The organism is Caldibacillus debilis DSM 16016 (assembly GCF_000383875.1).
GTDB classification, from domain to species: domain Bacteria; phylum Bacillota; class Bacilli; order Bacillales; family Caldibacillaceae; genus Caldibacillus; species Caldibacillus debilis.
Genome location: NZ_KB912902.1, coordinates 1 through 57,671, shown reverse-complemented (window position 1 = coordinate 57,671; position 57,671 = coordinate 1). Strand labels below are relative to the sequence as shown.

The 57,671-nt window shown below is 51.8% G+C and carries 54 protein-coding genes and 1 other annotated feature (1 of these 55 running past the window's edge); of the genes, 50 read left to right on the top strand and 4 right to left on the bottom strand.

Translation table 11 applies throughout. From position 1 onward, the window contains the following. Positions 1–230 carry the 3' portion of a pantetheine-phosphate adenylyltransferase gene (coaD, locus tag A3EQ_RS0113190; RefSeq protein WP_020155642.1) on the top strand. It extends 256 nt beyond the left edge of the window, so only the last 230 of its 486 coding nucleotides appear in the window; its start codon lies off the left edge, out of view; its stop codon occupies positions 228–230. Between the two features lie 22 nt (positions 231–252). Here the strand turns inward: coaD and ylbJ are convergent, their stop codons facing one another. Continuing rightward, positions 253–1,440, bottom strand: a complete 1,188-nt coding sequence (gene ylbJ / locus A3EQ_RS0113185) for a sporulation integral membrane protein YlbJ (RefSeq protein WP_020155641.1) — start codon at positions 1,438–1,440, stop codon at positions 253–255. A gap of 148 nt (positions 1,441–1,588) precedes the next feature. Between ylbJ and A3EQ_RS0113180 the strand changes: the two genes are divergently transcribed. Next, a complete protein-coding gene (locus A3EQ_RS0113180; RefSeq protein ID WP_020155640.1) occupies positions 1,589–2,377 on the top strand; it encodes a patatin-like phospholipase family protein in 789 nt (262 codons plus the stop codon). Then, complete coding sequence (locus A3EQ_RS0113175; RefSeq protein WP_020155639.1) at positions 2,374–3,390, top strand: SepM family pheromone-processing serine protease; 1,017 nt, start codon at positions 2,374–2,376, stop codon at positions 3,388–3,390. The genes A3EQ_RS0113180 and A3EQ_RS0113175 overlap by 4 nt, the downstream gene beginning before the upstream one ends. Positions 3,391–3,442: 52 nt before the next feature. On the opposite strand, the gene A3EQ_RS0113170 is transcribed toward A3EQ_RS0113175, so the two are convergent. Next, on the bottom strand, positions 3,443–4,657 hold the full coding sequence (locus A3EQ_RS0113170; protein WP_020155638.1) for a nucleotidyltransferase: 1,215 nt from the start codon (positions 4,655–4,657) through the stop codon (positions 3,443–3,445). Between the two features lie 138 nt (positions 4,658–4,795). On the opposite strand from A3EQ_RS0113170, the gene A3EQ_RS0113160 reads away from it, so the two are divergent. The 3 genes from A3EQ_RS0113160 to A3EQ_RS0113145 all read left to right on the top strand — a co-directional run bounded on the left by A3EQ_RS0113160 (position 4,796) and on the right by A3EQ_RS0113145 (position 6,408). Next, positions 4,796–5,320, top strand: a complete 525-nt coding sequence (locus tag A3EQ_RS0113160) for a YceD family protein (protein WP_020155636.1) — start codon at positions 4,796–4,798, stop codon at positions 5,318–5,320. 31 nt (positions 5,321–5,351) lie between these two features. Continuing rightward, a complete protein-coding gene (rpmF, locus tag A3EQ_RS0113155) occupies positions 5,352–5,525 on the top strand; it encodes a 50S ribosomal protein L32 (RefSeq protein WP_020155635.1) in 174 nt (57 codons plus the stop codon). Between the two features lie 316 nt (positions 5,526–5,841). Further along, a complete protein-coding gene (locus A3EQ_RS0113145) occupies positions 5,842–6,408 on the top strand; it encodes an RsfA family transcriptional regulator (RefSeq protein WP_020155633.1) in 567 nt (188 codons plus the stop codon). Positions 6,409–6,490: 82 nt separating this feature from the next. On the opposite strand, the gene A3EQ_RS0113140 is transcribed toward A3EQ_RS0113145, so the two are convergent. After that, positions 6,491–6,961, bottom strand: a complete 471-nt coding sequence (locus tag A3EQ_RS0113140) for an N-acetyltransferase (RefSeq protein ID WP_020155632.1) — start codon at positions 6,959–6,961, stop codon at positions 6,491–6,493. Positions 6,962–7,140: 179 nt separating this feature from the next. On the opposite strand from A3EQ_RS0113140, the gene A3EQ_RS0113135 reads away from it, so the two are divergent. The 43 genes from A3EQ_RS0113135 (at position 7,141) to pyrR (ending at position 53,521) form a co-directional block, all read left to right on the top strand. Continuing rightward, the gene (locus A3EQ_RS0113135) at positions 7,141–8,502 is read left to right on the top strand and encodes an acetyl-CoA carboxylase biotin carboxylase subunit (RefSeq protein WP_040369473.1); all 1,362 of its coding nucleotides are present in this window, start codon (positions 7,141–7,143) and stop codon (positions 8,500–8,502) included. Beyond that, the gene (locus tag A3EQ_RS0113130) at positions 8,489–8,707 is read left to right on the top strand and encodes an acetyl-CoA carboxylase biotin carboxyl carrier protein subunit (protein ID WP_020155630.1); all 219 of its coding nucleotides are present in this window, start codon (positions 8,489–8,491) and stop codon (positions 8,705–8,707) included. Before A3EQ_RS0113135 ends, A3EQ_RS0113130 begins: the two co-directional genes overlap by 14 nt. A gap of 20 nt (positions 8,708–8,727) precedes the next feature. Then, the gene (locus A3EQ_RS0113125; protein ID WP_020155629.1) at positions 8,728–10,260 is read left to right on the top strand and encodes an acyl-CoA carboxylase subunit beta; all 1,533 of its coding nucleotides are present in this window, start codon (positions 8,728–8,730) and stop codon (positions 10,258–10,260) included. A 79-nt stretch (positions 10,261–10,339) separates the two neighbouring features. Further along, positions 10,340–11,236 (top strand): 2-dehydropantoate 2-reductase, encoded by an 897-nt coding sequence (locus tag A3EQ_RS0113120; protein ID WP_020155628.1) that lies wholly within the window; start codon positions 10,340–10,342, stop codon positions 11,234–11,236. A gap of 2 nt (positions 11,237–11,238) precedes the next feature. Continuing rightward, positions 11,239–11,619: a DUF3397 domain-containing protein gene (locus A3EQ_RS0113115; RefSeq protein WP_020155627.1), complete on the top strand. Its 381-nt coding sequence runs from the start codon at positions 11,239–11,241 to the stop codon at positions 11,617–11,619. A 30-nt stretch (positions 11,620–11,649) separates the two neighbouring features. Further along, positions 11,650–13,275, top strand: coding sequence for a bacillithiol biosynthesis cysteine-adding enzyme BshC (gene bshC, locus A3EQ_RS0113110; protein ID WP_020155626.1), 1,626 nt, complete (start codon positions 11,650–11,652; stop codon positions 13,273–13,275). 324 nt (positions 13,276–13,599) lie between these two features. Beyond that, the gene (gene mraZ / locus A3EQ_RS0113100) at positions 13,600–14,031 is read left to right on the top strand and encodes a division/cell wall cluster transcriptional repressor MraZ (RefSeq protein ID WP_020155624.1); all 432 of its coding nucleotides are present in this window, start codon (positions 13,600–13,602) and stop codon (positions 14,029–14,031) included. Between the two features lie 54 nt (positions 14,032–14,085). Then, positions 14,086–15,024: a 16S rRNA (cytosine(1402)-N(4))-methyltransferase RsmH gene (gene rsmH, locus A3EQ_RS0113095; protein ID WP_020155623.1), complete on the top strand. Its 939-nt coding sequence runs from the start codon at positions 14,086–14,088 to the stop codon at positions 15,022–15,024. Positions 15,025–15,037: 13 nt separating this feature from the next. Next, positions 15,038–15,391 carry a cell division protein FtsL gene (gene ftsL / locus A3EQ_RS0113090; protein WP_026499959.1) on the top strand — a complete coding sequence of 118 codons (354 nt, stop codon included), beginning with the start codon at positions 15,038–15,040 and terminating at the stop codon, positions 15,389–15,391. Beyond that, a complete protein-coding gene (locus A3EQ_RS0113085) occupies positions 15,388–17,589 on the top strand; it encodes a penicillin-binding protein (RefSeq protein WP_020155621.1) in 2,202 nt (733 codons plus the stop codon). Before ftsL ends, A3EQ_RS0113085 begins: the two co-directional genes overlap by 4 nt. A gap of 101 nt (positions 17,590–17,690) precedes the next feature. Further along, positions 17,691–19,610, top strand: a complete 1,920-nt coding sequence (locus A3EQ_RS0113080; protein WP_020155620.1) for a stage V sporulation protein D — start codon at positions 17,691–17,693, stop codon at positions 19,608–19,610. A gap of 1,056 nt (positions 19,611–20,666) precedes the next feature. Further along, the gene (locus A3EQ_RS0113055; RefSeq protein WP_020155615.1) at positions 20,667–22,148 is read left to right on the top strand and encodes a UDP-N-acetylmuramoyl-L-alanyl-D-glutamate--2,6-diaminopimelate ligase; all 1,482 of its coding nucleotides are present in this window, start codon (positions 20,667–20,669) and stop codon (positions 22,146–22,148) included. 25 nt (positions 22,149–22,173) lie between these two features. Continuing rightward, entirely contained in the window at positions 22,174–23,145 is a 972-nt protein-coding gene (gene mraY / locus A3EQ_RS0113050) for a phospho-N-acetylmuramoyl-pentapeptide-transferase (RefSeq protein WP_020155614.1), read from the top strand. Continuing rightward, positions 23,142–24,494: a UDP-N-acetylmuramoyl-L-alanine--D-glutamate ligase gene (murD, locus tag A3EQ_RS0113045; protein WP_020155613.1), complete on the top strand. Its 1,353-nt coding sequence runs from the start codon at positions 23,142–23,144 to the stop codon at positions 24,492–24,494. The genes mraY and murD overlap by 4 nt, the downstream gene beginning before the upstream one ends. A 39-nt stretch (positions 24,495–24,533) precedes the next feature. Further along, positions 24,534–25,631: a stage V sporulation protein E gene (gene spoVE / locus A3EQ_RS0113040; protein WP_026499958.1), complete on the top strand. Its 1,098-nt coding sequence runs from the start codon at positions 24,534–24,536 to the stop codon at positions 25,629–25,631. 165 nt (positions 25,632–25,796) lie between these two features. Further along, entirely contained in the window at positions 25,797–26,912 is a 1,116-nt protein-coding gene (gene murG, locus A3EQ_RS0113030) for an undecaprenyldiphospho-muramoylpentapeptide beta-N-acetylglucosaminyltransferase (RefSeq protein WP_020155610.1), read from the top strand. Between the two features lie 232 nt (positions 26,913–27,144). Then, positions 27,145–27,918, top strand: a complete 774-nt coding sequence (locus A3EQ_RS0113025; protein WP_040369471.1) for a cell division protein FtsQ/DivIB — start codon at positions 27,145–27,147, stop codon at positions 27,916–27,918. Next, complete coding sequence (locus tag A3EQ_RS0113020; RefSeq protein ID WP_020155608.1) at positions 27,908–28,603, top strand: DUF881 domain-containing protein; 696 nt, start codon at positions 27,908–27,910, stop codon at positions 28,601–28,603. Before A3EQ_RS0113025 ends, A3EQ_RS0113020 begins: the two co-directional genes overlap by 11 nt. Positions 28,604–28,628: 25 nt before the next feature. After that, a complete protein-coding gene (locus A3EQ_RS0113015) occupies positions 28,629–29,351 on the top strand; it encodes a DUF881 domain-containing protein (protein WP_026499956.1) in 723 nt (240 codons plus the stop codon). A gap of 2 nt (positions 29,352–29,353) precedes the next feature. Then, on the top strand, positions 29,354–29,722 hold the full coding sequence (locus A3EQ_RS0113010; RefSeq protein WP_020155606.1) for a small basic family protein: 369 nt from the start codon (positions 29,354–29,356) through the stop codon (positions 29,720–29,722). Between the two features lie 90 nt (positions 29,723–29,812). Next, positions 29,813–31,087 (top strand): cell division protein FtsA, encoded by a 1,275-nt coding sequence (gene ftsA, locus A3EQ_RS0113005; RefSeq protein WP_020155605.1) that lies wholly within the window; start codon positions 29,813–29,815, stop codon positions 31,085–31,087. Positions 31,088–31,126: 39 nt separating this feature from the next. Beyond that, positions 31,127–32,251 (top strand): cell division protein FtsZ, encoded by a 1,125-nt coding sequence (ftsZ, locus tag A3EQ_RS0113000; protein ID WP_020155604.1) that lies wholly within the window; start codon positions 31,127–31,129, stop codon positions 32,249–32,251. A gap of 271 nt (positions 32,252–32,522) precedes the next feature. Continuing rightward, a complete protein-coding gene (spoIIGA, locus tag A3EQ_RS21100; protein ID WP_020155602.1) occupies positions 32,523–33,485 on the top strand; it encodes a sigma-E processing peptidase SpoIIGA in 963 nt (320 codons plus the stop codon). 21 nt (positions 33,486–33,506) lie between these two features. After that, positions 33,507–34,226 (top strand): RNA polymerase sporulation sigma factor SigE, encoded by a 720-nt coding sequence (gene sigE / locus A3EQ_RS0112985; RefSeq protein ID WP_020155601.1) that lies wholly within the window; start codon positions 33,507–33,509, stop codon positions 34,224–34,226. 117 nt (positions 34,227–34,343) lie between these two features. Then, positions 34,344–35,117, top strand: coding sequence for an RNA polymerase sporulation sigma factor SigG (sigG, locus tag A3EQ_RS0112980; RefSeq protein ID WP_020155600.1), 774 nt, complete (start codon positions 34,344–34,346; stop codon positions 35,115–35,117). Between the two features lie 499 nt (positions 35,118–35,616). After that, entirely contained in the window at positions 35,617–35,868 is a 252-nt protein-coding gene (locus tag A3EQ_RS0112965; RefSeq protein WP_020155597.1) for a YlmC/YmxH family sporulation protein, read from the top strand. A 96-nt stretch (positions 35,869–35,964) separates the two neighbouring features. Further along, positions 35,965–36,654: a YggS family pyridoxal phosphate-dependent enzyme gene (locus A3EQ_RS0112960; protein ID WP_020155596.1), complete on the top strand. Its 690-nt coding sequence runs from the start codon at positions 35,965–35,967 to the stop codon at positions 36,652–36,654. Then, a complete protein-coding gene (locus A3EQ_RS0112955; RefSeq protein ID WP_020155595.1) occupies positions 36,651–37,079 on the top strand; it encodes a cell division protein SepF in 429 nt (142 codons plus the stop codon). Before A3EQ_RS0112960 ends, A3EQ_RS0112955 begins: the two co-directional genes overlap by 4 nt. An 8-nt stretch (positions 37,080–37,087) precedes the next feature. Beyond that, positions 37,088–37,348 (top strand): YggT family protein, encoded by a 261-nt coding sequence (locus tag A3EQ_RS0112950; RefSeq protein ID WP_020155594.1) that lies wholly within the window; start codon positions 37,088–37,090, stop codon positions 37,346–37,348. A 28-nt stretch (positions 37,349–37,376) separates the two neighbouring features. Beyond that, positions 37,377–38,138: a YlmH family RNA-binding protein gene (locus A3EQ_RS0112945; protein WP_020155593.1), complete on the top strand. Its 762-nt coding sequence runs from the start codon at positions 37,377–37,379 to the stop codon at positions 38,136–38,138. Positions 38,139–38,216: 78 nt separating this feature from the next. After that, positions 38,217–38,744, top strand: coding sequence for a DivIVA domain-containing protein (locus A3EQ_RS0112940; protein ID WP_020155592.1), 528 nt, complete (start codon positions 38,217–38,219; stop codon positions 38,742–38,744). An 89-nt stretch (positions 38,745–38,833) separates the two neighbouring features. Then, positions 38,834–39,050: a binding site (T-box leader), on the top strand. A gap of 197 nt (positions 39,051–39,247) precedes the next feature. Then, positions 39,248–42,022: an isoleucine--tRNA ligase gene (gene ileS / locus A3EQ_RS0112935; protein ID WP_026499955.1), complete on the top strand. Its 2,775-nt coding sequence runs from the start codon at positions 39,248–39,250 to the stop codon at positions 42,020–42,022. A gap of 369 nt (positions 42,023–42,391) precedes the next feature. Further along, positions 42,392–43,204 (top strand): sugar phosphate isomerase/epimerase family protein, encoded by an 813-nt coding sequence (locus tag A3EQ_RS0112930; protein ID WP_026499954.1) that lies wholly within the window; start codon positions 42,392–42,394, stop codon positions 43,202–43,204. A 19-nt stretch (positions 43,205–43,223) separates the two neighbouring features. Beyond that, positions 43,224–44,192, top strand: coding sequence for a Gfo/Idh/MocA family protein (locus A3EQ_RS0112925; RefSeq protein WP_020155589.1), 969 nt, complete (start codon positions 43,224–43,226; stop codon positions 44,190–44,192). Positions 44,193–44,305: 113 nt separating this feature from the next. Beyond that, positions 44,306–45,520 (top strand): ROK family transcriptional regulator, encoded by a 1,215-nt coding sequence (locus A3EQ_RS0112920; protein ID WP_020155588.1) that lies wholly within the window; start codon positions 44,306–44,308, stop codon positions 45,518–45,520. A 63-nt stretch (positions 45,521–45,583) separates the two neighbouring features. Further along, positions 45,584–46,564: an ABC transporter substrate-binding protein gene (locus A3EQ_RS0112915; RefSeq protein WP_020155587.1), complete on the top strand. Its 981-nt coding sequence runs from the start codon at positions 45,584–45,586 to the stop codon at positions 46,562–46,564. A gap of 46 nt (positions 46,565–46,610) precedes the next feature. Further along, on the top strand, positions 46,611–48,143 hold the full coding sequence (locus tag A3EQ_RS0112910) for a sugar ABC transporter ATP-binding protein (protein ID WP_020155586.1): 1,533 nt from the start codon (positions 46,611–46,613) through the stop codon (positions 48,141–48,143). A gap of 22 nt (positions 48,144–48,165) precedes the next feature. Continuing rightward, entirely contained in the window at positions 48,166–49,209 is a 1,044-nt protein-coding gene (locus tag A3EQ_RS0112905; RefSeq protein ID WP_020155585.1) for an ABC transporter permease, read from the top strand. 27 nt (positions 49,210–49,236) lie between these two features. Continuing rightward, positions 49,237–50,373: a Gfo/Idh/MocA family protein gene (locus A3EQ_RS0112900; RefSeq protein ID WP_020155584.1), complete on the top strand. Its 1,137-nt coding sequence runs from the start codon at positions 49,237–49,239 to the stop codon at positions 50,371–50,373. A gap of 11 nt (positions 50,374–50,384) precedes the next feature. Continuing rightward, the gene (locus A3EQ_RS0112895) at positions 50,385–51,356 is read left to right on the top strand and encodes a sugar phosphate isomerase/epimerase family protein (RefSeq protein WP_020155583.1); all 972 of its coding nucleotides are present in this window, start codon (positions 50,385–50,387) and stop codon (positions 51,354–51,356) included. 171 nt (positions 51,357–51,527) lie between these two features. Next, positions 51,528–52,049: a signal peptidase II gene (gene lspA, locus A3EQ_RS0112890; RefSeq protein ID WP_020155582.1), complete on the top strand. Its 522-nt coding sequence runs from the start codon at positions 51,528–51,530 to the stop codon at positions 52,047–52,049. After that, positions 52,036–52,950, top strand: coding sequence for an RluA family pseudouridine synthase (locus tag A3EQ_RS0112885; protein WP_020155581.1), 915 nt, complete (start codon positions 52,036–52,038; stop codon positions 52,948–52,950). Before lspA ends, A3EQ_RS0112885 begins: the two co-directional genes overlap by 14 nt. Before the next feature lie 31 nt (positions 52,951–52,981). After that, a complete protein-coding gene (gene pyrR, locus A3EQ_RS0112880) occupies positions 52,982–53,521 on the top strand; it encodes a bifunctional pyr operon transcriptional regulator/uracil phosphoribosyltransferase PyrR (RefSeq protein ID WP_020155580.1) in 540 nt (179 codons plus the stop codon). 243 nt (positions 53,522–53,764) lie between these two features. On the opposite strand, the gene A3EQ_RS21095 is transcribed toward pyrR, so the two are convergent. Beyond that, positions 53,765–56,833, bottom strand: a complete 3,069-nt coding sequence (locus A3EQ_RS21095) for a DEAD/DEAH box helicase (RefSeq protein ID WP_169382702.1) — start codon at positions 56,831–56,833, stop codon at positions 53,765–53,767. Between the two features lie 269 nt (positions 56,834–57,102). On the opposite strand from A3EQ_RS21095, the gene A3EQ_RS0112870 reads away from it, so the two are divergent. After that, the gene (locus A3EQ_RS0112870; protein WP_020155578.1) at positions 57,103–57,429 is read left to right on the top strand and encodes a hypothetical protein; all 327 of its coding nucleotides are present in this window, start codon (positions 57,103–57,105) and stop codon (positions 57,427–57,429) included. The last annotated feature ends 242 nt before the right edge of the window (positions 57,430–57,671 follow it).

Sequence of the window (57,671 nt, the reverse complement as noted above, 5' to 3'; positions counted from 1 at the left end):
TTTTAAGGGGCCTTCGGGCCGTTTCCGATTTCGAATATGAAATGCGGATTACCGCGATGAACAAAAAACTGAATGAAGAGGTGGACACCTTTTTTATTATGACGAAGAAAGAATATTCCTTTTTAAGTTCCAGCATCGTGAAGGAAGTGGCGAAATATAACGGGGACATCTCGGATCTCGTGCCGCCTTCCGTGGAACGGGCGTTAAAGGAAAAATTCGGGAAACAGTAATTGGCAAACCCGCAGTTTTGCGTCAATCGTTTGTCCGGACCGATCGCTTCAGAAAGACGAAGGTGTAGACCGACAGGGCGATGATCGTGACCGGCGGGCCGATTTCGGAAAGGAAATGCCCCCATCTTGCCTGCTCTTCGGCGAAGGGACGGGCGACGGCCGGGATGGCCGATGCTTCTTCGTACACCGGCCTCCAAAGGAGGACGGTAAGCCATGAGGCGAGAATCCCTTGCAAAAGGCGGGCGCAGAAAAAGGGAAGAAAGCGGATGTCCGACCGGGCCAGGATGCTGGAAACCTGGGCTTGGATGCTGAATCCGCCGAAGGCCAAAAGGAAGCTGGCTACGACGGCCTGGTCCAGCAGCGGAGCCGCTTTTTCGCTGATTCCCTGAATGCCGATCGTCATCTCGAACAGCCCGGAAATAAACGGTTCGGACAGATCCTCATCCAAGGAAAGGAGAGGGAAGACAGTTCCCGCGATTTTCGCCGCCCAGCCGCTGATATGGGTGACGGTCAAAAGCCGGTTGATTACGGAAAAAAAGATGATGAAACCGCCGATCATCAGCAAGGATTGCACCGATTGAACGACCGCATCCCCCAAGAGCCGGCCGAGGGGCCTTCCGTCCTCGATCCTTTTCTCATGAAGGAACCGGAACGGATTTTTGGCGGTGAGGGGGCGGCCCTTTTTTTCCCCCTTTTCCCACGTCCCGTAGTACCTCATAATCAGGCCGACGGCAATATTCGCTCCGTAATGGGCGGCGGCGAGCAGCACGCCCAGGCGGGGATTGTGAAAAAAACCGACGGCAACCGCCCCGAAAATAAAAAGCGGGTTCGCCGAACTGGTAAAGGCGGCGAGCCTTTCCGCCTCCATGCGTGAAATGGCCCTTTCCTCCCGCATGCGGGCGGCCAGCTTCGGCCCCGCGGGATTCCCCGAAGCCATCCCCATCGCCCACACGAAGCCTCCGATCCCGGGAACCCGAAACAGGGGCCGCATCAACGGCTCCAGCAGAATCCCGAGAAAATGGACGACCCCGAAACCGATCAGCAATTCGGAGATGATAAAAAAGGGAAGCAGGGACGGAAACACCACCCGCCACCAGGTATCGAGCCCTTTCAGCGACGCCTGGAAAGCTTCCTCCGGGAACAGGATCAGGCCCAAGGCCAGGACGATTGCGAGAAAGGCGAGCAAGACCGATTTCATCAACGCACCCATGCAGCTTCCCTCCGAAATGGCATTCTGACCGCGTTCTTTATCCAATCTATGAAGACAAGCCGGAAAAAAGAAGAAGAAAATCATCCTGTCATAATCGGCCGGCCGGATCCATAAGTATAGGCGAAAAGCAGGAGAAGGGGTGACGGCGTTGGACAGGCCGACGATCGGTTTGGCGCTCGGTTCGGGCGGAGCCCGGGGGCTGGCCCACCTTGGCGTGATCAAAGTTTTTCAGGAGGAAAACATCCCGATCGATTATTTGGCGGGATCCAGCATCGGCGCTTTGGTGGCGGCCCTCGTCAGCGCTGGACAAAGCATCGATAAACTTTATAAAATAGCGGTAGCGGTAAAAAGAAAATATTTTCTTGATTTCACCCGGCCCAAACTCGGTTTTATCGCCGGAAACCGGATTTTGGAAATGATCCGGATCTTCACTTTTCACAAAAACATTGAAGATTTGTCCGTTCCGCTGGCCATTGTGGCAACGGATCTTCATACCGGGGAAAGGGTCGTCTTCCGCGAAGGTCCCGTCGCCGAAGCGGTCCGGGCAAGCATTTCCATTCCAGGGGTATTTGTTCCCGCCGAGTACCGGGGAAGGCTTTTGGTCGACGGAGGGGTGACCGACCGGATTCCCGTTTCGGCGGTAAAGGAGATGGGCGCGGATATTGTCATCGGGGTCAACATATCCGGATTCACCAAAAACGCCCGGATCCATTCCATCTACGACGTGTTTTTCCAAAGCCTGGACATCATGCAGGCGGAGCTTACGGAAAACCGGAAACTGCTGGCGGATCTGATGATTCATCCGGAAGTGGACAAATTCAGCTCCTACGCCTTTACCGATGTGGAGGCCATCATTTCCGCCGGGGAAGCGGCCGCCAGAAAACAAATGCCCCGCATCCAAAAACTGATTCAAGAGCGGAGGGAATCGATCACTTGAGAAAAAAGCGCATGCGCGTTCCCCTTCTTCTTGCGGCTGCCGTTGTGCTGTTTGCCGCTTTTTTCCCCCTGCCCTATTACGTAACCCGGCCGGGCATGGCGAAAGAATTGGATTCGGTCGTCCATGTGGAAAACGGGGACCGGGCGGAAGGGAAATTTTTCTTGACGACGGTCCGCATGGGAAGGGCGACGATCATCACCTACCTGATGGCAAAATTTCAAGATTATTCCGAAATCCTTCCCCTCGATTCGGTCCGTCTGGAAAATGAAACGGACGAGGAATACAACGTCCGGCAGCTTTATTACATGGAGGAATCGAAGGAAAACGCCATCCAGGCTGCTTTCAAGGCGGCGGGGGAAAGCTATGAGGTCCGCCATAAGGGCGTGTACGTTTTGGGGGTTGTAAAAGGAATGCCCGCGGAGGGGGTACTGCAAGCCGGCGACCGCATCATTGCCGTCGACGGGAAAACCTTCGATTCTTCGGACCGGTTTATTTCCTACGTGCAAAGCAAAAAAGAAGGCGACAAAATCACCGTCACCTTCCTCCGCAAGGGGAAAGAGCACCGGAAAAAAATCCTCGTCCGGAGGATCCCGGAACTGAATAAGCCCGGGATCGGGATTACGCTGGTGGAGGATAAAGAGGTAAAAACGAAGCGGAAGGTAACGATCGATACGGAAGAAATCGGGGGCCCGTCGGCGGGGCTCATGTTTACCTTGGAAATCTACAACCAGCTGACGAAGGGGGATTTGACCAAGGGATACCGGATCGCGGGGACGGGAACGATAGAAAGTGACGGGAAGGTCGGGCCGATCGGCGGCGTCGACCAGAAAGTGGTCGCCGCCGACAAAGAAGGCGCGGAAATCTTTTTTGCCCCGAACGAAAACGGGAAAAGAGACTCCGACTATCAAATGGCGGTGGAAACGGCAAAGAGGATCGGTTCGAAGATGAAGATCGTTCCGGTGGACACCCTTTCCGACGCTTTGGCCTATCTCGAATCCCTGCCGGAAAAATAGCCCGTTCTCCTCACGGCGCGGGATCTTTCCCGTTTCCCCATTTGTGCGGGAATTATTCCGCCATCACCGGCGGCCGCTTGTATTCCTCTTCCAGCACCCGCTGCCGGACGGACGGCGGAAAACCGAAGGAATAAATATATCCCGCCCTTTTATCCAGCTCGAAGGCGCCGCCGTCGCGGGAAGATGCCTTTGCGATGAGGGAGATCGCCAATTCTTCCTTCATCCGGTTTAGATATTGCCGGCCCCTTTTGCTGAAGCCGAGAAGACGGGCATATTCGGGTTTCTGGCAATAGGTTTTCATCTCTTCCTTTTTCGCGTTCATCAGGATATGGGTGCTCAGGCGCTGCAGCCTCGTCCATGTGTACCTTTTCGTCTTTAATTTTTCCATGAAGGACTGGAAGCTGTCCGCCCGGAAAGCCGCTTCCCGGACCCGGTATTCGATGCCTTCTTCCATGTCGTAAATCTCCCTCAACTCGCCGGGGCTCGACTGGATGATCCGGTATTTCAGGAAGGGCCAGTAATTTTCCCAGTTTTGCCACGCCCCGTATTCCCTTTTAAACCGGAGCAGTTCTTCAAAACTGGACTCCGGCATGTATCTTTTTAACGGTTCCAGATCCCCCTTTTCGGAAAAGATCGCCTTCCGGATGCTGGTGGCGCTGGCGATCGTGTCGGAGCTGAATTCCGGATCGTGGTAGCCGGCCTTTATCCTCGGGATCGTCAAGGGGATGATGTCCAACTGGCGGTCCTTGATCGCCTTCACATATTGATAGCCGAGAATATTGTTCGGCTGGGAAAGGTCGAGGAGGGCCCCATCCCCTTCCATCTCCGAATATGCCAGGGCGGCCGCCTTCGGATAGCTGAACCCGAGCCGCATCTTTTCTTTCAGGATTTCGTCGAACCGCCCCTTTTGCCGTTCCAGCCAATGGAAGGTGTCGAGAAAGGCGTTGATATCCCCCGATTCGCTGCCGAAGCAGAGATACCGGCAGCCGAGGGAGGCCAAGATCCGGACGGCCCCGTCGGCGAAGATCTCCGCCTGTTGAACGGCGAACGCGTAGGGGAGCTCCACGACGATATCGCAGCCTGCCTGAAGGGCCATTTTCGTCCTTGCGAATTTGGATACGATGGCCGGCTCGCCCCGCTGCAAAAAATTGCCGCTCATCACGGCGATGACCACGTCGGCGTCCGTCCGCTTTTTCGTCTCGTTCAAATGGTGGAGATGGCCGTTGTGAAAAGGGTTATATTCGACGACAATTCCCGCGCTGATCATCGGTAACCTCCCGGGAAAAGGAATGCATCAAAGGATTTCAAAGGGTGAGAATATATATATCATAGCAAAGGAAAGTGTAAAGCGAAATATATTGACAAAAAAAGGGATGACCGTTATAATTACTTTTGTTGTCTTGAGGTGAAGGCATTGAAATGGCTAATCTCCCGTTTGCGAACCTACCGGAATCAAACCTTTGAATTTGAGGAAACGGTGGATCTGTCGCAGCTGAAAGATGCGGATCCCGAGATCCGGGATATTTCGCCGATCCATGTCAAAGGTTCCGCCGAAATCGGCCCGAAAAAAATCACCTTTCACCTGCACATCACCGGCGAACTGATTTTGCCTTGCGCCTTGACGCTTGCGGATGTCCGTTTCCCGCTGGACATCCATTCGACGGAGATCTTCCTGGAAAAGGAAGACATGGAAAAGGAAGCGATGGCCGACGAAGAGATCCACGTGGTCGAAGGAAACGCCATCGACTTGACGCCGGTCGTTCAGGAATTGGTATTGTTGGAAATTCCCATGCAAGTATACAGTGAAAATGCGGAACAAAACATGCTGCGGTCGGGAAAGGATTGGGAATTTATCGGAGAGGGGGAAGAAAAGAAGAAGATCGATCCCCGGCTCCTAAAACTGACCCAATTGCTGGAAAAGAAAGATTGACCGCTCCCGGCCCGTTAAGGAGGTGGAAATGATGGCAGTACCTTTCCGAAGAACTTCAAAGGCGAGAAAACGGCTTCGCCGCACCCATTATAAACTGCAGGTTCCCGGCTTGGTCGAATGCCCGAACTGTGGGGAGATGAAACTCGCCCACCGCGTCTGCAAAAATTGCGGAACCTATAAAGGAAGAGAAGTCATCAGCAAATAATATCGGACTTGAACATCGCCCCCTTGCAGGCGTCTTCGCCGCGAGGGGGCGAAAATTTTTGGCCGGGAAAAGAAAAATGCCTAATGTGGCGGCCTCTCGGCAGGGAAAATATCAGCCGCAAAGCAATCCCTTTCATCGCTTGGATGGGGGGAGAAAGGGACCGGATTTGCCGAATTGGTCTGCAGAATTCTTTTCTTCGCCTGAAGGCCGTGGGCATCCCGCGGCGGGAAAATATCAGCGGCAAAGGGCGGGCGGGAAGTCTATCGTTTCTATCAGGCGCATATATTTAATACAAAATGCGCTAGGAGGGAACGGTATGGCTGCAGTCCGTCAAGATGCATGGACAAACGAAGAAGATTCCTTATTGGCCGAAACGGTTTTAAAGCATATCCGGGAGGGAAGCACCCAATTGCAGGCATTTGCCGAAGTCGGGAAAAAACTCAGCCGGACGCCGGCCGCCTGCGGTTTCCGCTGGAATTCCGCGCTGCGGAAACGATATAAAAACGAGATCGAATGGGCGAAAAAGCAGCGGAAGGCATTGAAGAAGGCGTCCGGAACGAAGAAAAATCAGCCGGCGAAACCAGGCCCGTTTCCGGCACCGGATGTTCAGGCGCTGGACCAATTCATCGTCTGCCTGGAACAGCTGAAGACCTATTTGACGAAAGTCGACGGGTATGTCCAACAGATGGAGCAGGAGAATGAAAAGGTAAAGGAGCTGGAAAAGAGGATCGAGTCGTTGGAACGGGAAAACAGGATGATCAGCCAGGACTACCTGGCGCTGCTGGCGATCATGGAAAAGGCGAGAAAGATGACCGAAAAAAAGGAGACCAGGAACGACGGGCCGGAGGAAAAAAAGGAAGATGCGGACGGCGGACTTCCCTGAAAAAAGGTCAGCCTGAAGGACTGACCCCGCATGTATCCGTCCGCTCATCAGCACGCCCCGGGACGGACCGTTCGGTGCCGTTTCATTCTTTCAAACGGATCCCTTCCGGATGCCAGATCAGCGGGTTTTCTCCCAAATCCCGTTCCACGTTGTAGCGGACGGGAACGAACCCGTTCTTGATCCAGAATTCCTTCGATTTCATCCTTGCGTTCGTTTTGATCGGCATGTTGAAGCTTTTCGCGAAATTGACGAGGGCGGTGCCGAACCCCTTTCTTTGATAGTCGGGCAAGACCTCCAGTTTCCACAATTCCAGATAGTCCTGCGGCGGATCAAAATACTGGTCGTATTTCTTATCGATTTTATACAGGCTCATCCGGGCCACCAATTTTCCCCCGTAATAGATTCCGTAAAAAGGGGATTCGCTGTCGTTTTCGATGATGTTTCCCTGCAGATCCTCCAGCATGGACAGCTCCTGCAGCCCGTATTCTTTAAACTGTTTAAACTCTTCCAACGTTTTATAGTTCACCTTCAATCTTTCTACTTTTACCTCCATGCCTACTCCCCCTTTGTTTGCCGTAAAGATGTCTGATTGATCTATACTTTCATTATATAATAAAAAAACCAAGAATTTACCGCAAAAAAAGAAAACGTTTGCAGAAAAGAGAAGGAATCCGGGGAAAGAAGTCGAATGTAAACAATGGCCGACTGATTTTTTTTGAAAGGGAGAAGGGGATGGAAAAGATTCTGGTCGCAAACCGGGGGGAAATTGCCTTAAGGGTGATCCGGACCTTGAAAAAAATGGGGATCGGGACGGTGGCGGTTTATTCCGAACCGGATGAACCTTTGCCCTTTGTCCGGGAAGCGGATCACGCCTTTTGCATAGGCAAGGGTCCGGTCCGGGAGTCCTATATGAATCAGGACCGCCTGTTGGAGATTGCCAAAAAAAACGGGGTCGACGGGATCCATCCCGGCTACGGGTTTTTGTCGGAAGACGCCGGCTTCGCCCGCCGGGTCATGGAAGCGGGCATGGTGTTTATCGGTCCGAAACCGGATACGATCGCCTTGATGGGCGATAAATTGGCGGCGCGGCAAGCGATGGCCCGCGCCGGAGTGGCCGTCGTTCCCGGCAGTCCGGAAGTGGGAACGGCGGAGGAAGCGGCGGAGGCGGCCCGGGAAATCGGCTTTCCCGTCATGTTGAAGGCGAGCGGCGGAGGAGGGGGGATCGGCATGGCCCTGTGCCGGACGGAAGAGGAGGTTTACCGTTCGTTCCAAGGGGTTCAATCCCGGGCGAAGGCCTATTTCCGTTCCGGCGGGATCTATGTGGAGAAATTCATCGGGCGGGCGCGGCATGTGGAAATCCAGGTGGCCGGCGACGCCCGCGGGAACCTCGTCCACCTTTTTGAAAGGGACTGTTCCGCGCAAAGGAGAAACCAAAAGGTGATCGAGGAAACCCACTCCCCTTTATTAAGCCGTAACACCCGGGAAAGGATGTATGAGGCCGCCCTGCGGGCCGCCCGCGCGGTTTCCTATGAAAACGTCGGGACGGTAGAGTTCATCGTCGACGAAGCGGAAAATTTCTATTTTTTGGAAATGAACACCCGCCTCCAGGTGGAACATCCGGTGACGGAAGCCGTGACCGGGATCGATTTTGTCGAATGGCAAGTCCTTCTCGCATCGGGCAAGCCGCTGCCGAAACCGCAACAGGCGATCGTTCACCGGGGCCATGCCGTCGAATTCCGGATTTACGCCGAAGATCCGGACAATTTTTATCCGTCGCCGGGCGTCATCGAAAAGCTGGCCTGGGGAAGGGGGGACGATGTCCGGACCGATGCGGGCTACGAAGCAGGAAACCGGGTCAGCCCCTTTTATGACCCGTTGATCGCCAAGTGCGTCTTCCACGGAAAGACCCGGGAAGATTGTTTGGCGCGCGCGGAGAAATATTTTGCCGAGACGGAAATCGAAGGGATCAAAACCAATATTCCTTTGCTCCGAGGCCTGATTGCCTACCCGCCATTCGCCGAAGGGAAATATTTCACCGATCTGGTGCAGGAATATCAAAGGGAAAAGGGAGGAAAAGGGGATGAAAAAAATTGAGGCGTCGATGGCCGGCACCGTTTTTCAAATCTTGGTATCCGTGGGGGAAGAAGTGAAAAGGGGGCAGGCCGTTGCCGTGCTGGAATCGATGAAGATGGAGATCCCGGTGGAAAGCGATGCGGAAGGGACCGTTAAGGAAATTCACGTCCGGGCGGGCGATTTCGTCAATGAAGGGGATGTTTTGGTAACCCTCGAATCGTTGTAAACGCGGAAAGGGGATGGAAGATGGAAAAGGGAACGGGAAGGTTGGAAGCATACCGGGAAAGGATTTGCCGGGGCGGCCATCCGAAATATCATGAAAAATTAAAGGAAAACCGCAAACTGTTCGTCCGCGACCGGTTGAAACTCCTTTTCGACGGCGGGGATTACCAGGAAGACGGGATGTTTGCCAATTGTACGAAAGCGGATCTCCCCGCGGACGGGGTGGTGACCGCCCTCGGGAAGATTTCCGGGAGGACCGTTTGCGTCATGGCCAATGATTCGACGGTCAAGGCGGGTTCCTGGGGCGCGAAGACGGTGGAAAAGATCATCCGCATCCAGGAGACGGCCATGAAGCTGAAAGTGCCGATGTTCTACCTCGTCGATTCCGCCGGGGCGCGGATTACCGACCAGTTGGAAATGTTTCCGAACCGCCGGGGAGCCGGCAAAATTTTTTACAACCAGGTCAAAATGTCCGGGATGGTCCCCCAAGTCTGCATCCTGTTCGGACCGTCCGCCGCCGGCGGCGCCTATATCCCCGCCTTTTGCGACATCGTCATCATGGTCGATAAAAACGCCTCCATGTATTTGGGCTCGCCGCGGATGGCCGAGAAGGTGATCGGCGAGAAGGTTTCCCTCGAGGAGATGGGCGGGGCGAGGATGCACTGCACGGTGAGCGGATGCGGAGACTATTTGGCGAAGGACGAGGAAGAGGCGATCGAAGCGGCGAAGAGGTACCTATCCTATTTTCCGCAAAATTACCGGGAAAAGCCGGATAAACTTCCCGGAAAACCGGAGAAAAAGGGGGCCGACCTGGAAAAGCTGATTCCGGAAAATCAAAACCTGCCTTTTGATATGTATGAACTGATCGACGGGATCATCGATGAAGGCAGCTTTTTTGAAATCAAAAAGTTGTACGCCCCCGAAATCATTACCGGTCTGGCCCGGATCGGCGGGAGGGCGGTCGGCATCGTCGCCAACCAGCCGAAGGTCAAAGGGGGGGTTCTTTTCGTCAATTCGGCGGATAAGGCGGCCCGGTTCATTTTTCTTTGCGACGCCTTTTCCATCCCGTTGCTGTTCTTGGCGGACGTTCCGGGCTTTATGATCGGGACGAAGGTGGAACGGGAAGGGATTATCCGCCACGGGGCGAAAATGATCGCCGCCGTCAGTTCCGCCACCGTCCCGAAGATATCCGTCATCGTCCGGAAGGCGTACGGCGCCGGACTGTACGCCATGGCGGGGCCGGCTTTTGAACCCGATCTCTGCCTCGCCCTTCCGACGGCCCAGATCGCCGTCATGGGCCCGGAAGCGGCGGTCAATGCGGTGTATGCCAACAAGATTCAGGAGATCGAAGATGCGGACGAACGCAAGGCGTTTATCCGGGAAAAGGAAAACGAATACCGGGAGGCGATCGACATTTACCGCGTCGCCTCCGAATTGATCGTCGATGAAATCGTCCCGGCAAACGGCTTGCGCCGGGTATTGGCGGAACGTTTACAGTTTTATGAATCCAAGAATATCGCCTTCAGCGAGAGAAAAAATCCGGTTTATCCTGTATAATGGTGGATGAAGGAGGGCAAGGCGGCTGCGGGGCCGTTTTGTCCTTGCGTAAAGATATCCGCGATTTCGGGTGAAAAGGATGAAGATCGGAATCATCGGTGCCGGATCCATCGGCCTGTTGTTCGCCTGCTGTTTGGGAGAACGGCATGACATTTATTTGTATTGCCGGACGGAGGAACAGGCGGCCAAAATCGGAAAAGAAGGAATCCTCCTCCGGGAAGGGGAAAGGGAAATCCGCTGCCGGGTGCGGCGGTCCGCCGCCGGATATGCGGGGGAGGATTTGGATTGCCTGATCGTCGCCGTCAAATCCTACCACCTCCCCGCTTTGGCGGGGGAACTGAAAAAAATTCCCGGCCGGATCCCCCTTCTTTTTTTGCAAAACGGGATGGGCCATCTTCCCTTTCTGGAAGGGCTTCCCCATCGGACGCTCATCCTCGGTTCCGTCGAACATGGCGCCATGCGTACGGAAGCCAACCGACTGCATTTGAAGGGAAGGGGAGTGACGAGGGTTGCCCTGTTCCGGGGGGACCGGGAATTTTTCGCCAGGCTGGCCAAGGGGCTGGAGGTCCCCGGTTTTCCCTTCCTCGTCGAGGACGATGCGGAGGAAATGCTGGTACGGAAATTGCGGGTGAATCTGATCATCAATCCGCTGACCGCCCTCTTGCAGCTCCCCAACGGGAAACTGGCGGAGAACCCTGATTTTTATCAGGCGGCCAGGAAGCTTTTTGACGAGGTTTTCGCCATCTTCCCCGCTGACGGCCGGGAGGAAACCTTCCGGCATGTCATGCAGGTTTGCCGGAACACGGCCGGAAACCGTTCTTCCATGTGGAAGGATTTGGCCGAGGGAAGAAGGACGGAGGCCGAGGCCATCCTGGGCTATGCCTTGGAAAAAGGGAAGGAAAGAGGAATCCGCGCTCCCATCCTGGAAACGCTGTATCTGCTGATCAAAGGGTTGGAACGGGAAAAGGTGGAGTAACCATGTCTTCCTTGATCGCATTTTTATTGGCTTTATTTATTTTTGCCCCATTTCTTCCGTTTTTTGCCATCTTCCTCGCCGCCAAACCGTTTTTTGGCGCCGAAGGATCCGTGAAGCTGGCGGCGGATTGTTCTTCCGTCTTTTTCATGCTGTCCGTCCATTTTTTGCTGCGGGAGATCTGGCCGAACCCTTTTCTTTTTCCGGTCGGAATCTTCCTGCTTTTCATTTCCGGCGGGATTTATGTATACTTGAAATGGAATGGAGAAATCCCGCTCGGAAAACTGTTGCGGAAGATTTGGCGGTTCGGCTTTCTCGTCTTTTTTGCCGCTTATGTTCTGCTCGTTTTCTTTGGACTCTTGTATAAAGGAATTGCCTACATATGATCACAGGATGTCGGGAAAGGAAGAACGCTATTGGAATTGCTCCATCTGAACGTTCCCTATGCGAAAAACCGGCTCGTCGGCGAATATCTGGCAGGCGAGGGTTCCTTTTTCCATTACCGGGATTGGAAGGGAAGCGAGAGCCGCCGCCGTTACCGGGAGCTGATGCAGCGGCGGTTCCAAAGGGAAGGGCTCAAGAACTGCATCGAAAAATATATGAAACAATTTTCCCCATTCCTTCCTTCGGCCGTGGAAAAAAACCTGGAAAAACTGGCCGATCCCCGAAGCGCGGTCGTCATTGCCGGCCAGCAGGCCGGGCTCTTGACCGGCCCCCTTTATACGATTCATAAAATATTATCCGTCCTCGCCCTCGCCCGGGAAAAGGAAAGGGAGTTGGGCGTGCCGGTGGTGCCCGTTTTCTGGATCGCCGGCGAGGACCATGACATCGGCGAAGTCAACCATGTTTATTACTTGGATAAGGGCAAATTGAAAAAGCATATTTATCGCCAAAAGCATCCGTTGGATAAACAGATGGTTTCAAAACGGCCGGTGGAGGGGGAAGAAATCCGCCGCTGGTACAGGAAATGGCTGAAACACTTCGGGGAAACGGAACATACGAAGGCGGTCTTGGCGTTTCTGGACGGTTTGACGGAACGGGTAACCACTTATACGGAATTTTTTGCGGCAATCATCCTTCATTTTTTCGGGAAATACGGACTCCTGTTCATCGATTCGGCCTACCCGGAATTGCGCCGGCTGGAAGGGGAATATTTCGGACGGATCCTCGATGCCGGCCCCCGGCTGGCGGATGCCTTGGCGGACCAACAAAACCTTCTTCAACAAATGGGATACGAAAAAATGATCGACACGAAGGCGGACTGTTTGCACCTGTTCTATGAGCAGGACGGGAACCGCGTCTTGCTTTATTTCGACCGGGAGAAGGATGCCGCCTTCGGGGAGCGGGTGAAATTTTCTTTGGAAGAGCTGAGGTCCGTCGCGGAGCATCACCCGGAGAAATTGAGCAACAATGTGGTGACGCGGCCGCTCATGCAGGAATGGCTGTTTCCCGTATTGGCCTTCATCGGCGGCCCGGGGGAAATCGCCTACTGGGCGGAGCTGAAAAAGATTTTTGAACTTTTCGGAATGAACATGCCGCCGGTCGTCCCGAGGATCCAAATCACCCTCATCGAAAGGAATATCGCCAGCGATTTGGAAGACCTGTCCTTGTCCCTGGAAAAGGTGCTGACGCAAGGCGTCGAGGAAGAGCTGGAAGAGCGAATCAACCGGCTGAAAGACCGGGAATTCCTCGGGTTCGTGGCGGAAAAGAGGGAGGAGATCTTCCGCATTTACCGGGAAGTTGCCGGCTATGCCCTGGCGAAAGATAAGGGGCTGGCGGAGATCGTGGAAAAAAATTCCCGCATCGTCCTTTCCCAGCTGGATTATTTGCAAAGCAAGGCGGAACAATCGATGCTGAGAAAACACGGGGAGCTTTTGGGAAAGTATATGCGGATCGAAAACTTCCTTCATCCCCTGGGCGGCTTTCAGGAAAGGTGTTGGAATGTCTTTTACTTCATCAACCTTTACGGCTTTTCCCTGATCGACGAACTCATGGAATTGCCCTTGGATTTTTCCGGACGCCATCACGCGGTGAAACTTTGATAACGCAGTTTCAAGGAGGCTGTCCCAAAGGCTGCAAATCGGCCTTTTTGGGCGCCTCCTTTTTTGTTTTTCCGTTTGGCGCAAAAGAGCGTCTTTTTTTATGCCGCCGCATGGTTGCCCGCGCAGGGGATGCGCGGCGCCGTGGGCGCCCGATCCTGCGGGAAGGAACGGCAGACACCGCTTCTTTCCGCGGTTGAGGGAATGCCGCTTATTGATAAAAATGGGACTTTTTGCTTATGAAAAGGAGGGGGAAAATACAGAAAAACAGGTGGAGAATTGTGGTGACTTATGGTAAATTAGTGGTATAAAGTGGAGGGATTATTCATGTTCATGGGTGAATACCGGCATTCCATTGATGCGAAAGGAAGGATCATCATCCCCGCCAAGTTCAGGGAAAACCTTGGCGATACTTTCGTTTTGACGAGGGGATTGGATCAATGTTTGTTCGGTTATCCCATGGACGAATGGAAAACGATCGAAGAAAAGATCAAATCCCTCCCATTGACCAAGAAAGATGCCCGTGCCTTTTCAAGATTTTTCTTTTCCGGGGCAACCGAGTGTGAAATTGACAAGCAAGGACGCGTGAATATTCCTGCCACTTTGATCCAATACGCCAAACTGGAAAAGGAATGCGTTGTTTTGGGAGTGTCGAACCGGATTGAAATTTGGAGCAAGGAAATTTGGGAAGAATACTTTAATGACTCGGAACAATCGTTCTCGGAAATCGCGGAAAACCTGATCGACTTTCATTTGTAGGCGAAATGCGCATGACAGCTCTGTTTGCATCGCAGAAAGTGAGGGAGACACTCCATGTTTGAACATTCGCCGGTTCTTTTGAAAGAAGCCGTGGAAGGATTGGATATTAAAGAAGACGGGATCTATGTCGACTGCACGTTGGGCGGCGGGGGGCACAGCGAAGAAATTGCCAAACGCCTCTCCGATAAAGGGAAGCTGTACGCCTTCGACCAGGACGAGCAGGCGGTGGAAAATGCCCGGGAAAGGCTTCGCCCTTACGGCCAGGTGGAAATCATCCGGGACAATTTCCGCCATCTGGAGGAACAGCTGGAAAAAAGGGGAATCAAAGCGGTTGACGGCATCCTGTACGACCTCGGCGTTTCTTCTCCCCAGCTCGATCAGCCGGAGAGGGGATTCAGCTACCAGCATGACGCCCCCTTGGATATGCGAATGGACCGGAGCCGGCCATTGACGGCGAAAACCATCGTCAACGAGTGGCCCTATGAAAAATTGGCGGAAATTTTTTTTCAATACGGGGAAGAGCGATTTTCCCGGCAAATCGCCCGCCGCATCGTCAAGGAAAGGGAAAGGAAACCGATCGAGACGACCTTTGAACTGGCCGGCATCATCAAGGACGCCATTCCCGCCCCGCTGCGAAGGAAGGGAGGACATCCGGCCAGGCGGGTCTTTCAGGCGATACGGATCGCCGTCAATGACGAATTGGCGGCACTGGAAGAATCTTTGGAGCAGGCCGTCCGGTTGCTGGGCGCAAAGGGCCGGGTTGCCGTGATTACCTTCCATTCCTTGGAAGACCGGATCTGCAAAAGGATTTTCAAAAAATACAGCGATGTTCCCGATTTGCCGAGGGGGCTGCCGGTCGTTCCCGAGGACAGGCAGCCGGTGTTGAAGATCGTCACGAAAAAGCCCGTACTTCCTTCGGAAGAGGAATTGGAAAGGAACCCGCGTTCCAGAAGCGCGAAATTGCGAATCGCCGAAAAATTGAAACAAAGCTGAGGGAGTTGGGATGATGAGCAACCTGGCGAGAAAATATCAATACCATCAGGAGCCGAGGCAGGAAGAATTAAAGGATATCCTCATTAAAAGCCGGAAGATTACCAAAGGGGAGAAATTGCTTTTCGCCCTGTTTCTTTCGGTCCTGTTTGTGCTGTCGGTGAAGCTGGTGGCCAATCAGGCGGCAATTTATGAAGTCAACCGGGATATCCAGAGAGTCGAAGCGAAAATAGAGGAACAGGCCAAAATCAACGAGGATTTGCAGGCTCGGGTGAATGAATTGAGCGAATATAGCCGGCTGTTGAAAGAAGCGGAAAAATTGGGTCTCAAAATGAACGGGGACCGGGTGAAGGTTGTTCAGAACCGATGAAAAGAAAACGGGCGAACATGAATGTCGGGGCGGCCATTTTATTCGTCCTGTTTTGCCTGCTTTTTTTTATATTGACCTACCGTTTTTTCGTCATTCAATTGACAGGCCAGGTCGACGGAAGGGTGTTGGCGGAAAAGGCGGAAGAAAAATACGTGAAAAACCGGATCATCGATGCCTCCAGAGGACCGATCCTCGACCGGTCCGGTAATCCGCTGGCGATCGATACCACCACCTACAAATTGGCCGCCATCTTGGATCCCTCAGTTTCGAAAAATTCCAGCCGTCCCCTCCATGTCGTCGACCCGAAAAAAACCGCCGCCGAGCTTGCAAAATACATCCCGATGTCCGAGGAGGATATTTACCGGAGGCTGACGAAGGACGCCTTTCAAGTGGAGTTCGGAACCGCGGGCAAAAACCTTACGTACGAAACGAAGAAAAAAATCGAAAGCTTGCATTTGCCCGGCATCATTTTCCTGCGCGAGAAAAACCGCACGTACCCCAACGGCGTGTTCGCCTCCCATGTGATCGGCTACGCCGCCTATGCCAAAAACGAGGAAGACGGCACGGAAAGACTGACCGGGCAAATGGGCCTGGAAAAAAGCCTGGACAAGTATTTGTCCGGCACCCCGGGAAAGATTCAGTATAAAAGCGACGTATGGGGCTTTGTATTGCCCGGCAGCGAAAAAAACGTCATCCCCCCCTCCCAGGGTGCGCGGGTGTATTTGACCCTCGACAAAAAGATTCAAAGCTTTTTGGAAGACGCCTTGACCCAGGTGGATGAGGAATACAATCCGACGAAGATGATCGGAATCGTGGCCGATGCCAAGACGGGAGCCATTTTGGCCATGTCCCAGCGCCCTTCCTTCGACCCGAACACGCGGGAAGGCATCGAGGAAAACTGGCACAATATCGCCGTGGAAGAACAATATGAACCGGGTTCGACAATGAAGGTTTTCACGCTGGCGGCCGCCGTCGAAGAGGGCGTTTTCAACCCGAATGAGACATTCCGTTCGGGGCAATACAGAGCGCAGGGAGGAGTCATCCGGGACCATAACGGGACCGGGTGGGGAGAAATCACCTTTCTGGAGGCGGTCCAACGCTCTTCCAACGTGGGCTTCGCCTATCTGCTGGAAAAGATCGGAACGGAAACCTTCAGGAAGTATTTGGACAAGTTCCGCTTCGGCGTGCCGACGGGGATCGAATTGCCGAATGAGGCGTCGGGAACGATTCAATACAAGTGGCCGCTGGATAAGGTGTCCACCGCCTTCGGGCAGGCCACGTCCGTCACCGCCATCCAGCTCGTTCAGGCCATGACGGCGATCACCAATGACGGGAAAATGATGAAGCCGTACATCATCGATCGGATTGTGGACGCTTCCGGCAAAACGATCCGGAAGAACGGACCGCAGCAAGTCGGGCAGCCGGTTTCCGCCGCCACCGCCAAGAAGGTTTTGGACATTTTGGAAACGGTCGTTACTTCCGAAAAGGGGACGGGGCAGCGGTTCAACATCGAAGGCTACCAGGTCGCGGGAAAAACGGGAACGGCCCAAATCTACAAGAGCGGGGAAGGGTACATGAGCGGATGGGACAATTATCGCTTCTCCTTCCTCGGCACCGCCCCGAAGGACGATCCCCGGCTGATCGTCTACGTCATGATCCAGCAGCCCGATTTGAATGAACAGGAATTCGAACAAGGTTCGGTTCCCGTTTCGAAGGTGTTTAACCAAGTGATGAAAAACAGCCTTCAATATTTGAACATCAAGCCGGAGAATCAGGCTCAAGAAAAGGAACGGACAACGGCCGTGCCCGACGTGACGGGAGAAACGGTGAGCCGGGCCGAAACCCTGATCAGGGAGAGCCTGCTGGAACCCGTCGTGATCGGAGACGGGAATACGGTGAAGGCCGTATATCCTGAAGCGGGAGAGCGATTGCTGGAGAAGGAAAAGGTGATCGTCGTTGCCGACGGTAAATTGGTGATGCCCGATTTGACCAACTGGTCCAAGCGGGATTGCGTGAAACTGATGCAGGCGGCAGGCCTCAAATTTTCGATGGAAGGGGAGGGCTATGTCGTCCGGCAGTCGGTAAAACCCGGCACCCCCGTCGATCCTTCCGCGGAAATCAAATTGAAATTCCAAGATCCGGAAAATGTTTTTGTCCCCGGGGATGAAGGGGGAAATGAAGATCTGGGCGGCCCGTAAATCCCGTCCTCCCCGGGACGGTCCGCAAAGGTTCCGTTCTATAAAAAAAATACAAGCATATATTAGAACGAGCCCATCGGGAAGGAGGTTCGTTCTTTTTTATGCGCGTTTCCCAAGTGACGGTGCGGAAAAGGCTCCTGCTCGTCCTGATCTTCGGAATCCTCTTTTTTTTCCTGCTGGCCTTCCGCCTCGGCTATGTTCAATTCGTCCTGGGGAACATGCTGACGGATAAGGCGAAGGATTCCTGGAGCCGCGAGATTCCCTTCGAACCGAAACGGGGAATGATTGTGGACCGGAACGGGACGCCGCTTGCCGCGAACGTCAGCGCCCCCACGGTATACGTGATTCCGAGACAGGTGGACAACCCGGCGGAGACGGCCGAAAAGCTGGCGGAAGTTTTGGCGATGCCGAAGGAAAAGGCTTATCGGCATGTTACGAAAAAAACGATGATTGAACGGATCCCCGAAGGGAGGAAGATTTCCGAAGAAAAGGCCAGGCAGCTTCGGCAAATGAATTTAAAGGGGGTTTACATCGCCGAGGATTATAAACGCTACTACCCTTACGGCACCCTTTTGTCCCATGTCCTCGGGTTTACGGGGATCGACAACCAGGGATTGTCGGGGCTGGAACTGGCGTACGATAAGCAGCTCGCCGGGAGCAGGGGTTCGGTCCAATTTTATTCCACGGCAAAAGGGGAAAGGATGGAAGAGATGGCCGATGAATACCGGCCGCCGGTCGACGGCCTCGATTTAAAATTGACGATCGACGTCCGGATCCAGATGATCCTCGAACGGGAATTGGACGCGGCCCAAACCCAATATTCTCCGGACGGATTGATCGCCATCGCCATGGATCCCGATTCCGGGGAAATCCTCGGGATGGCTTCAAGGCCCAACTTCAATCCTTCTGATTATCAGAACGTCCCGCCGGAGGTGTATAACCGGAATTTGCCGATCTGGAGCACCTATGAACCGGGTTCGACCTTCAAGATCATCACCCTGGCCGCGGCCCTCGAAGAAGGCAAGGTGGATTTGGAGCATGATCATTTTTTCGACCCGGGATACGTGACGGTTGCCGGGACCCGGCTTCACTGCTGGAAAAGAGGGGGGCACGGCAGCGAAACCTTTTTGGAAGTGGTCGAAAATTCCTGCAACCCGGGATTTGTGGAATTGGGAAACCGGGTCGGAAAGGAAAAGCTTTTCCAATACATCCGGAACTTCGGTTTCGGCGCGAAAACGGGGATTGACTTGAACGGGGAAGGAAAGGGGATCCTCTTTTCCCTCGACCGCGTCGGCCCGGTGGAGCTGGCGACTACCGCCTTCGGACAAGGGGTGTCCGTTACCCCGATCCAGCAGGTGACGGCGGTGGCGGCCGCTGTCAACGGCGGCACCCTGTACCAGCCCTATATCGCCAAGGAATTGATCGACGGCGAAAAGGGAGAAACGGTCATGCGGAAGACACCGGTCGCCAAACGGAAGGTGATCTCCGAGAAAACATCGGCGGAGGTGCGGTACGCGCTCGAAAGCGTCGTGGCCAAAGGGACAGGGAAGAAGGCCTACGTGGAAGGATACCGGGTCGGAGGCAAGACGGGGACGGCGCAGAAGGCGAAGGACGGCCGATATTTGGAAAACAACTATATCGTTTCCTTCATCGGTTTTGCGCCCAGCGACGACCCGGAAATCGTCGTCTATGTGGCGGTGGACAATCCGAAAGGAGTGATCCAGTTCGGGGGGACGGTGGCGGCGCCCATCGTCGGACGCATTATCGAAGATACCATGCCGATCCTCGACGTGGACCGGCGAAAGGAGCAAATCGACAAGGAATGGACGTGGCCGGATCCGAAAATGGTGGAAGTCCCTTCCTTGATCGGGATGACGAAAGAGGAGATCTTCCAGCAGATGTTCAACTTAAAACTGGAAGTGAACGGAAGCGGAGGAAAGGTGATCCGGCAGTCTCCCGAACCGGGGACGAAGGTGGAAGAGGGATCGACGGTTCGCATCGTATTGGATGACGGGAGTTAGGCCATGAATCTTGATGGCTTTGGGACGGTGGAAAAGGCCGGGAGCGGCGAAAGGGTTTTCGGGAAAGGAAGGCGGGGAAAGCGCTTGGGAAGCAGCTGTCTGTCCGCAAAGGGAAAGAACGGTTTTTTAAGCCGTATCCAGGCCCGCTCGCTCTTCCGGCATCACCTGTTGCGACGGGAAACGGGAACATCCGTCCGCCCGATTCCCGTCGCGACCGTCCGGGCCGGCGGCTTCCTGCCGGGGTTTCCCGAAAGAAGCGGGGGGAATGGAAGGCGACGGAAAGCCTTTCCATATGAAAGAATAGGCGGATGGAAGAATATATTGTATGGAATGAAGGTTCAAAACGGCCGGCAAAAATTATGACAGACAAAGCTGCGCGGGAAGCGCGATTCGGGGGCGGACGCCCTCCGGAAAACCTTCCGGGAACCGCCGGAGGAAGTTCCGGGGCCGTCACAAGACAAGATGATTTTGCCTTTTCCGGACGGTCCCTTTAGCAAGGCCGGAAGGAGGAAACGGGAATCCTCATGCGGCATCTTCTTTTGTGTTCCGGATCCCCGAAGAATGGGGAAGCTTCCATACAGGCAGGGGTTCTCCGGGATCTACGCCGCGGGGATCGGCCGGCAAGATGCCGATCGCGGTTTCATACCGGAAGTCTTTGAAACAAATCAAAACCGTTGCCGAGCAACCGAAGATCAGCCATTTTCCCCCTTTCCGCCCCGGAGGGGATCCGCCTGCCTCCGCCGGGGTTTGGTCCCTGCGGAAATCCGCCATCGATCATTCCGCGGCTCATCGGCGGCTTGCCTTTTTGAAAAATATGTTCGGAGGAGACGTTCTTCCCTTGGATGCCCTTTGCCTTGCGGCTTTTTTCGCGAACATCCGGTCAAGCCGGAAACGCCTCTTTCCGGGAAAAACACCGCGAAAAAACGAATGTTTTTCAAAAAAGGCCGGGCGGAAAAAAGGTTCCCCGGGAAATTTCGATAGCCTTTGCCCCTTTTTTGATGTAAAATGAAAGGTGCGATTTTTTAGCATAACAGAAAACCCCAAGGAGATGTCCATATGAAGCTCCAGGAATTGCTGCAAGTTCTCCCTTTCTATAAAATCTTCCATTCATCCGATCCGGAAATCCTTTCCTTGGAAAATGACCACCGAAAGGTTAAAAAGGGAAGTCTGTTTTTCTGCATCGAAGGGACAAAGACCGACGGCCACCGGTTTGCCCGGGAAGCGGTCGATAACGGGGCGGCGGCGGTCGTCGCCAAACGGCCGCTGCCCCTGAATGTGCCGGTCGTCGTCGTCAATGACACCGCCCGGGCCATGGCCGTTATGGCCGATGCCTTTTACGGCCAACCGAGCCATTCCCTCCGGGTCATCGGCATCACCGGGACGAACGGAAAGACGACCGTCAGCCATATGATCGACCAAATCTTCCGCTCCGTCCGTCAAAAAACCGGCCTGATCGGCACCCTGTATGTGAAAATCGCCGAGGATACCTATGAAACGAAAAACACGACCCCCGATTGCCTGACTTTGCAAAAACACCTCCATGAAATGAAAAAACGGAACGTAGCGGTCGTGACGATGGAAGTTTCTTCCCACGCCCTGGACCAGGGCCGGGTGCGGGGCATCGATTTCGACGTGGCCGTCTTTACGAATCTTACCCAGGACCATCTGGACTACCATCGAACGATGGATGAGTATCTGCGGGTGAAAAGTTTATTGTTTTCCCAACTCGGCAACCATTATAATGGGAAAAGGAAAAAATTTGCCATCCTCAACAAGGATGACGGCGCCGCCGACTTATTGGCAAGATCCACCTCCGCCCATGTCCTCACCTACGGAATAAAAGGGGATGCCGATGTCCGCGCGGAAGCGATCCGCTATTCCAACCGCGGCATGAGCTATCGGGTGATCACCCCCGTGGGCGAGGAGACGGTGGAAATGAAATTGATCGGGGAATTCAACGTATACAATTCCTTGGCCGCCATCGCCTGCGGGATCGCATGCGGGCTGAAGCTCGAAGAAATCGTGGAAGGCTTAAGGGATTTCCGGTCCGTGCCCGGCCGGTTTGAACTGGTCGACTGCGGCCAGCCGTTTCCCGTCATCGTGGATTACGCCCATACGCCGGACAGCTTGGAAAACGTGTTGAAGACGATCCGCTCCTTCGCAGAAGGAAGGATCTTCGTCGTCGTCGGCTGCGGCGGCGACCGGGACCCGAAAAAGCGGCCGATCATGGCCCAAGTCGCCTGCCGATACGGAACCGATCCGATCTTTACTTCCGACAATCCCCGTTCAGAAGATCCGCTGAAGATTTTGGCGGATATGGAAGCCGGCGTCCGGGGGCTGCATTATGAAATCATCCCCGACCGGAAAGAAGCGATCGGCCGGGCCATCAGCCAGGCTTCTTCCGGCGACGTCGTCCTCATCGCGGGGAAGGGCCACGAAACCTATCAAATTGTCGGGGACCGGGTGTTCGAATTCGACGACCGGCTCGTGGCCAAACAATGCATCGAAGACCGGTTGAAAAAAGACAGGCTGGCGTAATGCGGAAAGAGAGGGTTTGATAAAGATGGAACAATCGATGCTGTATACGATGCTCATCGCCTTTTTCACCGCCGTCCTTCTCTCTCCCGGGATGATCAAATTGCTCAAGAGATTGAATTTTGGACAAAGCATCAGGGAAGAAGGCCCCAAAACCCATCAAAAAAAATCGGGGATCCCGACGATGGGCGGATTGGTCATTTTGTCGGCCACCCTGATTTCATCCCTTTTCATGACGGCCTATTTTTATGGAATCGGTCCGGAAACCCTGTTATTGATATTTGTCACCTTCGCTTTCGGGCTGCTCGGATTTCTCGACGATTTTATCAAAGTCGTATTCAAGCGCAATCTCGGGCTGACATCCGGACAAAAATTTCTCGGGCAAATCGCCATTTCCCTCGTCTTCTATCTGGTGCTCCGTTATTACGGTTTTTCCGATACGGTCAAGATCCCGGGGGTCGATTATTCCCTTCCCCTCGGCTGGCTCTATGCCCCCTTTGCCGTTTTTTGGCTCGTCGGTTTTTCCAACGCGCTAAACTTGACGGACGGGCTGGACGGCCTGCTGTCCGGTACGGCGGCCATCGCCTTCGGCGCCTACGGGATCCTGGCCTGGTACCAGGGACAATATGAAGTCGCCCTTTTCGCCGTCGCCGTGGTCGGCGCCGTTTTGGGGTTTCTCGTCTTCAACGCCCATCCGGCCAAGGTCTTCATGGGGGATACCGGCTCCTTGGCCTTGGGGGGATCGCTGACCGCCATCGCCCTCTTGACGAAATTGGAGCTTCTGCTCCTGATCATCGGCGGCGTGTTCGTCATCGAGACGTTGTCGGTCATCCTGCAAGTCATATCTTTTAAAACGACCGGCAAGCGCATCTTCCGGATGAGCCCGCTCCATCACCATTACGAATTATCCGGCTGGTCGGAATGGCGGATCGTCGCCACCTTTTGGACGGCCGGCCTGTTGTTTGCAGCTTTGGGAATATACATAGAGGTGTGGTTATGAGATACGCGGATTATAAGGGCAAGAACGTACTTGTGCTCGGCCTGGCCAAAAGCGGCGTCAGCGCCGCCCTTTTATTGGAAAAACTCGGGGCGCGCGTTCTGGTAAACGACGTAAAGCCCCTTTCCGAAAGCGAGGAAGCGGAACAACTGCTGGAACGAAAGATACGGGTGATCGGCGGCACCCACCCCGTCTCCCTCTTCGATGAGGAAAACTTTGACCTGGTGGTCAAAAATCCGGGAATCCCGTACCGGAATCCGATGGTCCGCCGGGCGCAAGAGCTCGGCATTCCGGTCATCACCGAAGTGGAGCTGGCCTATCAGATCTCGGAGGGGGAGTTCATCGGCATTACCGGAACGAACGGGAAAACGACGACCACGACGTTGATTTACGAGATGCTGAAGGAGGGCGGGCTTTCCCCGTTGATCGCGGGGAACATCGGGCTGGTCGCCTGCGAGGTGGCCCAGGAAGCCCGCCGGGATCAGCCGATCGTCACCGAATTGTCCTCGTTCCAATTGGCGGGCATCGACCGGTTCCGGCCGAAAATCGCCGTGATCACCAATATTTATGACGCCCATGCGGATTTCCACGAAACGAGGGAGAACTATGTCAGCGCCAAGAAAAACATCACGAAAAACCAATTGGAAAGCGACTTTTTGATCGTGAACGATTCCGTTCCGGAATGCAGGGAGATCGCCGAAAGTTCCCGGGCGAACGTCATCCCCTTTTCCGCGGAAAAATTTCTTGAAGAAGGGGCGTCCGTAAAGGACGGCTTTATCTGTTTTCGCGGGGAAAGGGTAGCGGCCGTGAAGGATGTGGCCCTGCCGGGCAGGCACAATCTGGAAAACGTCCTGGCTGGCGTGGCGGCGTGCAAATTATTGAACGTTCCGAACGAAAGCATCGCGAAGGTCCTCAAAACCTTCCGGGGCGTCAAGCATCGCCTCCAATTTGTGAAAAACGTGAACGGCCGGCTGTTTTACAACGATTCGAAGGCGACGAACATCCTTGCGACAAAAACCGCTTTAAGCAGCTTTGACCGGCCCGTGATTTTGCTCGCGGGCGGGCTGGACCGGGGATATGATCTGTCCCCGCTCATCCCCTCCTTAAAAAACGTCAAAGCGTTGATCAGCTTCGGGCAAACGAAACATCAGCTGAGGGAAATCGGCGAGAAGGCAGGGATAGAAAAGCTGGCGGTTGTCGATAATGTGGAAGAAGCGGTGAAGAAGGCCTACGATTTTTCGGAAAGCGGCGATGTCATCCTCCTTTCTCCGGCCTGCGCCAGCTGGGATCAATACAAAAGTTTCGAAGAAAGAGGGGACATCTTTATCGAAGCCGTGCATAGATTAGAATAGAGGCTTGTCGAAACAATAACCGCGGATGGGGTGTTTCCTTTGCCGGCCAAACGATCTCCGGATTTTCTTCTCGTCCTCCTCATTTTGTCTTTGCTCGCTTTCGGGCTGATCATGGTTTACAGCGCCAGCGCCGTTTGGGCGGATTATAAATTCGGCGATTCCTTTTACTTCGTCAAGAGACAGCTGCTGTTCGCCCTCATCGGGGTCATGGCGATGTTTTTTCTCATGAATATCGACTATTGGACATGGCGTTCCTGGGGGAAATTGATCCTGATCTTTTGTTTCCTCCTCCTGGTGCTCGTGTTGATCCCGGGAATCGGGACGGTGCGGAACGGATCGCGAAGCTGGATCGGCGTCGGGGCTTTTTCCGTCCAGCCGTCGGAATTCATGAAATTGGCGATGATCCTTTTCTTGGCAAAATATTTGGCCGAAAACCAGAAGAAAATGACTTTCTTTGCCAAAGGGCTCCTGCCGACCTTGCTGCTCGTGATGTCGGCCTTCGGTCTCATCATGCTGCAGCCGGACCTGGGAACGGGAACGGTGATGGTGGCCACCTGCGTCCTCATGATTTTCGTCTCGGGCGCCAGGATTATCCATTTTCTGTTGCTCGGCATGGCCGGCATTGCCGGTTTCGTCCTCCTCATCCTGTCGGCGCCCTACCGGATTCAGCGGATCACGGCCTTTCTCGATCCTTGGCAGGATCCTTTGGGGAACGGGTTCCAAATCATCCAATCCCTCTTCGCCATCGGGCCGGGAGGGCTTTTCGGCCTCGGGCTTGGACAAAGCCGGCAAAAATTTTTCTATTTGCCCGAACCGCAAACGGATTTCATTTTTGCCATCGTCGCCGAGGAACTGGGGTTTATCGGCGCCTCCTTCGCCCTGCTTCTGTTTGCCTTGCTGCTGTGGCGGGGCATCCGGACGGCCATCAACGCCCCGGATCTGTACGGCAGCTTTCTGGCGGTCGGGATCATCGCCATGATCGCCATCCAGGTGATGATCAACATCGGGGTCGTCATCGGCCTGATCCCCGTAACGGGCATCACCCTTCCCTTTTTCAGTTACGGCGGTTCGTCGCTGACGCTGACCCTCATGGCCGCGGGCATCCTTTTGAATATCAGCCGCCACGCGAAAATCTAGTTGAAAAAACTGCCGAAAGTTCCGAAAAAAGAAGAGGAGGTTTCTTTTTTTTTCGTTTTTTTCATTTTCATTAAAGGATGATAATATTTCTCCGCATCCATTTCCTTTTCCGAATAATATAGTAGAATAGTAAAGAATTCTATTTTCTTTGAGGTGAACCACAGTATGAGGCTGGTTGTCAGCGGCGGGGGAACGGGCGGCCATATCTACCCCGCATTGGCTTTCATGAAGACCGTGAGGGAAGCCGACCCGAATGCGGAGTTCCTGTATATCGGAACGGAAAAAGGCCTGGAAAAATCCATCGTCGGGAAAGAAAACATCCCGTTCGAGACGATCGAGATATCCGGTTTCAAGCGGAAACTCTCCCCCGACAACGTGAAAACCGCGATCCAATTTCTTCGCGGGGTAAGAAGAAGCAAAGCGCTTTTGAAACAGTTCCGGCCCGACATCGTGGTCGGCACGGGGGGCTACGTCTGCGGACCGGTGGTCTATGCCGCTCACCGGCTGGGCATTCCCACGATGATCCACGAACAAAACAGCGTCCCCGGGCTGACCAACAAGTTCTTGAGCCGTTATGTGGATAAAATTGCCATATCCTTTGCCCAATCGGCCCGGTATTTTCCGGAGGAAAAGACGGTCTTGACGGGGAATCCCCGGGCGACGGAAGTGCTCGGCTTCGACGGGAAGAAGGGCTTGGAGAAACTCGGCCTGGCGCCGGACAAAAAGACCGTCCTCATTTTTGCCGGAAGCCGGGGGGCAAGGCCCATCAATGAAGCCGTCCTTCAGGCCCTTCCCCGCTTTGCCGAAAAGGATTACCAAATTTTATACGTGACCGGCGAAGTCCATTTTGAAGCGGTCTATCAACATTATGCGGCCGCCGGCGGACCGAAGAACGTTTTCGTCAAGCCTTTCCTTCACGAGATGCAGGAAATATTGTCCGGGGCCGATCTCGTCGTTTCCCGGGCCGGAGCGACGACCATTGCGGAAATCACTTCATTGGGATTGCCGGCCATCCTGATCCCGAGCCCCTACGTGACGAACAACCATCAGGAAAAGAACGCCATGATGCTTCAGGAAAAGGGCGCGGCCAGAGTCATTCTGGAGAGGGAGCTCGACGGCGGCAAACTGGCGGAAGAAATCGACAAAATCTTATTTGACGAAAACAGGCTGGAAGAAATGAAGAAGGCGTCCAAATCGCTAGGGATCGGGGACGCCGCCCGGAGGATGTACCGGCTGGCGGAAGAGATGGTCCGATCCGCATCCGGGAAAAAGAAATCGTGATATTTAGACAAGCTTTTTCCCTTTTGGGCGGATTGGTAGAAAATCGAAAGAAAATCGTATATTTTCCATGGTTTCTAACCCGTGCGCCTGTGCTATTATAATAATATGAAACATAGAATCGGGATCTTGCTGTAACGCAATCGGCAAAATCGGCCGTTTATTTTTCTTTATTATGCTTCCGTTCACGCACGGCGTTAGCAGGGGCCGCACGGTGCCCAGCGAGGTGGATTCATTGGCGGGTAAAGTTGTTTCGATCGAGGACCGCATACCGAAATTAAAGCAGCAGCGAAGAAAGAAAACGAACCGCAAAATCCTGATGTTTATCGTCCTTTTTTTTCTTCTCCTCCTGGTTGTCGCCTATTTTTATTCCCCGTTGAGCCGGGTGGGACAGATTACCGTTACCGGCCAGGAAGCGGTGTCCGAGGAAACGGTCATCGAAAAGAGCGGGATCACGGACAAAGATTTGATTTGGACGCTGCAGAAAAAAAAGATCAGGGATGCGCTCCAATCCATTCCGGAAATCAAAAGCGTTTCGATCCGTCTGAAATATCCCAACCGCCTTTTTATTCATGTGAAAGAATACGAGAGAATCGCTTTGGTCAAAAGCGGAAACCGTTTCTATTCCCTGCTGGAAAACGGCGGGCTGTCCGCCAATACGGAAGGCATCGACGGCCCGGTTTTATCCGGTTTCGACGGGTCTGAGAAGCGGCTGAAATCCGCCGCCGGCCAGCTGAAGAAGATCCGGCCGGAGATCCGCAATTCCATTTCAGAGATGATTTACGCCCCCAAGGAAACCGACGCCAACCGGGTCGTCCTGTATATGAACGACAGCTATGAAGTGCACGGGACGCTGCGGACGTTGGCGGAAAAGATGAATTATTACCCCGACCTTGTGAAACAAATCGATCCGAAAGTAAAAGGCGTCATCGATTTGGAGGTTGGGTTGTTTTTCCAGCCCTATCATGGGGGATCGAGCGGGGAGGATGGCGAGACAGGTGAAAACTAACCGGGTCATTTTTTCCCTCGTCTGTCTGGTCCTTGGATTTCTGGTGGCCTACTCGTACCAGCTCACCCAAAGGGAAGAAAAGGCCGCGCCTTTGACGGACAGCCAGTGGAAAAAAACCGTCGAACTGCGGAATGAACTGATCGCAGAGGAGAAAAAAAACCGGGAATTGGCGGAAGAATTACATAAAAAACAAAACGAAGTTTTGCAGTTCGAAAAAAAGCTGGCCGATGAGGAAAAGGTGCTGTCCGGGATGGCGGAAGAAGCGGAACAGCTCCGCAGATACCTGGGCAAGGTGAAAGTCTCGGGAAAAGGGCTCATCGTTACCCTGGATGACGGAAAGTATCCCTATGAAGGGGATGTCAACAATTACATCGTCCATGAACACCATATTTTTAAAGTGGTGAACGAATTGTACCTTTCCGGCGCCTACGCGGTTGCGATAAACGGCCAACGGCTGACCCGCCGTTCCTACATCGTGTGCAACGGCCCCGTCATCACGGTGGACGGCAAACAGTTCCCCGCCCCCTTTGTGATCACCGCCCTCGGCGATCCCAACGTGCTGGAAAAGGCGCTGAACATGAGGGGAGGCGTAAAGGATCAACTGGTCAGCGAAAACATCGTGGTCAAGATTGAAAAAAGCAATTCCGTGGAAATGGAACCGATCCTCGGCGATCATCCTTCATGACAACCGCGGGAAATCAGGTGAAATCATGAAAAATCGGGACAAGATCAATTTTACGCTGATCTCCCTTTTGATCGGGTTCATGCTGGCCGTCCAGTTCCAATCGACCAAGGAAAATGAAACCAGGGACACGAGGGATATGTGGGAAATCAGGGAGGATTATTTGAAGGCGAAGGAATTGGAGGCGAAGCTGCATCAGGAGATCCGGAAGCAGGAAGAACTTTTGGCGGCCTACCAAACGGATGAAGAGTACGGAAAGCAGAAGGCCCTGGAAGAAACCCTCCGGGAACTGCGGGAGGAAGCCGGGCTGACGGAAAAAAAAGGACCGGGCATCATCATCACGCTGAAGCCGGTCGATTACATACCGGATGATATGCCCGCCGACGTGCAAGTCACCCCGGAAGTGTTGCGCAGGCTGATCAATGAATTGAATATGTACGGCGCCAAGGACATCGCCATCGACGGGCAGCGGGTGGTCAATTCCACGACGATCCGGGAAATCCAGGGGGAAACAAAGATCGACGGCTATCCCCTCCGCCGTTTTCCGATCGAGATCAAGGTGCTCGCGGAGGACGAGGAAGGGGCGGAAAAGCTGTACAGCAGGATGCAAATCTCCACGATCCCGGATGAATTTTTCATCGACAATTTGGAAGTGACCTTTTCCGAACCGAAGGAAATGATCGAAATCCCGGCCTACACCAACCCCATCCGGTTCGGCGCGGAAACGATAAAGGAAGAAGGGGAGCGATAAAGATGTGGCTTCCGATCCTCGGCTTGGCCATCGGCATCGCTTTGGGGCTGCTGACGGACATCCGGATACCCGAAGAGTACGCCAATTACCTGTCGATCGCGGTTTTGGCGGCCTTCGATACTTTGATCGGGGGCATTCGGGCCCAATTGCAGAACGTTTACGACGAGAAAATCTTTGTCTCCGGATTTTTTTTCAACATTCTCCTCGCCATCGGCCTGGCTTTTCTCGGCGTCCATCTCGGGGTCGACCTGTATCTGGCGGCCATCTTCGCCTTCGGCGTCCGGCTGTTCCAGAACATCGCCGTCATCCGGAGAATCCTGATATCCAAATGGTCCGTCTCCGTAAAAAAAAATAAAATTATGACGAAATAAAAAGGAAAAGGACGAATAAAGGCGAACTATTCTTTAATGGGGAAACGGGCCGATGCGGCTGTTTCAAATCCACGAAGGAGGTGCCACTCGATGAACAGCAATGGGATTTTCGTCAGTCTGGACATCGGAACGTCCACGGTTAAGATGATTATCGGGGAGATGTCCAACGACTCGTTAAACATAATCGGGGTTGGCAATGTGAAGTCCGAAGGGTTAAAAAAGGGCTCCATTGTTGATATAGATCATACCGTCCAGTCGATCAGACGGGCCGTCGAGCAGGCGGAACGGATGGTCGGAATGGAAATCCGCAAAGTCATTGTCGGTATCCCCTGCCATCATATTTCCCTCATCGATTGCCACGGCGTCGTCGCCGTTTCCGGGGAAAACCGGGAAATAACCAACGAGGACGTGCTGCGGGTCATCGATGCCGCCCAAGTGATTTCCATCCCTCCGGAGAGGGAGATCATCAACGTCATCCAAAAACAATTCATTGTCGATTCGCGAACCGACATCCACGATCCCCGCGGAATGATCGGAGTCCGGCTCGAAATGGAAGGCCTTCTCGTTACGGGATCAAAGACGGTCCTATTGAACATACTCCGCAGCGTGGAAAAGGCGGGCCTCGAAATCGTCGATATCGTCCTTCAGCCGCTTGCCTCCGGCGAGATCGCCATCTCCCAGGATGAAAAAAACCTGGGCTCCGTCCTCGTCGACATCGGCGGCGGTTCGACGAGCATTTCCTATTTTGAAGACGGCTATTTGCAAGGAACAAGCCTGCTTCCGATCGGCGGCGACAATATCACCAAGGATCTTTCCATCGTCCTGCGCACGACGACGGAAGCGGCGGAGCAGATCAAAGTGAAGTACGGGCACGCCTTTTATGAATTGGCATCGGCGGATGTGCAATTTTCCTATCCGGTCATCGGCAGCAACCAGCAGCAGCAGACGACCCAGATGGATATCGCGGAAATTATCGAAGCCCGTTTGGAAGAAACGTTTTTTTTGGTGCAGGACGAATTGCGGAAGATGGGCGTCAAGGATGTTCCCGGCGGCTACGTGTTGACGGGGGGAACCGCCAATATCGACGGGATTTTGGAGCTGGCCCAGTCCGTTTTCCAAAACCGGGTCCGCATCGCCATTCCCGATTATATTGGCGTGAGGGAACCCCAATATACGACGGCCGTCGGTATTATAAAATATGCTTACAAATCCGCCAAAATGCAAGGGAAGCTGCTGACGGATTCCGTTTTGCCAATGGAATCGAAAGAAAAGCGGACAGCGAAATCTCACGCAAGGGCGAAAGAAAATGTTTCGCCGAGCTTTTCCGCCAGGATGAAACAATTCTTTGGCTCTTTCTTCGAATAATCATTCCTTGTAACGAAAAAGGACTTAGGAGGATTTCACATGCTGGACTTTGAGACTTATGTGGATCAATTAGCGACGATCAAAGTGATCGGCGTCGGCGGTGGCGGAAACAACGCGGTCAACCGGATGATCGAACACGGCTTAAAAGGCGTGGAATTTATCGCCGTGAATACGGATGCGCAAGCTTTGAACCTGTCGAAGGCGGAAATAAAAATGCAGATCGGCGCCAAATTGACGAGAGGACTGGGTGCCGGCGCCAACCCGGAAATCGGCAGAAAAGCCGCGGAAGAAAGCAAGGAGCAAATCGAAGAAGCCATTAAAGGCGCGGACATGGTGTTCGTGACCGCCGGCATGGGCGGCGGCACCGGAACCGGTGCGGCCCCGGTCATCGCCCAAATCGCCCGGGAATTGGGGGCATTGACGGTAGGGGTGGTCACCCGGCCCTTTACCTTTGAAGGGCGGAAACGGGCCATTCAGGCGGCGAGCGGGATAAACGCCATGAAAGAAGCCGTCGATACGTTGATCGTCATCCCCAACGACCGGCTGTTTGAAATCGTGGATAAAAACACCCCGATCACCGAAGCCTTCCGCGAAGCGGACAATGTGCTCCGCCAAGGGGTGCAAGGGATTTCCGATCTCATCGCCGTTCCGGGGCTGATCAACCTCGATTTCGCCGACGTGAAAACGATCATGTCCAATAAAGGTTCCGCGCTGATGGGCATCGGCATCGCCTCCGGGGAAAACCGCGCCCAGGAAGCGGCGAAAAAAGCGATCTCAAGTCCTTTGCTGGAAACTTCCATCGAAGGGGCGAAAGGCGTCTTAATGAACATTACGGGAGGCGCCAATTTGAGCCTCTTTGAAGTGCAGGAAGCCGCGGACATTGTCGCCACCGCATCCGACCAGGACGTGAACATGATTTTCGGTTCCGTGATCAATGAAAACTTGAAAGATGATATCATCGTAACCGTGATCGCGACCGGGTTCAACGAAGAGAACCAATCCCGTTCCAGCCGTTATTCCGGCCCGGTCAAAACGAATGCCCAGGCCAAAAACGACGGGAGACGGGAACCCGTGGTGCAGGAAAGGGAGCGGGAAACGGTTCATTTCCAGGAAGATACGCTGGATATTCCCACTTTCCTGCGGAAACGGAACCGCAGGTCGTAAACGGTTCATGAATGACATAAACACCGACAACACCGGACAAAAATGCCGGTGTTTTTTTATGCCCGTCTTTCCCTGGGCGGATGGGGACGGATCTTCGAATGTTCCCGGGGAATTTTCGGGCGAATTGACAAAAGTTGAAAATTTCGGATGAAAGATTTTCATTTTCCGAGACATAAAGTGACACCATTTTAATATGAATCATACTATACTTGTTTAATAATCAGGCGGTCGCGGAAGGCATCCCCGAAAACCTTGAGAAAAGGTGGCGGCAATGAAGCTTTATATCGATTTGATTTGGCTGCTCAATTTTTTGTTTGACAGCTTTCTTTTGTATGCTACCGGTTTTTTGCTGAAGAGGGAGCTCGTCCTAAAACGGATCGTTCTCGCCGGTTTCGTCGGTTCGCTCGCCATCTTTTCGCCGTTTCTCCCTTGGCATGTTTTCGCCTCCCCCCCGATGAAGATCCTCCTTTCCTTCACCATGGTTTTGCTGGCGTTCGGGTACCGGAAGCTGTCCTACTTTTTGACGAACGTGGGATTTTTTTACTTGACCGCCTTTGTTTCAGGAGGTGCTTTGCTCGCTGTCCATTACTTGCTTCGCTTCGATTACCGCTTGGATGAGCCGCTTTTTTTGGCCAACGTCCGGGGCGGCGGTGATCCGGTCAGCTGGCTGTACGTATTGATCGGTTTCCCGCTCGTCCTCCGTTTCTCCCGGTCTTCGATCCGCCGTTTTGAAGCGATGACGATCAACTACCGGCAGCTCGTGCCCGTGACGGTCGAGCTCGGACCGGTTTCGCTGGCCCTGACCGGCCTGATCGACAGCGGGAACCAATTGTATGAGCCGATTACCAAACGGCCGGTCATGATCATCTCCCTGGAAAAATGCAAATCCGCCATCCCCGGACCGCTGCTGTCTGTCCTTGCAAATCCGGACGGTTTCTTCCGCGGCGAAACGGCCCTTCCCGAGGAATGGTTGGAAAGGATCGCCATCATCCCTTACCGGGTTGTCGGACAAGAAGAACGCTGGCTCCTCGGCGTTAAACCGGACGGGATCACATTGATCCTGGATGGAAAGAGCTTTCAGACGGCAAACGCCATCGCTGCTTTTGTCCCGCAAAACTTGGCGAAGGACGGGAAGTTTGACTGTCTGGTCCACCCGAAAATGGCCGACGAGGCCATGAAAAGGAATGTTTCGCGGCATTCGCCAGCTTCCGTAATGAATCCCGTTGAAGAATGATTGTTGGAAAGGGGTCCGAACATGAAAAAGTGGCGGTTTCTATTTTCCTTTTATTGGTACAAATTTTTGCGAAAAATCGGTTTGAAAACGGACGAAATCTATTACATAGGCGGAAGCGAGGCGCTGCCCCCGCCGCTGACGAAGGAAGAGGAAGAAATTCTGATCCAAAAACTGCCCGAGGGGGACGAAACGGCCCGGTCGATGCTGATCGAACGGAACCTGCGCCTCGTCGTTTATATCGCGAGAAAATTCGAAAACACCGGCATCCATATCGAAGACCTGATCAGCATCGGGACGATCGGCCTGATCAAGGCGGTGAACACCTTCAACCCGCAAAAGAAGATCAAATTGGCCACCTACGCCTCGCGCTGCATCGAAAACGAGATTTTGATGTATTTGCGGAGGAACAATAAAATCCGGGCGGAAGTTTCCTTCGACGAGCCTTTGAACATCGATTGGGACGGCAACGAACTGCTCCTGTCGGACGTGCTGGGGACGGAGGACAATATGATCACCAAAAATTTGGAGGCCAACGTGGACAAGAAGCTTTTGAACAAGGCCCTGGAAACGTTGCCGGACCGGGAAAAACAGATCATGGAACTCCGTTTCGGGCTCGGCGACGGAAAGGAAAAAACCCAGAAGGACGTGGCGGATCTTTTGGGCATTTCCCAATCCTATATTTCCCGCCTCGAGAAAAAAATTTTCAAACGGCTGCGGAAAGAATTTGAAAAGATGATTTGAGCGGTTTCCTCCCGCTCCGATCCGAAATAAGGAAATTCCTTCCATTTTTCCGGTGCATATTTTTCCCTCCCGAGGAGATACTGAACGTTGTACAGCACTCCTTGGGGAGGGAATTTTATGCGCAACAAAGTGGAAATCTGCGGAGTGGACACTTCCAAACTTCCCGTATTGACCAACGAGGAAATGAGGGAGCTGTTTCAAAAGATGCACGCCGGCGATCTGTCGGCGCGGGAGAAATTGGTAAACGGCAATTTGCGTCTCGTTTTAAGCGTCATCCAAAGGTTTTCCAACCGGGACGAATTTGTCGACGATCTCTTCCAGGTCGGCTGTATCGGCCTCATCAAATCCATCGACAATTTTGATCTTTCCCAGGAAGTCAAATTTTCCACCTATGCGGTGCCGATGATCATCGGCGAGATCAGGCGTTATTTGCGGGACAACCATCCGATCCGGGTTTCCCGTTCCTTGAGGGATATCGCTTACAAATCGCTGCAGGTCCGGGAAAAGCTGATGTCGGAAACGGCGAAGGAGCCGACGGCTGAAGACATCGGGCGGGAACTGGGCATCCGGCACGAGGATGTGGTCTTTGCCCTCGATGCGATCCAGGACCCGGTTTCCCTGTTCGAGCCGATCTACAACGACGGAGGGGACCCGATTTACGTCATGGACCAGATCAGCGACGAAAAAAACAGCGACGTCTCCTGGATTGAAGAAATCGCCATTAAAGAGGGGATACGCCGCTTAAACGAAAGGGAAAAGATGATTTTGCACAAACGTTTTTACCAAGGAAAAACGCAGATGGAAGTGGCGGATGAAATCGGGATTTCCCAAGCCCAGGTCTCCCGTCTGGAGAAGGCGGCGATCAAAAACATGGAAAAAAACATCCAATGAAGGGAGCCTTTAATGGGTTCACCGTTGTTCGAAAGCCCCAAAAGTCATGCGGCGTGACTTTCTGAGGCTTTTTTATGTGCCCTGCTTCCGGCCGTGCCGCAGGGGAGGGACTGGCAGGGGCTTGGAGACGTTTTGCTCGCCGGTCCATTCCTGAACCGCGGAGACCGGGAGCGGATGGAAAGGGGCTGCCCTTTTGGATGAGGGGACTGCTTCCTGCGCCGCATGATGAAGCCCCTTCATATTTTGTTTTTCCTGCGGCCTCTTTTGTCCCGGCGGCGCCGGCATTGGGCTTGAGTCCTTTTTGCGCCCTTCCTCCGGGATCGGAAAGGGTAAGGCAAGTTTATGGAGCCGAAGTGCCCGCCTTCCGTCAAGGGCGTGAACCGGGAATTTTCGCGATTTTCCCGGAAGAAGGCTAAGGCCATTATTTCGGCGGCGGGCCGGCGTCTTATTTTCCCCTTTTTTACATATAGTTTAGGTAAAAAACTTTTACGGTGATCCTATGTATTTTTTCCAATTGCAGGCGAAAGAGATCATTAACATGACGGACGGGAGACGGCTCGGGGTGGTCGTCGATTTGGACATCGAACCGGAATCGGGGAAAATTAAAAGCCTCATCGTCAGGAAGCGGTTTTCCTTGCGGAACCGGAAGGACGGGAAGGAGGAGTACGTCATCCCATGGTCGGGGATCCTCAAAATCGGCGAGGATGTTTTGTTTGTCAGATTGAACGACGGGGGGAAACGGAAGATATAGAAAAATGAAAAATTCTAGTGCCGAAAAATCGGACAATATGGTAAACTGAAAAGAAGAACAGGATATCAACGGCTTCCAAGGAGGCAAACAAGATAAGTGGCTGTCGCGGAAAATGTAGCGCTTGTCAAAGAACGGATCGAAAGGGCCCTCGAACGGGCCGGGAGAAAACCCGGCGACGTCCGGATCGTGGCGGTGACGAAGACCGCGACGGTGGAGACGGCCAGGGAACTCCTGCAAAACGGCATCACGCATTTGGGAGAAAACCGCTCCAACGAATTTTTACATAAATACGCCGCCATCGGAAAAGAAGCCACGTGGCACTTCATCGGCACGCTGCAGTCAAGAAAAGTGAAAGACATCATCGATTACGCGGACTATATCCATTCCCTCGACCGGCTGAGCCTGGCCCGGGAAATCGATAAGCGGGCCAAAAGGCCGGTGCCTTGTTTCGTTCAGGTCAACATTTCCAAAGAATCGACAAAACACGGCATCCTTGAAGAGGAAACCTTGCCCTTTATTGAAAAGTTGGCACAATATCCGAATATAAAAGTAGAAGGTTTGATGACGATCGCACCCTATACGGAGGACAGGGGGCTGATCCGTTCGGTGTTCCGCAGGCTGAAGAAGCTGCAGGAAACCGTCCAACGGCAATCCTATCCTTTCGCCCCATGCAAGGAATTGTCCATGGGGATGTCCAACGATTTTGAAATCGCCGTGGAAGAAGGGGCGACCTTCGTCCGCATCGGCACCCTCCTGGTCGGGGAAAATAAAGGAGTGAGACGATGAGCATCAAATCGAAAATCAAATCGTTTTTTTCCCTTGATGAAGAATTTCTGGAAGATGAGCTGGAGGCCGAATACGAACAGCTTCCGGCGAAACCGCCGCGGAACGAAAGGAAAAACGTCGTCAATCTCCAAAGCGTCCAAAAGACGGCGAAGCTCATCCTTTTCGAACCGCGGATGTATGCGGAGGCCCAGCATATTGCCGACCATTTGAAAAACCGAAGGGCGGTCGTCGTCAACTTGCAGCGGCTGGATCATGACCAAGCCCGGCGCGTCGTCGATTTTTTGAGCGGCACGGTCTACGCCATCGGCGGCGACATCCAGCGGATCGGGGACCATATCTTTATCTGCGCGCCGGAAAATGTCGAAATCTCCGGGAACGTTTCCGATTACCTGGTTCATGACGAAAATCTTCACAAGGGGTTGTAATAAGACGGATGGATCTCATAATCGATATCATCGCGAAATTGTTTACCCTCTATTTTTATCTGCTGATCATCTATATTTTCATGTCCTGGGTCCCCAACGCCCGCGAAACCCAGCTGGGGCAGATGCTGGCAAATATTTGCGAACCCTATCTGGAACCGTTCCGCCGTTTCATACCGCCCCTTGGTTTCGTGGACATCTCTCCGATTTTTGCGCTCATCGTCTTGCAGCTGGCCATGCACGGCTTGCAAACCATAAAATTCTGGTTCTGACCAGACAAAGGGGATCCGGTTTATCGCCATGTCTTTGTATCAGCATTTCCGCCCGGAAGAGAAAGTCTTCATCGATCAGGTTTTGGACTGGAAAATGGCCGTGGAGGACAGCTATGCCCCCAAACTGACCGATTTTCTCGATCCGCGGGAGCAGCATATTTTGTCGGCCGTCCTCGGGAAAGGAATCGGCTGGGAGCTGTTCGGCGGCGGCCCCGGCAACGAAAGGAAGCGGGCCCTCATCTTCCCGGAATATTTTGTTCCGGAACCGGAGGATTTCCAGATCGCGCTGCTGGAATTCGCCGTGCCGAAATTTTCTTCCTTGACACACCGGGACGTGCTGGGCGCGATCATGGGATCGGGCGTAAAAAGAAGCAAGATCGGCGACATCATCGTGGCGGCGGACCGGATTCAATTTTTCGCCGCCAAAGAGCTGGCTTCCTACTTCACGTTCCATTTGGATAAAGTCGGCAACACCGGGGTTAACGTCGCCGAAATCCCTTTGGAAAAGGCGCTACCTCCCCGGGAAACCTGGAAGGAATCTTCCGTTGTAAGTTCTTCCTTGAGGCTCGATGCGGTCTTGTCCGCTTCCGTCAACCTGGCGAGGCAAAAGGTCCAGCAGATGATCCGGCAAGGCCTGGTGAAGGTCAATTGGAAGCAGACCGAGGACTGCGATTATCCCTTGCGGGAAGGGGATGTCATTTCCGTGCGGGGCTTCGGCAGGATCAAAATCCTCGGCTCCGCGAAAACGAAAAAGGAAAAATGGCGTTTATTGATCGGAAAGCAAAAATGATGCGAAAAAAAGAAGGATATTCCCCGCTTTTGTCGAAAAACTAACCATTACAGGGAATGAGAACTGGAGGTGGCAAGGATGCCGTTAATGCCGATCGACATACATAACAAAGTTTTTTCCCGCGGTTTCCGCGGTTATGACGAAGACGAAGTCAATGAGTTTTTGGATCAGGTGATCAAAGATTACGAAATGATCATCCGCGAAAAGAAGGAACTGGAAGACAAGGTCAAGCAGCTGGAAGAAAGGCTCGCCCATTTCACCCATATCGAAGAGACGCTGAACAAATCCATCATCATCGCCCAAGAAACCGCCGAAGAAGTGAAACAGAACGCCCAGAAAGAGGCGAAATTGATCATCCGGGAGGCGGAGAAAAACGCGGACCGGATCGTCAACGAAGCCTTGTCGAAGGCGAGGAAGATCGCCCTGGAAATCGAGGAGCTGAAAAAGCAGTCGAAGGTGTTCCGCAACCGGTTCAAAATGTTGATCGAAGCCCAGCTGGACATGATCAACTCCGAAGATTGGGACAAGCTAATGGAATACGATACGGACGCGACCGAATTGAAATCGTTGGATGAGGACAAGGAAGACCTTTACGCGAAAGGTTGAAGATGGTTTCTCCGCCACTTGACGAAGGTGAAGGCCATTTCTTATAATACAATATAATCCGAAAGCAAAGGGCGAAAAACAGCATAAGGCGAAAAACGATGAGAGGGACGAGTACAATTTCCCTTTTTACCAAGCGAGTCAGGGATGGTGGGAGCCTGATTAAAAAGGAAATTGGAAAATCACCCTCGAGTTCCCCGCTGAACGGGAAAACCCAAGTAGGCGGAGGCGTCCATTTCACGTTACGAAATCAGAGTGGACATTTCATGTCTATTTGGGTGGTACCGCGGGAACCTTCTCGTCCCAAGCAGGGAGAGAAGGTTTTTTTATTCGCCCCCCCGATCGGGGATTTCGCCCGGGTTGGCAAAAGGCCTCCCTGCCGGCGGACCGCCGGCGGCCCGCAAAACCCGATTCCACCCGCGTTGCGGAAGCGGCTGTTCCGAAGTTTAACCGTTCCCTTCGTATGGAAAGATGGAAGAAAAGGCTGTTGGAAAGGAGAGTTCGCGTTGGATTATAAAAAAACGCTGCTGATGCCGAAAACGGATTTCCCGATGAAGGCCAATCTGCCGAAGAAGGAGCCGGAAATCCAGGAAAAATGGGAAACTATGAGGATCTACGAAAAGGTTCAGGCCCGGACGAAGGGCCGGAAAAAATTCGTTCTGCACGACGGCCCCCCTTACGCCAACGGCGATATCCACATGGGCCATGCGTTGAATAAAATCTTGAAGGACTTTATCGTCCGTTCGAAATCCATGTCGGGCTATGACGCCCCTTATGTGCCCGGCTGGGATACCCACGGGCTGCCCATCGAGCAGGTTTTGGTCAATAAAGGGGTCGACCGGAAAGGGATGTCCGCGACCGAATTCCGGAAGCTGTGCGAGAAGTACGCCTTGGAGCAGGTGGATAACCAGCGCCGGCAATTCAAACGGCTGGGCGTCAGGGGCGATTGGGACCGCCCCTACCTGACCCTCGACCCGAAGTATGAGGCCCAGCAGATCCGGGTCTTCGGCGAAATGGCGAAAAAGGGATATATTTACAAAGGGTTAAAGCCCGTCTATTGGTCCCCCTCCTCCGAATCGGCCTTGGCGGAAGCGGAGATCGAATATAAGGACAAACGTTCGCCGTCCATCTATGTCGCCTTTGCCGTCAAGGACGGGAAAGGAGTTCTGGAGGAAGGAACGAAGATCATTATCTGGACGACGACGCCCTGGACGATCCCGGCCAACCTGGGGATCGCCGTCCATCCGGAATTCGCCTATGCGGTCGTGGAGGTAAAAGGGGAGAAGTACCTCCTCGCAGAAGACCTTCTCCAGGACGTGGCCCGGGAGCTGGGATGGGAAACTTACGAACGGGTGAAAACCGTCCGGGGGGAACAATTGGAATATGTGGTGGCCAAACATCCTTTCTATGACCGGGATTCCCTCGTCGTCCTCGGGGAACACGTGACGAAGGATTCGGGTACCGGCTGCGTTCACACCGCGCCCGGCCACGGGGAAGAAGACTTCTATGTGGGGCAAAAATACGGGCTCGGTGTCTTGAGCCCCATCGACGACCGGGGGTATTTCACGAAAGAGGCGCCGGGCTTCGAAGGCCTGTTTTACGACGAGGCGAATAAAGCGGTGACGAAAAAACTGGAGGAAGTCGGCGCTTTATTGAAGCTCGGTTTCATCACCCACTCCTACCCCCACGACTGGCGCACGAAAAAACCGGTCATTTTCCGGGCGACGATGCAATGGTTCGCTTCCATTGACCCGATCCGGGAACAGCTGCTGAAGGAAATCCAAAATGTCCGGTGGTACACCAAATGGGGGGAAACCAGGCTCTATAACATGATCCGCGACCGGGGCGACTGGTGCATTTCCCGCCAACGCCTATGGGGGGTGCCGATCCCCGTCTTCTACGCCGAAAACGGGGAAGCGATCATTACCGACGAGACGATCGAGCATGTGGCTCAACTGTTTGAACGCCACGGATCCAACATTTGGTTCGAATGGGACGCCAAGGACCTGCTGCCGGAAGGCTTCGAACATCCGGGAAGCCCCAACGGCATTTTCCGGAAAGAGAAGGATATCATGGATGTCTGGTTCGACTCCGGCTCTTCCCATTACGCCGTGTTGAAAACGAGGGAGGAGCTGCACCATCCGGCGGATGTGTACCTGGAAGGATCCGACCAATACCGGGGCTGGTTTAATTCCAGCCTGATCACCAGCGTCGCCGTTTTGGGCCACGCGCCCTACCGGGCCGTCTTAAGCAACGGTTTCACCGTCGACGGGGAAGGGCGGAAGATGTCCAAATCCCTCGGGAACGTCATCTCCCCGGAAGAAATCACCAGGCAATTCGGCGCGGATGTGCTCCGGCTCTGGGTATCCTCGGTGGATTATACGGCCGACGTCAAGGTGTTTATGGACAATTTCAAACAGGTGTCCGAAGTCTACCGGAAAATCCGGAACACGTTCCGGTTCATGCTCGGCAATTTGGCCGATTTCGATCCGGAAAAAGACGCCGTGCCCTATGAGCGGCTCCGGGAAGTCGACCGGTATATGCTCGTCAAATTAAACCGGCTGATCAGGACGATCCGAAGCTGTTACGACAATTACAACTTCTCCGACATTTATCATGAGATCAATAAATTCATGACAGTCGATTTGAGCGCCTTCTACTTGGATTTCGCCAAGGACGTGCTGTACATCGAAGAAATGAACAGCCCGGCCCGCCGCGCCATGCAGACGGTCATCTACGAATGTTTGACGGCGACGGTCAAACTCTTGGCGCCGATCCTGGTCCATACCGCCGAGGAAGTGTGGGGATACATTCCCGGCGTAAAAGAGGAAAGCGTCCAATTGACCGATTTTCCGGAGGCCCGAACCTTCGAAGATGAAGAGAAAATTTTGCAAAAATGGGACCGTTTCATGAAATTGCGGGATCATGTGTTGAAGGCGCTGGAGCTGGCCAGGAACGAAAAACGGATCGGGAAATCGCTGGAGGCGAAGGTCTCCATGTACGTGACCCCGGAAATCCGGCAGTTCCTGGATTCCTTCCAGGAAAATCTCGGGCAAATTTTCATCGTCTCCAAGTTCGAAATCGCAGGGAGCCTGGAAGAAGCGCCGGACGGGGTTTATCAAACGGATCAATTGGCCATCGCCGTATCCAAAGCGGACGGAGAAACTTGCCAGCGCTGCTGGATGGTCACGACGGACGTGGGCACCGACGAAGAACATCCGACCTTGTGCCGCCGTTGCGCCTCGATTGTCCGCAAACATTATGCCCATGTGCTGCAATAACGGATCCCCGCGCCGGGATCCGCGGAAGAAGACGGTTCAGCTGTTTGCTGGACCGTCTTTTGTGTTTGTGACAGCACGCTTCGCTATAGGGTGAAAGTCCTGAGTCGCGATGGCAGAAGCATCAGTCAGTTTAACGCAAGGGTGTCCGCGGAGACGCGGAATCTTGAAGGAGCGGAAGACAAACTTTGGGTCTCTCGGAACATGAAATCCATAAATATGAAAATCTCGGGTTATCCCTCCTATTGATAGGAATCTCTGTTAAGGACGACATTATTCGCACAAATATGACTTTTTTGTAACATATAGAAGGATTGTAGAGTTTATTGTCGAAATATACCAATGATCTATAAAAAGAAAGGAGCGACGGGCATGCATCGGATCATTGCGGTCAACTCGAACACGTATCACGGGTACTCCTTGCGGGATGCGATCCGGGGCACTCGGGATGCCGGATTCCGCTATATCGAGTTGACGGCTACGAAAGGATGGACGGAGCATGTTTTTCCGACGATGAGTTTCGACGAACTGTGCAAGATCAAACAAGAATTGGAGGATTACGGAATTACCCCCTTTTCGATGAGCGGCCATTGCAACTTGATGGATCGGGGACGATTGGAGGATTTCATCCTGAATATCCAATTGGCGGCTTTTTTTGAATGCGATTACATTATTTCCTCCATCGGGGAAGCCCATTTGAAAGACCGGGCAGAAATTGGCGATGACGAGGTGGCGGAACATATCAAAGAAATCGTCCCATACTTGGAAAAATACGATTTGGTGCTCGGATTGGAAAACCACGGAAAACACGCTACCGGCAAACAAATCATGGAGATCGTCAACCTGGTGGACTCCCCAAGGGTCGTGATCAATTACGACACCGCCAACGTCATCTATTATGGCAATGTCGATGTGTTGGAAGATATGAAAGCCTGCGTCGACAAGATCGGCCACATTCATTTGAAGGATAAAGCCGGAGCGCATAACGAATGGAATTTCCCCGCCATCGGAAAAGGGACGGTTAATTTTTCTGCGATCATCGATTTATTGGAAAAGTCGGGCAACGATTGCCCCTTGAGCATCGAAATCGAATTCACCACGGACGGTGCCAAGGACTTGGCCGAGGTCGACCAGGCGGTCCGTGATTCCTATCGATATTTGAAAAAACTGGGTTTGGAATTTTGACGGAGGAGGCGATCACGGCATGATCAACATTGGGATCGTCGGTTTGGGCGGCATGGGAACCGTTCATTACCACAATTACCGTCATATCGACGGTTGCCGGGTAGTGGCCGCCGTCTGCAACACGGAAGAGGGAAAAGAACGGGCGAAAAAATTCGGCTTGACTCCGTATTCCTCTGTTGAAGAAATGGCAGAAAAGGAACGAATCGACTGCGTCGATGTGTGCACGCCGACGTATCTTCACAAACAACATGTGATGGAAGCTTTGAAGCTTGAGAAGCATGTCATCGTGGAAAAACCGATCGCCCTCCAGAAAAAAGATGCGGAAGAAATGTACGCATTAGCCGAGGAAAAAAACCGGCTTTTGTTTGTGGGTCATGTCTTGCAATTCACGAAAGAAACGGAAATTCTCCGAGAAGCAGTGGAAAGCGGGAAATACGGAAAACCGCTCGACGGCTATTTCTGGAGGCTGTCGGCAACGCCGAAATGGTCGAGCGAGAGCTGGCTTTTCGACAAAGAAAAAAGCGGGTTAATTCCCTTTGATTTGCATATCCATGATCTGGATTTAATCATCAGCCTGTTCGGCAAACCTCAGTCTTTCACCTATACAAGCTGCGGACGAGAAGGATTGCCGTACAAAGAAGCGTACCGGATCCAATATGGATTCGACGGGTTGCACGTAACGGCCGAAGCCGCTTGGTACAATGCCGGTATCCCTTTCCGGGCGGGGTGGCGGATTTATTTGGAAGATGGACTGATCGAATACGACGGGGAAAAGGTCGTGCTATTCCCGCCGGAAGGAGAAGCGAAAGTATTTGACTTGAAGGAGGATGTGCTCATCCCCACGGGTATTAACTTGCCCCCCACCGGGATATTTTACCGGGAACTGTCTCATTTTATCGACTGCATGGTAAAAGGGATTCCTTCGGAACGGGTCAGCAGTGAACAAGTGTTGGCCGCCATCGAAATTCTTGAAAATTTTATGAAATGATTGACTAGTCATAATGTAAGCGCTTATAATGAAGCTGGATAAAGATAATTTTTTCATTGGAAAAACTAACGGGCTTCGACAAATTGACTTCCGGTTGAGACGAAGGGATGGGCATGAAAGTCACAAAAACGGGGGATTTGAAGTTTATCCAAGAATGGAACCGCTTTCTTATTCTTAATATCATCCGGAGGGAAGGCCCCATATCCAGGAGTGAGATCGCTAAGTTGATCAATATCAGCCCGACGACCGTCACCACGGCCGTAACCGAAATGATACGGGAGGGATTGGTGGCTGAAGTCGGTAGCGGTACTTCTAGAGGGGGCCGAAAGCCGATACTTCTACAATTCGTACCGGATAGCAAATTTTTGATTGCCGTTTCCATCAAGATCTCATCCATTTCCATCGCACGGATGAATTTGCATGCGGAAATCAAACGAAAGGAAAGCTATTCCACCGGTGGCAGAATTGGAAAGGATTTCATCCGTTTCGTCATTTCTTGCATCGACGGATTCCTTTCCCGTGAATCGGATCTCGAGCGTTGCCTCGGGATTTCCATCAGCTGCCCCGGCATCATCGACCAGCAAAAGGGAAGCGTCCGGTATAACTCCAAGCTGGATTGGAAGAATGTTCCCCTTGTCCATATCGTAGAGGAACGGTTCGGGATGAAAACGTGGTTGGATAATGACGCCAATGCCATGGCGTTAGCGGAAAAGAATTTCGGTGCCTATAAAAATTCCGATCATCTTGTTCACGTCACCGTCGGTGATGGCGTCGGAGCCGGGGTCATCGCTAATGGGCAATTGTTTTGTGGTCATGGGGGCGGAGCGGGAGAATTCGGCCATATTTGCATCGACCCCGAAGGGGAGCCGTGCGAATGCGGGAACACCGGCTGTCTGGAAAATTACGCTGCTTGGACGGCTGCAAGGAGACGGATTGTGGAAAAACTGGCCGACGGGCGGCCGTCCTTGCTCCGTGAAAAGGGCGGCGCCGACGGGAGTCGGATCACGATCGAAGATTTTTTATTCGCTTTGGGACAGAAGGATGCGATCGCCACAGAAGTGGCGTTGGAAATATCCGCGTATTTGGCGAAAGGTTTGGTCAGTTTGATCAATATGTTTAATCCCCAAGTCGTCATTCTTGGTGGTGACCTTTTTTCCGGTAATCCGACTTTATTGGAACATGTCACCCGTTTGACCAGACGGTCGATCATGAACGTGTTTTCCGACGAAATCATTATTGACGGCAGCTCTTTCGGGCGGGACCAGCATCTTGTCGGTGCAGCGTCGGTCCTGCTGAACGATCAGTTCCGTTTTTCCTTATTGGCTTAAGCTGTCAACCGGTCAACAATGAAACACTACCATAGATTGATTAATAATAAAGGGGGTTTTTTTGTGAAAAAGTCTTTGTGGTTGTTGTTGGCATTGATGTTGTTAATTGTACCGGGTTTGACCGCTTGCGGAGGAGGGTCGAAAACATCGGGCCGAGATTCGGGAGACGGCGGTGACAAAAAAGACAAGCACAAAATCGGTATCCTCGCTCCGGCTGTAACCCACGGATGGGTGGCCGCCGTGGCTTATCACGCCGAAAACCGCGTCAAGGAATTGTCGGATCAGGTGGAGTACAAAATGTACACATCCAACAACGCGGAAGAAATGACATCCCAATTGGACGACCTGATCACTTGGGGTGCGGAAGCGATTGTCGCTTTCCCCCAATGGGAAGGAATGGAGGCCCCCATTCAGCGGGCATTGAATGAAGGCATCAAAGTGGTGAACTTCGATATCGAAATTGCCGTCGACGGCGTGTATCGGGTTACCGGAGACAACTATGACATGGGCGTGCAAGGCGCAAAGTACATCGTCGATAAAATCGGAAAGGAAGGGACGGTCGTCATCCTCGAAGTGCCTTCTTCCGGTTCGGTTTCCGAATTGAGGAAAAAAGGTTTTTTGGACACCGTTTCCAAAATCGCACCCGATTTGAAACTGTTGACCTACGCCACCAAATTCACCCGGGAAGACGGGCTGAAGGATATGGCTGACATTTTGACGAGCGTCGACCATATCGATGCGGTCTTTTCCATGGATGACGAAACGTCCATCGGAGTCTTGCAGGCCATACGGGAGGCGGGAAGGACCGATATCAAGGTCATTACCGGTGGAGGCGGCATGCAAGAATACTTCAAAATGATGCCGGAAAATGAAGACATCTGGCTGCAATCCGCCCTCTATAGCCCTGCGATGGTCAAAGACGCCATTGATGTGGCGGTGAAAGTGTTGAACGGCGAAGAAGTGGAAAAAGAAATCGTCATCCCGACGGAAGTCGTCGACCGAACCAACTATCAGAATTATCTGGACGAAAATTCTCCTTATTAATCTCGTAGTCTAAGAATCTCTCGTTTGAGGAAGAGGGGGTTATGGCTTGGCTGTAGCCCTCTCTTTTAACAAAAGCATGGAAGTGATGGCATTGAAAGTGGAAATGAAAAATATTTACAAATCCTTCGGTTCCAATCACGTGTTGAAGGACGTGTCCATTTCAATCGAAGGCGGGGAAATCGTCGCCCTGTTGGGAGAAAACGGAGCAGGTAAATCGACGCTGATGAACATTTTGGGAGGAGTAGTGAAAAAGGACGCCGGAACAATCCTTTTGGACGGCAAAGAAGTGGAATTTGCCACACCGGCCCAATCTCAGGATGCGGGTATTGCGTTCATCCACCAAGAGCTGAACCTCATCAACGATCTCCCCATCTATCAAAATTTGTTCTTGGGTAGGGAAATCAAATCGAAATGGGGATTCCTGGATTTGGAGCAGATGATCCGCGAAACGGAAGAGATGTTCAAAAAAATGAACGTTGACTTGGATCCGCGAACCATGGTCCGGGAACTGGATGCCTCTTATAAACAAATTGTCGAAATCTGTCGGGCGATGATGATGAACGCATCGATCATCATCATGGATGAGCCCACGTCTTCCCTTACGGAACAGGAAATCGATCGGGTCTTCCAAATGATGCTGACAATGAAGGAACACGGTGTGGGAATCATTTTCATTTCTCACAAACTGAACGAAGTGATGCGGGTTTGCCAGCGCTACTTGGTCCTCCGCGACGGCAAGCTGGTCGCCGAAGGGGACATTAAGGACGTGACGACAAGAGATCTGGCCCGGTTCATGGTCGGGCATGACGTCCGGACGGAGCCGCTCACCAGGGAGAAACGGGTCGGAGATGAAGTGCTCCGAGTGGAAGGTCTGTCCTATCAAAACGCGTTCCGGGACGTCAACTTTTCCGTCCGCACAGGTGAAATTTTGGGGGTGACCGGCCTTCTCGGCGATGGGAGGAGCGAGCTGTTCCAAACGATCTTTGGTGTCTTTCGTCCGACTTTCGGCAAGATCTTTATCAATGGAAAAGAAACCGAAGTAAAAAGCCCCGGACACGCGCTCCAATTGGGGATCGGCTATTTACCCCCCAACCGAAAGGAAAACGGGATTATCAAAGACATGAATATCATCGAGAACGCATCCATCGCAACCTGGCCGAAATTTTCCAAATGGGGCATCATCGATTCCAAAAGGCATGAGGAGTTGTTCGATGATCAGCGAAAATCCTTGAAGATTAAAATGGAAAAAAATACAAATAGTATCAACAGCCTTTCCGGTGGGAATCAGCAAAAGGTCATTTTGGCCCGATGGCTTTCCGCAGGACCAAAACTGCTGATTTTGGACAACCCCACCCAGGGGGTTGACGTGGGGGCGAAAGAAGATATATATGACATCATCATGAAGCTGGCTCAGGAAAACATCGCCATCATCGTCCTTTCCGGGGAGGCCCAAGAAATTATCCGCGTTTGCGACAGGGCGATTGTCATGTACCATGGTGTCATCCAGGGCGAAATTTCTGGAAAGACAATGACCGAACAAAATATCATGACGCTGGCAACCGGCGGACAATTGAATTAGGTAAGGGAGAAGGAGGCCGATTATGGAGCATAGCAACGCAAAATCAAAGATCGGATTTATCGGTTGGTTCAAACAGAAATGGGACTCGGAACCCTTGTTCAGTACGGCCATTGCATTGCTCATTATGATCGTCCTGCAGACGCTGGTTTTGGGATTCGACTATGATTCGTTCGGCGAATGGTTCCAGGCATGGCTGAACAACTGGATCAATATTTTGCGGAATAACGCGGCTACCGGGATAATCGCTTTGGGGATGACGCTCGTCATTATGACCGGGGGGATCGACCTGGCTGTCGGTTCCACGTTAGTCGTCATTGGCGCGATGTTGATGATGTTGATCGACGCAGGAACGAAGGGGATTTTGGCCGGATTCGGACTTACAGGCGCACCGGCTTTCATTGTCGCCATCATTATCGTCCTGATTTTTGGTTACTTGCTCGGAGCGGCGAACGGATTGTTGGTCACGTTGGGGAGGATTCCTCCCTTCATCGCCACCTTGGGTACGATGATGGTGTTTCGGAGTGTAACTCAACACTTCATGCAAGGGTATAACCCCACCGTACCGGTCGATTTTTTGCAATTGGCCAGTTTCCAAATCGGAAATTTTATGATCATGCCGATCATCTATTGGGCCATCATCGCCATCATTTTGCATTATGTTTCGAAACGGACCACCTTCGGCCGCCAAATCATCGCGGTCGGTTCCAATGAGAAGGCGGCGAAACTTTCCGGGGTTAACGTGAACAAAGTGAAGTTTCATGTTTATGCCCTAATGGGCCTTTTGGTCGCCTTCGCATCGACCATCCAAGTGTCTCGGATCGGAGCGATGGATTTCGCCAACGCAGGCCGCGGATTGGAAATGGATGCGATTGCCGCGGCCGTTGTTGGCGGGACGAGCATGATGGGCGGAAGGGGTTCCATCGTCGGCACCGTCTTCGGGATGCTGATCATCGCTGTCATGAACAATCTGCTGAACCTGTTCGGCGTGCCCCCCTTTTTGCGGGACGCATTCAAAGGGTTCATCGTCATCGCGGCTGTGCTGCTGCAAAGGAAGGAAAGGATATAATCATATTTGAAAAGGGATGGTTGTGGAATGAGAACGATCAAAACAGCTATCGTCGGAACAGGATTTTCGGCCACTTCCCACTTGGAGGCGCTCCGGCGAGTGCCGAACGTGGAAGTCACCGCCATCGTCTCCCAGTCGCTCTCTAGCGCCAAAGGGTTGGCCGAAAAATTCGGGGTTGCTTATGCTTATGACGATGTGGAAGAAATGCTAAAGAATGAAGAAATTGAAGTCGTCCATAATTGCACCCCCAACTCCCTCCATTTTCCGATCAACAAACGAGCACTGGAATCGGGAAAACATGTCCTGTCGGAAAAACCGTTGGCCATAACGAGTGAAGAAACGCGCCAACTCCATGAAATCGCATTGGAAAACAACCGGATCCACGGGGTCTGTTTCAACTACCGGTTCTACCCACTCGTCCAGGAGGTTAAATCCCGCTTGAAAGGGGAAAAACAGGTGTATTTGGTCCACGGAGGTTATGTTCAAGATTGGCTCCTTTATCCCACCGATTATAGCTGGCGGCTGGATAAACGTTTGAACGGCCCTTCCCGTGCCATTGCGGACATCGGCTCCCACTGGTGCGACACCGTTCAATATATCCTTGGGAATAAGATCGTCCGTGTGTTTGCGGATTTGCAAACGATCCATCCGAAAAGGAAAAAACCGAAGGAAGAAGTGAAGACCTTTGCCGCCGCGGAACATTCGGAATATGAGGAAGTGGAAATCGACACCGAGGATGCCGGCCATGTGCTCGTCCATTTTGAGGGCGGAGCGACTGGAGCCTTCACCGTGTCCCAAGTGAGCGCCGGAAGAAAAAATCGGCTATTTTTCGAGATTTCGACAAAGGACACGACCTATAGCTGGGATCAGGAAAAGCCGAATGAGTTGTGGATCGGCAAACGAGATGGGGCGAACGGCCTGCTGATGCGGGATCCGTCCTTGCTTACGGAAGAGTCCCGACGTTTTGTCCACTACCCGGGCGGCCATCAGGAAGGGTGGCCGGATGCCTTGAAAAACCTGTTCCTGGAATTTTATGATCACGTTCGTAATCCCGGCAAGGCTGCCGTCGAATATGCAACGTTCGAAGACGGCCATAACATCATGAAGATTGTCGAAGCGATTTTGAAGAGCCATGAAACGAAACAATGGGTAGAAATCAGATAGGAGGGAATGTAATGAAGCTCGGCGTATTCACTGTTCTCTATCAAAATCTATCTTTCGAGGAAATGCTGGACAAGGTGGTGGAAATGGGTCTCGAAGCGATCGAGCTCGGGACGGGGTACTATCCCGGCCAAGCCCATTGCAATCCGAGGCATTTGTTGGAACATCCGAAGGAATTGGAGGCATATAAAAAAGCGATCGAAAGCAGAGGCCTTGTGATCAGTGGGTTAAGCTTCCACGGGAACCCGCTCCACCCGAATAAGTCAATCGCCGAGGCCTCCCATCAATCATGGCGGGATACCGTCCGATTGGCGAAAGAGCTGGAAGTGGAAGTCGTCAACGGGTTTTCCGGCTGTCCCGGGGATCATCCCGGCGCCAAGTATCCGAACTGGGTCACTTGCGCCTGGCCTCCGGAATATCAGGAAATCCTCGAGTGGCAATGGAATGAAGTGGTCATCCCGTACTGGCGGGAGGAAGCGAAATTCGCGAAAGAACACGGCGTGAAAAAGATCGCCTTTGAAATGCATCCCGGCTTTGTCGTCTACAATCCAGAAACGCTGCTTAAACTGCGGGATGCCGTCGGGGAACAGATCGGCGCCAATTACGACCCGAGCCACCTGTTTTGGCAAGGGATCGACCCGGTCGAATCGATCAAGAAGTTGGGCAAGGAAAAGGCTATCTTCCATGTTCACGCCAAAGATACGTTCCTGGATCAAGCTAACATCCGGGTTAACGGCGTCCTTGACACGAAACATTACAGCCAAGTGGCGGATCGGGCTTGGACGTTCCGTTCCGTCGGTTATGGCCACGGGGAAAAGGTTTGGAAGGATATCATCAGCATGCTTCGGGTTGTTGGCTATGACCACGTGATTTCCATCGAACATGAAGACATGTTGGCTTCGATCGACGAAGGCCTGTCCAAGGCGATCTCCCTTTTGAAAAATTGCATGTTCAAGGAACAACCGGCGGAAATGTGGTGGGCATGAAAAAAAAAACTAGTAACTGATCAAGCAATATGGTCTGCCGCGAAGCATTTTTCAAGGGTAGGGAAAGAGATATCCCTTACCCTTTTTTAGTGCGCATGCGGACGGCAAGGCGGGAGAGGCCCGCGGGAAGCGGCCATTCGTCGGATTTGCGTTGCAAAAGGGACGGGGCAAATGCTAAAATGCTTAAAGACGAGGACAATTTGGGGGTATTTTTTCGTGTATTTTTTCATCGCCTTTTTGATCGTGGTCATCGACCAGCTGACCAAATGGACGATCGTCGATAAGATGGCTGTCGGGGAGAGCATCCCCGTCATCGAGAATTTTTTTTACATCACTTCCCACCGGAACCGAGGCGCGGCTTGGGGAATCCTGCAAAATCAGATGGCGCTATTCTATCTCATCACGATCGCGGCCGCGGCGTTTATGGTCTATTATCTTTATAAAAACCGCAAGGGAAGCAGATGGCTAAACCTCGGCCTATCCTTTATGCTGGGGGGCGCGCTGGGGAATTTCATCGACCGGCTTTTCCGAAAGGAAGTCGTCGACTTTTTCGATTTCCGCATTTTCTCCTATCATTACCCGATTTTCAACGTGGCCGACAGCGCCCTGGTGACGGGCGTATTCATCCTGATTTTTTACATGTTTGCGGAAGAATGGAAAGGGAAAAAGGAGAGGCAGCATGGAAATCTGTGAACATACCGTGATTGCCGGCGAGGCCGGGATGAGGATCGACAAGCTGCTGGCCGGATTGGACGGGGAATATTCCCGGTCGCAGATCCAGGACTGGATCACCGAAGGTCGCGTATCCGTCAACGGCAAGGCCGTCAAGGCGAATTACCGGGTTCAGGAGGGGGACCGGATCGAATGGACGGTCCCCGAACCGGAGATCCTGGACGTCCGGCCGGAGCCCATGGATTTGGACATCTATTATGAAGACCGGGATGTCATTGTCGTCAACAAGCCGCGGGGGATGGTCGTCCACCCTTCGCCCGGCCATTTGAACGGGACGCTGGTAAACGGCCTCCTCGCCCATTGCCGGGATTTGTCGGGCATCAACGGCGTCCTGCGGCCGGGAATCGTCCACCGGATCGATAAAGACACGTCCGGATTGCTGATGGCGGCCAAAAACGATTTTTCCCACGAGCATTTGGCCAGGCAGCTGGAGAACAAAACGGTGCTCCGCAAGTACAAAGCGATCGTCCATGGGGTGATTCCCCACGATTACGGGACGATCGACGCGCCGATCGGGCGGGATCCGAAGGACAGGCAAAGCATGGCGGTCGTCGACTCCGGGAAGCCGGCCGTTACCCATTTCCGCGTCATCGAACGTTTTGACAAATATACCCTGGTCGAATGCGAGCTGGAAACGGGAAGAACCCATCAAATCCGCGTCCATATGAAGTATATCGGCCATCCTGTGGCGGGGGATCCCAAATACGGTCCGAAGCGGACCCTGCCGATTGACGGACAGGCCCTTCATGCTGGGGTATTGGGCTTTGCCCATCCCCGCACGGGGGAATTTTTGATCTTTGAAGCGCCGCCCCCCGAAGATTTCGAGCGCCTTTTGAACGGCTTGCGCGCCGGCGTTTATTGAAAGTTCCGATCCGGAAAAAAGGAGGAAGGGTATGAAAAGGAAAGCCGTCGTCATGGACGCACCGGCGATCCGCCGGGCGCTCCGGAGAATCGCCCATGAAATCATTGAAAAAAATAAGGGAGTGGACGATGTCGTTTTGATCGGGATCCGGACCCGGGGCATCTACATCGCCCGCAGGCTGTCGGAGGCCATCGCCCAAATCGAGGGGACGTCCGTCCCGATCGGCGAGCTGGACATCACGCTGTACCGGGACGATTTGACGATCAAGACCCCCGACAAGGAGCCGGAAGTCAAAGGGTCTGCGGTTCCTTTTTCCGTTGAAAAGAAACGGGTGATCCTGGCGGACGATGTGTTATACACCGGGAGGACCGTGCGGGCGGCGATGGACGCGGTCGTCGATCTGGGCAGGCCGGAAAGGATCCAGCTCGCCGTCCTCATCGACCGCGGGCACAGGGAACTGCCGATCCGCGCCGATTATGTCGGGAAAAACATTCCCACCTCCCGCGCGGAAAAAATCGTCGTCGAAATGGAAGAATATGACGGCGTGGATCAGGTAAGCATTTATGAATAGGTTGAGTTTCCAAAAGAATAGCCCCGAGGCAGACGTAACGCTTTAAACCTTTATATGTTTCGTCTCCCCTCGGGGTTTTTGGTGTTTCGAAGGGTTTTCGCGTCAACAACAGAAGGAGTGAATTTATAACAGGCGAACTTGAGTAAAATTTAGAACAATAATTGTAGATAACATGAAAAACTATACATTTTAAAATAGGGAGCCCTTATCCGGATTGTCTTTAATCCGGATAAGGGCTCTGTTTTAATTAATGTTCGCGACTTTTTCATAGACTTCGTCCGGAATGATTCCAAGGAAATAGTCTTCGATGTATTCCCAAAATTGTTCTGTCGGTACTTCGTTTTCAAACAGGTAAGTAAGCATGGCTACCGAAATCAAATGTCGTTGATAAACGTTCTTAAGAATCATATTTTCATATTTTTCTGGATTGTGAATTACCCTTTCAATTTGCAATTGAGAGTTTACACGGATAAAGATTTCGGGATTATCCCCGCCTTTAACTTCATACAGTAATTTTTCCATTGATTCAAATAAGCCCAGGGCAATAAATGTTTTGTCCACTTCTAAAGTATTCCCTTTGGTTAGAAATAATTTATATTTTCCATTTTCCATTTTGATCGACTGATATAAGAGTTTTTCCATATGCGTGATAAGAAAACGGAAAAAATCATCGGATCTTACCATAAGCTTATATCTTTGTTCTTCTCCCGATTCTTTTTCGGTAATTATATGAACTCTTTGTGTTCTTGTTTTCTTCAATGCATCTTGAAATCGAATGATACTTTGGATAATTTGATTGGCTAAAGAGTCGGCCTGATATTTTGATCTCCCGAACATCATTTGTACTTCTCTTGCAAGATCAGAAATAAAAAAATATTCTTCACTACGGATGAATCTACCCAAAATGTTAGATAGTTGTTCACTAATTGTCCGAACTTCGCTAAGAAATGTAGATTCATTTTTTTGATGAAGATCAATATCTATAACAAACACTGACTCTAGAATATCTAAACATTTTAATTGTAGGCGTTGGTCTTTTTGATGAAAATAATATTTAAATTGTGGAAAGGATAACTCTTTGTAATGGTTCTCCCATAAACGTCTCATATCAATTTGGTAAACGCCCCCAAAATAATCTTCATCCAACGTTTGGATTTTTTTGGCGTAATCTTTAAATGTTTTAACAAATTCGTGTTCACTGTCCCTCTTTACTTTAACGTACTCGATGGAAAAAATACTACGAGGACGTGCCACGATCGGTGAGTACCCCAATTTGTTTATAAAATCTTTTTCAATGATTAATAGGGCTGTTTTCAATTTGTTATCCAATTCATCCTTGTCATAATCGGAGTGTTGGTTCCTTGAAAAAATATAATGGAAGTCTTCGGAACTGATTAAAAGATTCCGGGCGTATTTTTTGTTTCTCTCTTTTTTGTAGATGGAAAGTATTTTTTCCATTACTTGAATTAGCTGTCTTTTTTTGATAGTGCTAATTCCGTGCAGCATGTTCACATATTTGAAATCCTTTTTTGAAAAGTCGAAATAGGCATTGCCGATCAAATGTTCATCCCTGGCAGCACGGCCAATTTCTTGAATATAATCGCAGACGTTTCCTGTAGGTGCATAATGGATCACGTTTTCAATATCTGAGATGTCTATTCCCATACCAAATGCTTTTGTGGCAAGCATGAATAGACAATCACCGTTTTTGAATTTCAAAAAGTTATCGTCCTTTTCCTCCTTTTTCATCGTTCCATAATAGGTAACTACATTTTTCAATAATTCAGGTTCTGCTTGTCTTTCCAAATACATATAGAATTCCCGAATCAAACTGACAAACGGGAAATAAATAAGCGTTTTCTTTCCTTTTTTATAAGCTCGGATCATCCGCTCATGCAAAAGAAAAAATTTTGTGTACAAATACTCCTTTTCTTGACTGATTTCTCGATCAATTCTGTGCAAGTGGAGCTTAAGATCATCGCGTTTGACATATCCGAAATAATTGATGGGGTTCACCATATATAAACTATCCTTAGTTTCCCCAAACATATCTTCGATGCCACCATAAATGGCGGTGGCTGTAAATGTTGCAACAGGGAATTTCATAGATCTACGCAGTTTTTGCAAGTAATTGCCCAAGTACCAGTAGTCTGCACGGAACGATTTTCCCCAAGTGGTGACGATATGTGCTTCATCGATGATAAACAAACCAACCTTTCTTTCTCCAATTAACATTGAAATATCAGACCGGCTCAATAACGTTTCCGGTGAAATATATAAAATGGAAATATCTCCATTCTGGATCTTATTTATAATATTCATCTTCTCAACTGGTGATATTTCTGAATTAATGGTAGCAGAAAAAGTGATGTCTTTGCTTTGCAAACTATACACTTGATCCTTCATCAAGCCGATGAGGGGGGATATGATGATTGTCAACAGTTTATATTTTTCGGCCAAATATACCGCCGGGATTTGAAACATCAAGGATTTTCCGGCTCCAGTCGACGATGTAACAAAAATATCGCGAAACGGTTGATCGTGCATCGCACGTTCGGCCTGTTCCACCAAGTCATGGATGATTTGGGCCTGTGAAATTAAAATAGTTTCTTTCGGGTTAACAGGATCATCGACGTTTTTATACATTTTCAACTGTCGAAAATCAGAATATCCCCAATAAGTTCTCAATATTTTTTTGTATTCCTCTTCCCTTTTTATAGTTGTATCCTCGACAATTTGTTTTTTTCTTAAGATGGAAATTTTAGGAAATAGATTGGATAAAACCTCCAATCGTTCCAAGTATTGATGGGGGAACTGATTCAAATCCCCCCTCCACCCGAGGACGATTTTATCCGGAACAGTATCAAAGGAGTGGAAAGAATCGAGCATTTCAAGAAATGGTGTTTCATCTTCTGACAAATCGATCAAATGATCGGCTTCCTCGATTTCGGGGAAGGGAAATGAAAGAGGTTTTTGTTCAAAGACCGGAATTTCGTCCTCCTCTTTGTTGGTAAAGGAAATGTAAAAACTGCCGTTAGATAGGCGAATCATATTTCCATAATATTTGGTGATAAGGCTGATTTCTTCAGGAATTTGTAATTGGTCTTCAAGATTGTCAAAATACTTTTCATATACTGTATCAATATCGGCAATATGATAATTTAATGGAAAGAAGTTATGGAAGAGATTGTTGCGATAAATTTTGATATCATAGAGATTTTCCAAGGCGTTACGGGAAACGGCCACCAATTCTTCAAAAGTACACCAGTAGGCCAGATTGGGTTCGTTGAATTTTTGTACAGCTGCAATCAATAATTCGGACTTCTTCTCTTCTAAGTCCAACAACCATTCAAAAGAATCGGCAAATAGTTTTGGTATCGATAGGTTTTGAAGAGATTTCTTAGGAAACCCCTTTAATACAATTAATGTTTTTTTCGAAAAGTGATTTTTATTAAATAATGCGTTCAAGGAATCGGATACTGTATTCAGGAACATATTTGGAAACCCTTTCGAAATATTTTACTTTCTACAAATTCATACTAAAATAAATATAAATATAATTCAACTGGAAGTGAATTAAGATGAATGCTGAATCAATCCGGCATTTAAATAAAATTCTGGAAATATATGAGAAATCGGAACCAATTTATTTGGCCGAATTGAAAGGCATTCTCGTGAAACATTATGGTATTGAAATTTCGATCAGTGAACTGGAAAGTATTTTGTTTAATCTTGGTTTTAAAAATATTCAATTGAAGCAACTAAAAAAAAGAGACGAAAATTTTGAAACGAATGCACCAGCCAAACAAGTAACTACTTCTGTTGAAAAAAAGGCACCCATTAAGAAGGACAATTTTGACATTGAAGAGGATTTGGTACCGTCAAGAATTTTGTGTAATGTAAGATAGATAGGGTATCTCTGAAATAGATTTGGAATAGAGGGGGGGCTGGTTCCCCCCCAGGGGACTGAATATTCAGTCTCTTGAGGGGGAAAGGGAGAATCCCCTCATCTCATCTATTTACATTATTTGGTTAATGATAACGTTCTTCAAACATTCGCTCGAGGGCTTCCTGCGCTTCGGCAAATCCTCGCAACTTTCGTTCTGCCCATTTCTCGTTAAAATCTTGAACGGTCAAATATACGACTTTT

Coding starts and splice junctions, on each gene's coding strand:
- A3EQ_RS0113080 (WP_020155620.1), top strand. CDS start 17,691: ATGCGCGTTTCCCAAGTGACGGTGCGGAAAAGGCTCCTGCTCGTCCTG.
- lspA (WP_020155582.1), top strand. CDS start 51,528: ATGCTAAAATGCTTAAAGACGAGGACAATTTGGGGGTATTTTTTCGTG.
- murG (WP_020155610.1), top strand. CDS start 25,797: ATGAGGCTGGTTGTCAGCGGCGGGGGAACGGGCGGCCATATCTACCCC.
- pyrR (WP_020155580.1), top strand. CDS start 52,982: ATGAAAAGGAAAGCCGTCGTCATGGACGCACCGGCGATCCGCCGGGCG.
- A3EQ_RS0113010 (WP_020155606.1), top strand. CDS start 29,354: ATGTGGCTTCCGATCCTCGGCTTGGCCATCGGCATCGCTTTGGGGCTG.
- A3EQ_RS0113170 (WP_020155638.1), bottom strand. CDS start 4,657: ATGATCAGCGCGGGAATTGTCGTCGAATATAACCCTTTTCACAACGGC.
- sigE (WP_020155601.1), top strand. CDS start 33,507: ATGAAAAAGTGGCGGTTTCTATTTTCCTTTTATTGGTACAAATTTTTG.
- sigG (WP_020155600.1), top strand. CDS start 34,344: ATGCGCAACAAAGTGGAAATCTGCGGAGTGGACACTTCCAAACTTCCC.
- A3EQ_RS0112950 (WP_020155594.1), top strand. CDS start 37,088: ATGGATCTCATAATCGATATCATCGCGAAATTGTTTACCCTCTATTTT.
- spoIIGA (WP_020155602.1), top strand. CDS start 32,523: ATGAAGCTTTATATCGATTTGATTTGGCTGCTCAATTTTTTGTTTGAC.
- A3EQ_RS0112965 (WP_020155597.1), top strand. CDS start 35,617: ATGTATTTTTTCCAATTGCAGGCGAAAGAGATCATTAACATGACGGAC.
- A3EQ_RS0113130 (WP_020155630.1), top strand. CDS start 8,489: ATGAAAAAAATTGAGGCGTCGATGGCCGGCACCGTTTTTCAAATCTTG.
- ylbJ (WP_020155641.1), bottom strand. CDS start 1,440: ATGGGTGCGTTGATGAAATCGGTCTTGCTCGCCTTTCTCGCAATCGTC.
- A3EQ_RS0113140 (WP_020155632.1), bottom strand. CDS start 6,961: ATGGAGGTAAAAGTAGAAAGATTGAAGGTGAACTATAAAACGTTGGAA.
- A3EQ_RS0112930 (WP_026499954.1), top strand. CDS start 42,392: ATGCATCGGATCATTGCGGTCAACTCGAACACGTATCACGGGTACTCC.
- murD (WP_020155613.1), top strand. CDS start 23,142: ATGAGATACGCGGATTATAAGGGCAAGAACGTACTTGTGCTCGGCCTG.
- A3EQ_RS0112885 (WP_020155581.1), top strand. CDS start 52,036: ATGGAAATCTGTGAACATACCGTGATTGCCGGCGAGGCCGGGATGAGG.
- A3EQ_RS0112920 (WP_020155588.1), top strand. CDS start 44,306: ATGAAAGTCACAAAAACGGGGGATTTGAAGTTTATCCAAGAATGGAAC.
- A3EQ_RS0112945 (WP_020155593.1), top strand. CDS start 37,377: ATGTCTTTGTATCAGCATTTCCGCCCGGAAGAGAAAGTCTTCATCGAT.
- A3EQ_RS0112895 (WP_020155583.1), top strand. CDS start 50,385: ATGAAGCTCGGCGTATTCACTGTTCTCTATCAAAATCTATCTTTCGAG.
- A3EQ_RS0113055 (WP_020155615.1), top strand. CDS start 20,667: ATGAAGCTCCAGGAATTGCTGCAAGTTCTCCCTTTCTATAAAATCTTC.
- mraZ (WP_020155624.1), top strand. CDS start 13,600: ATGTTCATGGGTGAATACCGGCATTCCATTGATGCGAAAGGAAGGATC.
- A3EQ_RS0113085 (WP_020155621.1), top strand. CDS start 15,388: ATGAAAAGAAAACGGGCGAACATGAATGTCGGGGCGGCCATTTTATTC.
- A3EQ_RS0112870 (WP_020155578.1), top strand. CDS start 57,103: ATGAATGCTGAATCAATCCGGCATTTAAATAAAATTCTGGAAATATAT.
- mraY (WP_020155614.1), top strand. CDS start 22,174: ATGGAACAATCGATGCTGTATACGATGCTCATCGCCTTTTTCACCGCC.
- A3EQ_RS0113015 (WP_026499956.1), top strand. CDS start 28,629: ATGAAAAATCGGGACAAGATCAATTTTACGCTGATCTCCCTTTTGATC.
- A3EQ_RS0113120 (WP_020155628.1), top strand. CDS start 10,340: ATGAAGATCGGAATCATCGGTGCCGGATCCATCGGCCTGTTGTTCGCC.
- A3EQ_RS0113135 (WP_040369473.1), top strand. CDS start 7,141: ATGGAAAAGATTCTGGTCGCAAACCGGGGGGAAATTGCCTTAAGGGTG.
- A3EQ_RS0112905 (WP_020155585.1), top strand. CDS start 48,166: ATGGAGCATAGCAACGCAAAATCAAAGATCGGATTTATCGGTTGGTTC.
- A3EQ_RS0112925 (WP_020155589.1), top strand. CDS start 43,224: ATGATCAACATTGGGATCGTCGGTTTGGGCGGCATGGGAACCGTTCAT.
- ftsZ (WP_020155604.1), top strand. CDS start 31,127: ATGCTGGACTTTGAGACTTATGTGGATCAATTAGCGACGATCAAAGTG.
- rsmH (WP_020155623.1), top strand. CDS start 14,086: ATGTTTGAACATTCGCCGGTTCTTTTGAAAGAAGCCGTGGAAGGATTG.
- A3EQ_RS0112900 (WP_020155584.1), top strand. CDS start 49,237: ATGAGAACGATCAAAACAGCTATCGTCGGAACAGGATTTTCGGCCACT.
- A3EQ_RS0113115 (WP_020155627.1), top strand. CDS start 11,239: ATGTCTTCCTTGATCGCATTTTTATTGGCTTTATTTATTTTTGCCCCA.
- A3EQ_RS0112940 (WP_020155592.1), top strand. CDS start 38,217: ATGCCGTTAATGCCGATCGACATACATAACAAAGTTTTTTCCCGCGGT.
- A3EQ_RS0112955 (WP_020155595.1), top strand. CDS start 36,651: ATGAGCATCAAATCGAAAATCAAATCGTTTTTTTCCCTTGATGAAGAA.
- A3EQ_RS0113125 (WP_020155629.1), top strand. CDS start 8,728: ATGGAAAAGGGAACGGGAAGGTTGGAAGCATACCGGGAAAGGATTTGC.
- rpmF (WP_020155635.1), top strand. CDS start 5,352: ATGGCAGTACCTTTCCGAAGAACTTCAAAGGCGAGAAAACGGCTTCGC.
- ftsL (WP_026499959.1), top strand. CDS start 15,038: ATGAGCAACCTGGCGAGAAAATATCAATACCATCAGGAGCCGAGGCAG.
- ftsA (WP_020155605.1), top strand. CDS start 29,813: ATGAACAGCAATGGGATTTTCGTCAGTCTGGACATCGGAACGTCCACG.
- A3EQ_RS0113145 (WP_020155633.1), top strand. CDS start 5,842: ATGGCTGCAGTCCGTCAAGATGCATGGACAAACGAAGAAGATTCCTTA.